Annotated in this window: 52 protein-coding genes (1 of these 52 running past the window's edge); 34 read left to right on the top strand and 18 right to left on the bottom strand. The window is 70.4% G+C overall.

Going from position 1 to position 57,398, the window contains the following annotated elements; genetic code table 11:
- Window positions 1–346 (bottom strand): transaldolase family protein (locus ABD289_RS20980; protein ID WP_344135628.1); only part of this gene is annotated, 346 nt, incomplete at its 3' end.
- A 14-nt stretch (window positions 347–360) separates the two neighbouring features.
- On the bottom strand, window positions 361–2,451 hold the full coding sequence (gene tkt, locus ABD289_RS20985) for a transketolase (RefSeq protein ID WP_344135633.1): 2,091 nt from the start codon (window positions 2,449–2,451) through the stop codon (window positions 361–363).
- Window positions 2,452–2,967: 516 nt separating this feature from the next.
- Here tkt and ABD289_RS20990 point away from each other — a divergent pair.
- Window positions 2,968–3,903 (top strand): heme o synthase, encoded by a 936-nt coding sequence (locus ABD289_RS20990; protein WP_344135636.1) that lies wholly within the window; start codon window positions 2,968–2,970, stop codon window positions 3,901–3,903.
- A gap of 37 nt (window positions 3,904–3,940) precedes the next feature.
- Here ABD289_RS20990 and ABD289_RS20995 read toward each other — a convergent pair whose 3' ends face one another.
- Window positions 3,941–4,909: a quinone oxidoreductase family protein gene (locus ABD289_RS20995; protein WP_344135639.1), complete on the bottom strand. Its 969-nt coding sequence runs from the start codon at window positions 4,907–4,909 to the stop codon at window positions 3,941–3,943.
- 152 nt (window positions 4,910–5,061) lie between these two features.
- On the opposite strand from ABD289_RS20995, the gene ABD289_RS21000 reads away from it, so the two are divergent.
- Together ABD289_RS21000 and ABD289_RS21005 are read left to right on the top strand one after the other, a co-directional pair.
- On the top strand, window positions 5,062–5,376 hold the full coding sequence (locus ABD289_RS21000; RefSeq protein ID WP_344135642.1) for a hypothetical protein: 315 nt from the start codon (window positions 5,062–5,064) through the stop codon (window positions 5,374–5,376).
- A 135-nt stretch (window positions 5,377–5,511) separates the two neighbouring features.
- Entirely contained in the window at window positions 5,512–6,009 is a 498-nt protein-coding gene (locus ABD289_RS21005; RefSeq protein WP_344135645.1) for a GbsR/MarR family transcriptional regulator, read from the top strand.
- A 90-nt stretch (window positions 6,010–6,099) separates the two neighbouring features.
- On the opposite strand, the gene ABD289_RS21010 is transcribed toward ABD289_RS21005, so the two are convergent.
- The 5 genes from ABD289_RS21010 to mptB all read right to left on the bottom strand — a co-directional run bounded on the left by ABD289_RS21010 (window position 6,100) and on the right by mptB (window position 11,400).
- Window positions 6,100–7,050, bottom strand: coding sequence for a COX15/CtaA family protein (locus tag ABD289_RS21010; RefSeq protein ID WP_344135648.1), 951 nt, complete (start codon window positions 7,048–7,050; stop codon window positions 6,100–6,102).
- Between the two features lie 69 nt (window positions 7,051–7,119).
- Entirely contained in the window at window positions 7,120–7,965 is an 846-nt protein-coding gene (locus ABD289_RS21015; protein WP_344135651.1) for an SCO6745 family protein, read from the bottom strand.
- A 113-nt stretch (window positions 7,966–8,078) separates the two neighbouring features.
- A complete protein-coding gene (locus ABD289_RS21020) occupies window positions 8,079–8,888 on the bottom strand; it encodes an ABC transporter permease (RefSeq protein WP_425564754.1) in 810 nt (269 codons plus the stop codon).
- A complete protein-coding gene (locus ABD289_RS21025; RefSeq protein ID WP_344135654.1) occupies window positions 8,885–9,817 on the bottom strand; it encodes an ABC transporter ATP-binding protein in 933 nt (310 codons plus the stop codon). The genes ABD289_RS21020 and ABD289_RS21025 overlap by 4 nt, the downstream gene beginning before the upstream one ends.
- A gap of 11 nt (window positions 9,818–9,828) precedes the next feature.
- Entirely contained in the window at window positions 9,829–11,400 is a 1,572-nt protein-coding gene (mptB, locus tag ABD289_RS21030; protein WP_344135657.1) for a polyprenol phosphomannose-dependent alpha 1,6 mannosyltransferase MptB, read from the bottom strand.
- A 343-nt stretch (window positions 11,401–11,743) separates the two neighbouring features.
- Between mptB and ABD289_RS21035 the strand changes: the two genes are divergently transcribed.
- The 7 genes from ABD289_RS21035 (at window position 11,744) to ABD289_RS21065 (ending at window position 18,142) form a co-directional block, all read left to right on the top strand.
- The gene (locus ABD289_RS21035; protein WP_425564755.1) at window positions 11,744–12,376 is read left to right on the top strand and encodes a helix-turn-helix transcriptional regulator; all 633 of its coding nucleotides are present in this window, start codon (window positions 11,744–11,746) and stop codon (window positions 12,374–12,376) included.
- Between the two features lie 67 nt (window positions 12,377–12,443).
- Entirely contained in the window at window positions 12,444–13,904 is a 1,461-nt protein-coding gene (gene sufB, locus ABD289_RS21040) for a Fe-S cluster assembly protein SufB (protein WP_344135660.1), read from the top strand.
- A 2-nt stretch (window positions 13,905–13,906) separates the two neighbouring features.
- Window positions 13,907–15,085, top strand: coding sequence for a Fe-S cluster assembly protein SufD (gene sufD, locus ABD289_RS21045; RefSeq protein ID WP_344135663.1), 1,179 nt, complete (start codon window positions 13,907–13,909; stop codon window positions 15,083–15,085).
- Between the two features lie 46 nt (window positions 15,086–15,131).
- On the top strand, window positions 15,132–15,905 hold the full coding sequence (sufC, locus tag ABD289_RS21050) for a Fe-S cluster assembly ATPase SufC (protein ID WP_344135666.1): 774 nt from the start codon (window positions 15,132–15,134) through the stop codon (window positions 15,903–15,905).
- A complete protein-coding gene (locus tag ABD289_RS21055) occupies window positions 15,902–17,200 on the top strand; it encodes a cysteine desulfurase (protein WP_344135669.1) in 1,299 nt (432 codons plus the stop codon). Before sufC ends, ABD289_RS21055 begins: the two co-directional genes overlap by 4 nt.
- A 24-nt stretch (window positions 17,201–17,224) precedes the next feature.
- Window positions 17,225–17,686: a Fe-S cluster assembly sulfur transfer protein SufU gene (sufU, locus tag ABD289_RS21060; RefSeq protein WP_344135672.1), complete on the top strand. Its 462-nt coding sequence runs from the start codon at window positions 17,225–17,227 to the stop codon at window positions 17,684–17,686.
- Window positions 17,687–17,737: 51 nt separating this feature from the next.
- The gene (locus tag ABD289_RS21065) at window positions 17,738–18,142 is read left to right on the top strand and encodes a metal-sulfur cluster assembly factor (RefSeq protein ID WP_344135675.1); all 405 of its coding nucleotides are present in this window, start codon (window positions 17,738–17,740) and stop codon (window positions 18,140–18,142) included.
- Window positions 18,143–18,208: 66 nt separating this feature from the next.
- Here the strand turns inward: ABD289_RS21065 and ABD289_RS21070 are convergent, their stop codons facing one another.
- Window positions 18,209–20,047, bottom strand: coding sequence for a GGDEF domain-containing protein (locus tag ABD289_RS21070; RefSeq protein WP_344135678.1), 1,839 nt, complete (start codon window positions 20,045–20,047; stop codon window positions 18,209–18,211).
- Between the two features lie 337 nt (window positions 20,048–20,384).
- Window positions 20,385–21,593 (bottom strand): lycopene cyclase family protein, encoded by a 1,209-nt coding sequence (locus tag ABD289_RS21075; RefSeq protein WP_344135681.1) that lies wholly within the window; start codon window positions 21,591–21,593, stop codon window positions 20,385–20,387.
- A 59-nt stretch (window positions 21,594–21,652) separates the two neighbouring features.
- Between ABD289_RS21075 and ABD289_RS21080 the strand changes: the two genes are divergently transcribed.
- From ABD289_RS21080 to ABD289_RS21110, 7 genes are all read left to right on the top strand, one after another.
- Window positions 21,653–23,149 carry a deoxyguanosinetriphosphate triphosphohydrolase family protein gene (locus tag ABD289_RS21080; protein ID WP_344136723.1) on the top strand — a complete coding sequence of 499 codons (1,497 nt, stop codon included), beginning with the start codon at window positions 21,653–21,655 and terminating at the stop codon, window positions 23,147–23,149.
- A 293-nt stretch (window positions 23,150–23,442) separates the two neighbouring features.
- Window positions 23,443–24,144 (top strand): acVLRF1 family peptidyl-tRNA hydrolase, encoded by a 702-nt coding sequence (locus tag ABD289_RS21085; protein WP_344135684.1) that lies wholly within the window; start codon window positions 23,443–23,445, stop codon window positions 24,142–24,144.
- A 149-nt stretch (window positions 24,145–24,293) separates the two neighbouring features.
- On the top strand, window positions 24,294–25,922 hold the full coding sequence (locus tag ABD289_RS21090; RefSeq protein WP_344135687.1) for an ABC-F family ATP-binding cassette domain-containing protein: 1,629 nt from the start codon (window positions 24,294–24,296) through the stop codon (window positions 25,920–25,922).
- Between the two features lie 398 nt (window positions 25,923–26,320).
- Entirely contained in the window at window positions 26,321–26,530 is a 210-nt protein-coding gene (locus ABD289_RS21095; protein ID WP_010310662.1) for a helix-turn-helix domain-containing protein, read from the top strand.
- 36 nt (window positions 26,531–26,566) lie between these two features.
- On the top strand, window positions 26,567–27,376 hold the full coding sequence (locus ABD289_RS21100) for an enoyl-CoA hydratase/isomerase family protein (RefSeq protein WP_344135701.1): 810 nt from the start codon (window positions 26,567–26,569) through the stop codon (window positions 27,374–27,376).
- 166 nt (window positions 27,377–27,542) lie between these two features.
- Window positions 27,543–28,169, top strand: a complete 627-nt coding sequence (locus ABD289_RS21105) for a TetR/AcrR family transcriptional regulator (protein ID WP_344135704.1) — start codon at window positions 27,543–27,545, stop codon at window positions 28,167–28,169.
- Between the two features lie 532 nt (window positions 28,170–28,701).
- On the top strand, window positions 28,702–29,424 hold the full coding sequence (locus ABD289_RS21110; RefSeq protein WP_344135707.1) for an Imm1 family immunity protein: 723 nt from the start codon (window positions 28,702–28,704) through the stop codon (window positions 29,422–29,424).
- A 223-nt stretch (window positions 29,425–29,647) separates the two neighbouring features.
- Here the strand turns inward: ABD289_RS21110 and ABD289_RS21115 are convergent, their stop codons facing one another.
- Window positions 29,648–30,319 (bottom strand): TetR/AcrR family transcriptional regulator, encoded by a 672-nt coding sequence (locus ABD289_RS21115; protein WP_344135710.1) that lies wholly within the window; start codon window positions 30,317–30,319, stop codon window positions 29,648–29,650.
- 123 nt (window positions 30,320–30,442) lie between these two features.
- On the opposite strand from ABD289_RS21115, the gene ABD289_RS21120 reads away from it, so the two are divergent.
- The 5 genes from ABD289_RS21120 (at window position 30,443) to nikE (ending at window position 37,135) form a co-directional block, all read left to right on the top strand.
- Window positions 30,443–31,576, top strand: coding sequence for an acyl-CoA dehydrogenase family protein (locus tag ABD289_RS21120; RefSeq protein WP_344135713.1), 1,134 nt, complete (start codon window positions 30,443–30,445; stop codon window positions 31,574–31,576).
- Between the two features lie 250 nt (window positions 31,577–31,826).
- Entirely contained in the window at window positions 31,827–33,626 is a 1,800-nt protein-coding gene (locus ABD289_RS21125; RefSeq protein ID WP_344135716.1) for an ABC transporter substrate-binding protein, read from the top strand.
- Between the two features lie 16 nt (window positions 33,627–33,642).
- Window positions 33,643–34,668 (top strand): ABC transporter permease, encoded by a 1,026-nt coding sequence (locus tag ABD289_RS21130; RefSeq protein ID WP_344136726.1) that lies wholly within the window; start codon window positions 33,643–33,645, stop codon window positions 34,666–34,668.
- A complete protein-coding gene (locus ABD289_RS21135; protein WP_344135719.1) occupies window positions 34,665–35,558 on the top strand; it encodes an ABC transporter permease in 894 nt (297 codons plus the stop codon). The genes ABD289_RS21130 and ABD289_RS21135 overlap by 4 nt, the downstream gene beginning before the upstream one ends.
- The gene (gene nikE / locus ABD289_RS21140) at window positions 35,555–37,135 is read left to right on the top strand and encodes a nickel ABC transporter ATP-binding protein NikE (RefSeq protein WP_344135722.1); all 1,581 of its coding nucleotides are present in this window, start codon (window positions 35,555–35,557) and stop codon (window positions 37,133–37,135) included. Before ABD289_RS21135 ends, nikE begins: the two co-directional genes overlap by 4 nt.
- A gap of 78 nt (window positions 37,136–37,213) precedes the next feature.
- Here the strand turns inward: nikE and ABD289_RS21145 are convergent, their stop codons facing one another.
- Window positions 37,214–37,843 (bottom strand): nucleoside/nucleotide kinase family protein, encoded by a 630-nt coding sequence (locus ABD289_RS21145; RefSeq protein WP_344135725.1) that lies wholly within the window; start codon window positions 37,841–37,843, stop codon window positions 37,214–37,216.
- 9 nt (window positions 37,844–37,852) lie between these two features.
- Window positions 37,853–38,785, bottom strand: coding sequence for a S66 peptidase family protein (locus ABD289_RS21150; RefSeq protein WP_344135728.1), 933 nt, complete (start codon window positions 38,783–38,785; stop codon window positions 37,853–37,855).
- Between the two features lie 248 nt (window positions 38,786–39,033).
- Here ABD289_RS21150 and ABD289_RS21155 point away from each other — a divergent pair, with 248 nt between their 5' ends.
- From ABD289_RS21155 to ABD289_RS21165, 3 genes are read left to right on the top strand one after another with little or no spacing between them, the layout of a single operon-like run.
- Window positions 39,034–39,600, top strand: a complete 567-nt coding sequence (locus ABD289_RS21155; RefSeq protein ID WP_344135731.1) for a DUF3090 domain-containing protein — start codon at window positions 39,034–39,036, stop codon at window positions 39,598–39,600.
- A gap of 5 nt (window positions 39,601–39,605) precedes the next feature.
- Entirely contained in the window at window positions 39,606–40,412 is an 807-nt protein-coding gene (locus ABD289_RS21160; RefSeq protein ID WP_344135734.1) for an SCO1664 family protein, read from the top strand.
- Window positions 40,413–40,461: 49 nt separating this feature from the next.
- A complete protein-coding gene (locus tag ABD289_RS21165; protein ID WP_344135737.1) occupies window positions 40,462–41,403 on the top strand; it encodes an MBL fold metallo-hydrolase in 942 nt (313 codons plus the stop codon).
- Window positions 41,404–41,584: 181 nt separating this feature from the next.
- On the opposite strand, the gene ABD289_RS21170 is transcribed toward ABD289_RS21165, so the two are convergent.
- Window positions 41,585–42,823: a serine hydrolase domain-containing protein gene (locus tag ABD289_RS21170; protein WP_344135740.1), complete on the bottom strand. Its 1,239-nt coding sequence runs from the start codon at window positions 42,821–42,823 to the stop codon at window positions 41,585–41,587.
- A 146-nt stretch (window positions 42,824–42,969) separates the two neighbouring features.
- Here ABD289_RS21170 and ABD289_RS21175 point away from each other — a divergent pair, with 146 nt between their 5' ends.
- Together ABD289_RS21175 and ABD289_RS21180 are read left to right on the top strand one after the other, a co-directional pair.
- On the top strand, window positions 42,970–44,370 hold the full coding sequence (locus tag ABD289_RS21175; RefSeq protein WP_425564756.1) for an ATP-binding protein: 1,401 nt from the start codon (window positions 42,970–42,972) through the stop codon (window positions 44,368–44,370).
- Window positions 44,370–46,322 carry a VWA domain-containing protein gene (locus tag ABD289_RS21180; RefSeq protein WP_344135743.1) on the top strand — a complete coding sequence of 651 codons (1,953 nt, stop codon included), beginning with the start codon at window positions 44,370–44,372 and terminating at the stop codon, window positions 46,320–46,322. Before ABD289_RS21175 ends, ABD289_RS21180 begins: the two co-directional genes overlap by 1 nt.
- On the opposite strand, the gene ABD289_RS21185 is transcribed toward ABD289_RS21180, so the two are convergent.
- Complete coding sequence (locus tag ABD289_RS21185; RefSeq protein ID WP_344135746.1) at window positions 46,323–47,204, bottom strand: glycine betaine ABC transporter substrate-binding protein; 882 nt, start codon at window positions 47,202–47,204, stop codon at window positions 46,323–46,325. It lies immediately after the preceding gene.
- A 353-nt stretch (window positions 47,205–47,557) separates the two neighbouring features.
- Here ABD289_RS21185 and mshC point away from each other — a divergent pair, with 353 nt between their 5' ends.
- Window positions 47,558–48,793 carry a cysteine--1-D-myo-inosityl 2-amino-2-deoxy-alpha-D-glucopyranoside ligase gene (gene mshC / locus ABD289_RS21190; RefSeq protein WP_344135749.1) on the top strand — a complete coding sequence of 412 codons (1,236 nt, stop codon included), beginning with the start codon at window positions 47,558–47,560 and terminating at the stop codon, window positions 48,791–48,793.
- A 275-nt stretch (window positions 48,794–49,068) separates the two neighbouring features.
- Window positions 49,069–50,304 (top strand): styrene monooxygenase/indole monooxygenase family protein, encoded by a 1,236-nt coding sequence (locus ABD289_RS21195; RefSeq protein WP_344135752.1) that lies wholly within the window; start codon window positions 49,069–49,071, stop codon window positions 50,302–50,304.
- Between the two features lie 61 nt (window positions 50,305–50,365).
- Here the strand turns inward: ABD289_RS21195 and ABD289_RS21200 are convergent, their stop codons facing one another.
- The 3 genes from ABD289_RS21200 to ABD289_RS21210 all read right to left on the bottom strand — a co-directional run bounded on the left by ABD289_RS21200 (window position 50,366) and on the right by ABD289_RS21210 (window position 52,226).
- Window positions 50,366–51,274 carry a PAC2 family protein gene (locus tag ABD289_RS21200; RefSeq protein WP_425564757.1) on the bottom strand — a complete coding sequence of 303 codons (909 nt, stop codon included), beginning with the start codon at window positions 51,272–51,274 and terminating at the stop codon, window positions 50,366–50,368.
- A gap of 525 nt (window positions 51,275–51,799) precedes the next feature.
- Window positions 51,800–52,018, bottom strand: coding sequence for a hypothetical protein (locus ABD289_RS21205; protein WP_344135755.1), 219 nt, complete (start codon window positions 52,016–52,018; stop codon window positions 51,800–51,802).
- The gene (locus ABD289_RS21210; RefSeq protein WP_344135758.1) at window positions 52,005–52,226 is read right to left on the bottom strand and encodes a hypothetical protein; all 222 of its coding nucleotides are present in this window, start codon (window positions 52,224–52,226) and stop codon (window positions 52,005–52,007) included. The genes ABD289_RS21205 and ABD289_RS21210 overlap by 14 nt, the downstream gene beginning before the upstream one ends.
- 133 nt (window positions 52,227–52,359) lie before the next feature.
- Here ABD289_RS21210 and ABD289_RS21215 point away from each other — a divergent pair, with 133 nt between their 5' ends.
- The 5 genes from ABD289_RS21215 to ABD289_RS21235 form a co-directional block, all read left to right on the top strand.
- Window positions 52,360–53,193: a helix-turn-helix domain-containing protein gene (locus tag ABD289_RS21215; RefSeq protein ID WP_344135763.1), complete on the top strand. Its 834-nt coding sequence runs from the start codon at window positions 52,360–52,362 to the stop codon at window positions 53,191–53,193.
- Between the two features lie 4 nt (window positions 53,194–53,197).
- Window positions 53,198–53,395 carry a DUF397 domain-containing protein gene (locus ABD289_RS21220; RefSeq protein ID WP_344135766.1) on the top strand — a complete coding sequence of 66 codons (198 nt, stop codon included), beginning with the start codon at window positions 53,198–53,200 and terminating at the stop codon, window positions 53,393–53,395.
- Window positions 53,396–53,592: 197 nt separating this feature from the next.
- Window positions 53,593–55,863, top strand: coding sequence for a lysylphosphatidylglycerol synthase domain-containing protein (locus ABD289_RS21225; protein ID WP_344135769.1), 2,271 nt, complete (start codon window positions 53,593–53,595; stop codon window positions 55,861–55,863).
- Between the two features lie 180 nt (window positions 55,864–56,043).
- Window positions 56,044–56,733: an HAD family hydrolase gene (locus ABD289_RS21230; protein ID WP_344135772.1), complete on the top strand. Its 690-nt coding sequence runs from the start codon at window positions 56,044–56,046 to the stop codon at window positions 56,731–56,733.
- Window positions 56,730–57,398 carry the 5' portion of a homoserine dehydrogenase gene (locus ABD289_RS21235; RefSeq protein ID WP_344135775.1) on the top strand. It continues 273 nt past the right edge of the window, so only the first 669 of its 942 coding nucleotides appear in the window; it begins with the start codon at window positions 56,730–56,732; the stop codon falls past the right edge of the window. Before ABD289_RS21230 ends, ABD289_RS21235 begins: the two co-directional genes overlap by 4 nt.

Here is a 57,398-nt window from a genome sequence, read left to right on the forward strand (position 1 = left end):
CCAGCCGCGGATCGACCTCCAGCGACACCCGGCCGTCCACACCACCCGTGCGGTCGTAGACGCCCCGGAACACATCCGCCGCATCCCGCACATCGGCAGTGGTCAGCTCGCGGATCGCGTCGTCGACGCTCGCGTCGCGGGCCGCCAGCTCGCTGATCTTCTCGCTGTAGTCGGCGGCGTTGGACAGCGCACCGGCGAAGATCGTCGGGTTGGAGGTCACACCGACGACCTCCTTCTCCTCGATCAGCTGGGCCAGGTTGCCGGACTTGATCCGGCCCCGGCTCAGGTCGTCCAGCCAGATCGAGACGCCGGCCTCGCTCAGCGCCTTGAGATTCTCGTTCGTCACAGGAATTCCTCCGCTCACGCCTTCTTCAGGCTGCGTCGAGCAGCTGCGACAACGGCTTCGCTGGTGATGCCGAACTGCTCGTAAAGGGTCTTGTAGTCCGCGGAAGCACCGAAGTGCTCCAGCGAAACGGCTTCACCGGCGTCGCCGATGAAGCGGTGCCACGGCATGGCGATGCCGGCCTCGACCGAGACGCGGGCCTTCACCGAGCGGGGCAGGACCGACTCGCGGTAGGCCTCGTCCTGCTGGTCGAACCAGTCGACGCACGGCATGGAGACCACGCGGGTGGCGATGCCCTCGTCCTCCAGGACCTTGCGGGCCTCGACGGCCAGCTGGACCTCGGAACCGGTGGCCATCAGCACCAGCTCCGGGGAGCCGTTGCCGGCCTCGGCCAGCACGTAGGCGCCCTTGGCCACGCCCTCGGCCTGCACGCCCTCCAGCGTCGGCACGCCCTGACGGGTCAGCGCCAGACCGGCCGGGCCGTTGTCCGGGGACTCCAGGATCGCCTTCCAGGAGTAGGCGGTCTCGTTGGCGTCGGCCGGGCGGACCAGGGAGAAGCCGGGGATCGCGCGCAGCGAGGCCACGTGCTCGATCGGCTGGTGGGTCGGACCGTCCTCGCCCAGGCCGATGGAGTCGTGCGTCCACACGAAGATGGACGGGATCTGCATCACCGCGGACAGGCGGACCGCAGGACGCATGTAGTCGCTGAACACCAGGAAGGTGCCGCCGTACGGGCGGGTGCCGCCGTGCAGCGTGATGCCGTTGACGATCGCGCCCATGGCGTGCTCGCGGACGCCGAAGTGCAGCGTGCGGCCGTACGGGGTGGCCTGCCAGGCGTCGGTGGAGATCTCCGGCGGGCCGAACGAGGGCTGGCCCTTCATGCTCGTGTTGTTGCTCTCGGCCAGGTCGGCCGAACCGCCCCACAGCTCCGGCAGCACGTCGGCCAGGGCGGACAGCACCTCACCGGAGGCCTTGCGGGTCGCGATGCCCTTGCCGTCGGCCTCCCAGGTCGGCAGCTTCTCGGCCCAGCCGGTCGGCAGCTCCCGCTTGGCCATCCGGTCCAGCAGCGCCTTGTTCTCCGGGTTGGCGGCGGCCCACGCGTCGAAGGCGGTCTGCCACTCGGCGCGCACGGCCTGGTTGCGGTCGATGACCGAACGGGCGTGCGTCAGGACCTCGCCCTCGACCTGGAAGCTCTGCTCCGGGTCGAAGCCCAGCTCGGACTTGACCGCGGCGACCTCGTCGGCGCCCAGCGCGGCGCCGTGCGCCTTGCCGGAGTTCATCTTGTTCGGCGCCGGGTAGCCGATGACCGTGCGCAGCACGATCAGGGTCGGCTTGGCGGGCTCGGCCTTGGCGGCCTCGATGGCCTCCAGGAAGCCCTGCACGTCCTCGCCGCCGTGGACGGTGAGCACCTGCCAGCCGTAGGCCTCGTAGCGCTTGGCGGTGTCCTCGGACAGCGCGATGTCGGTGTTGTCCTCGATGGAGATCTCGTTCGCGTCGTAGATCACCGTGAGGTTGCCCAGCTGCTGGGTGCCCGCCAGCGAGGACGCCTCGGAGGTCACGCCCTCCTCGATGTCGCCGTCGGAGGCGATCACGTAGACCTGGTGGTCGAACGGGCTCTGGCCCTGCGGCGCCTCCGGGTCGAACAGACCGCGCTCGCGGCGCGCGGCGATCGCCATGCCCACCGCGGTCGACAGGCCCTGGCCGAGCGGGCCGGTCGTGGTCTCGACGCCCTTGGTGTGGCCGTACTCCGGGTGGCCGGGAGTCTGCGAACCCCACGTGCGCAGCTGCTTGATGTCATCGAGCTGCAGGCCGTAGCCGGACAGGAACAGTTGGATGTACAGGGTGAGGCTCGAGTGCCCGGCCGACAGGACGAACCGGTCACGGCCGATCCACTCCGGGTCGGTGGGGTCGTGCCGCATGACGCGCTGGAACAGCGCGTAGGCGGCGGGCGCCAGGCTCATCGCGGTGCCCGGGTGGCCGCTGCCGCAGCGCTCCACCGCGTCGGCGGCCAGCACGCGGACGGTGTCCACCGCGCGCTGATCGAGCTCGGTCCAGTCTTCGGGCAGTCGCTTGGTGGTCAAGCGGGCAAGGTCGTCGGTGACGGACACGGACGCAGCTCCAGTTTTCCTTCGGCGGTATTTCCCTCAACGCGGCGAACGGTCGCTGGACCGATTCGGGCGCTGTTCTCCCTCGTCCGTCGGGAAGCCTAATCGTTTGGCGATCCGGCACCCGGCGGCCCGTCTGAATTGGTGTCTCCCCGCTCATCCGGGGGCTCGTCATCGCTGGTGAGCACGGGCCTCCGGTGCGCCTGGGGCGCACGAGTCGCGGGATTCGGCGAATCGATGACCACCTGTCTTCGTGCTGGTGAGCGGCCGGATTACCGGTTGATCGCCGAACGCTTCCAGGATAGCTCCAAACGCGCGGTTACCAGGGGTGCGTGGGCTGTCACGGTCGCCACCCCCGGTAGCGGGAATGCACGCGCGCGGGGCCGGGCAGCCGCGACCCGCGCGCCGCGATGTTCAGTAGCGCGGCTACTATTGCGGAGCGTTCCGGCGCCGTTCGGGTGGCCGTTGAAGCCGTGGTTCGCGCAGAGGGAGAGTCATGTCGGCGGTTGGTGCAGCATCATGACCACCACCCTCGACGCGCCGCGCCAGCAGTACGCGCGCAGGCCCGCTGAGCTGCTCAAAGCCTATCTCGGGCTGGTCAAGCCACGGGTCATCGAGCTGCTGCTGGTGACCACGATCCCGGCGATGCTGCTGGCCGCAAGGGGCATCCCCTCGCCACTGCTGGTGCTGTCCACGCTGGTCGGCGGCACGATGGCCGCGGGCAGCGCGAACGCGCTGAACTGCGTGGTCGACGCCGATATCGATCAGGTGATGAAACGCACGCGGGCGCGCCCGCTCGTGCGGCACACGGTCTCGAACCGGCACGCCCTGGTCTTCGGCATCGCACTGGGCGCGGGCTCGTTCCTGGTGCTGTGGCTGACGGCGAACCTGCTGGCCGCTGCCCTGGCGGTGGCCACGATCCTGTTCTACGTCTTCATCTACACCATGGTGCTCAAGCGCCGCACCGCCCAGAACATCGTCTGGGGCGGTGCTGCGGGCTGCATGCCGGTGGTCATCGGCTGGGCCGGGGTCACCGGCGGCCTCGACTGGCCCGCCCTGGTGATGTTCGGCGTGGTGTTCTTCTGGACGCCGCCGCACACCTGGTCGCTGGCGATGAAGTACAAGGACGACTACGAGCGGGCGGGCGTGCCGATGCTGCCCGTGGTCGCCGAACCGGTCGCGGTCTCCCGCCAGATCGTGGCCTTCACCTGGCTGATGGTGGTCTGGAGCCTGCTGCTGGTCCCCGCGACCGGCTGGCTCTACGCCGCCTTCGCGCTGGCCACCGGGGTATGGTTCCTGGTGCTCGCCCACCTGCTGCACGCCCGGGTCAAGCGCGGCGTCCCGGCCAAGCCGATGCACCTGTTCCACCTGTCCAACACCTACCTGATGCTGGTGTTCGTGGCCCTGGCGGTCGATTCCGCGCTCGGCCTCCCGGTGCTGGGCTGGCCCTGGTAGGAGCCCGTTGCCGGGCACGCCCGGCCCGGGCCGCGCGTCACGGGATGAGCAGCACCTTGCCCGTGGTGCGACGTCCCTCGAGGTCCTCGTGGGCGCTGCGGGCCTCGCCGAGCGAGTAGGTCGCGCCGATGCGGATCGTCAGCGCGCCGGAGCCGATCCAGCTGAACAGGTCCCCGGCGCGCCACTCCAGCTCCTTGCGGGTGAGCAGGTGGTGACCGAGGCTCGGGCGGGTCAGGAACACCGACCCCGCCGAGTTCAGCTTCTGCGGATCCAGCGGCGGAACCGGTCCGCTGGCCGCGCCGAAGAGCACGAGCATCCCGCGCGGGCGCAGGCTGGCGAGGCTGGCGTCGAAGGTGGACTTGCCGACGCCGTCGTAGACGACGTCCACACCGCGCCCGTCGGTGAGGTCGTCGACCTCGGCCGCGATGTCCGCCTCGGTGTAGCGGATGATCTCGTCGGCGCCGGCCTGCCGGGCCAGCTTCTCCTTCTCGCCGGTGGAGACGGTGCCGAGCACGTTGCCGCCCCGGGACTTGATCAGCTGGGTGAGCAGCAGGCCCATGCCGCCCGCCGCCGCGTGCACCAGGGCGGTCTCGCCGGTGCGGATCGGGTAGGTCGAGGTGACCAGGTAGTGCGCGGTGAGCCCTTGCAGCATCGCGGCGGCAGCGGTGCGCTGGTCCACGCCGTCGGGAACCGCGACCGCCTGACCGGCCGGGACCAGCACCTGCTCGGCGTAGCTGCCCGGGGCGCTGGCCCAGGCGACCCGATCGCCCACGGAGTGCCCGGTGACGTCCGGGCCCACGGCGATGACCTCGCCAGCTCCCTCCGAACCCGGGATGAACGGCAGCTGCATCGAGTAGATGCCGCTGCGCTGGTAGGTGTCGATGAAGTTGACCCCCGCGGCGGCGACCCGGACCAGCAGCTGCCCGGAACCCGGCTCGGGGGCCTTCGCCTCGGTCTCCTCGAGCACCTCGGGGCCGCCGTTGGCCGTCACCCGAATCGCGCGCATCGCGTCCTCCAACACTTCCGTTCGCCGAGATCCACCACTGATCTTCCTCGCGTCCGCAACCACGTGCCAGCGGGCGGATTTCCTCGATCAAGTTCGGTGGTGTTCGCAACGGTTCGTTCCTGGCCGGAGCCACCCGCTTTAGGATGCCCGGTATGAGCGCACCCGATAAGGACACCGAGCAGAGCGCCGCGCCCGCGCCGAAGGTCGTCGCGACCGCCAAGGCGTTCGTCGCCGACCACGGTGGTGCGGCCCGCGCCGTGGTGGAAGGCATCGGTCGCATGGGCGCCCGGGTGGTGCTCGTCGGCGAGGACGGCCAGCTCGGCGACGTGATGGTTCCCGATGTGGCCACCGGCGAGGCCCTCGTCGAGAAGGTCGACGGGCTGACCGGGTCCGACTGGGACGCCGACACCACCGCTGCCCTCAAGATCGGGGCGGCGCACCGCCGGAGGATGGCCAAGCCCCTCTGATCGCGAGCACGCGCGCACCGGCGCGCGGCGGTGCGGACCCCGCATCGCCGACACGCCGGTCGCGCGGGCTGGTCGAGACGTTCGCTGTGGTTTATCTTTTCAGCGGATACTGAACTCGATCACCGTGGAGGCGGCGTGTCCGAGGAGTACGTGCAGCGCACCGAGCGGCCCGCCATGCAGGAGTGGATCGAGCAGATGGCGGCCCACTTCGAGGCCAGCGAGGGCATGCCGCTGATCGCGGGCCGCATCCTGGCTTTCCTGCTGATCTGCGACCCACCGGAACGCACTGCGGCGGAGCTGTCCTACGCCCTGGCGGCCAGCACCGGTTCGATCAGCACCAACGTTCGCCTGCTGATGCGCCTGGGCGTGATCTCCAAGTCCACTCGCCAGGGTCGCGAGGCCGCCCTCTACAAGGTGGAGGAGGACCGCTGGCCGGTCCTGGTCCGCCAGCGGATGGAGCGCGTCACCGACCTCGAGGAGCTCACCGCCTCCGGTCTGCGCATGTTCAGCGGCCAAGGCGAGCGCGCGCGCAGGCTGCGCACCGTCCACGAGTTCTACAAGTGGCTCGCGGGCGAGATGCCGGAGCTCTGGCGCCGCTGGGAACGCGAGGGCAAACCCCAGCTCCGGTTCTGACCCCCGGGGCGACCGCGCGCCGGCCGTCGCGGGCGCCCACGAGCGCGGTATCCCGGTTAGCCGCGTGATCGCCGTGCCCGGCGTCGCGGATCAGGCGGGTGCGGACTCCGCGGCGCGGGTGCTCCCCGGAGCGGGCAGCGGGCCGCGGTAGCGCGACTCGCCCCAGAGGGCTGCGGTGGTGATGATGACGCCGGTCGCGGCGGCTACGTGCAGGATCACCAGGCCCTCGGGCACGCCCAGGTAGTACTGGACGGATCCGATGGCGCCCTGGACCAGGACCATCGCGCAGGCCGCGCCGTAGGCCTTCAGCAGGCCCTTGGTCGGGCGGGTGTTGCGCAGCCAGACGCCGAAGACCGCCAGGATCAGCACGTAGGCCATCACCAGCGTGCTGTGGGTCTGCACCAGCGTCGGGACCGGGAAGCCCAGTCGCGGGGTCGCGGGATCGCCCGCGTGCGGGCCTGCTGCGGTGACCAGCGTGCCCGCGACCAGCGTCGCGGCGGTGACCACCACGAGGGCGGTCAGCAGGTGGCGCATCGATCGCGGGATCACGCCGACCGGGGCGCGGTCGCCCTCGCTGGTGGCCTTGACCAGGATCGTGGCCAGGAAGATCAGCACGGCCGAGGCCATGAAGTGCACCGACACGCTCCACCAGGCCAGATCGACCAGGACCGTCATGCCGCCGATGATCGCTTGCACGACCACGCCCACCGGCATGATCAGCGCCAGCCCGACCAGCCGCCTGCGGTGCGGCGGGCAGCGCCACGCGGCCAGCAGGCAGGCCAGCGCGATGAAGCCGACGACACCGGTCAGCAGCCGGTTGCCGAACTCGATCGCCTGGTGCAGCGGAGCGATCTCCGCGTGCGAGATGGGCACCATGCTGCCCGGGAAGCACTGCGGCCAGGTGGGGCAGCCCAGCCCGGAGCCGGTGACCCGGACCGTCGCCCCGGTCACCGCGATCAACGACTGAGTCACCACGACCGCCACGGCCAGCGCGCGCACGATGCGCGGCGACGGGCGGGAGATCCAATTCGGAAGCGGCACGCCTCGAATGGTATTCCGCTCCGCGGATCACCCCGCCCGCAGGTGCGCAATATGTGGTGCGGCTATCTGTCAGGCGAACAGCTCGGTGGGCACCGCTCCGGCCTTGTACAGGGCCTTGCTGACCGAACCACCGCTGGAGACGAGCTCTTGGACCTTCTCCTGGCTCAACGTCCGCCAGGGCCCCATCGACATGGCGTCGGTGGCGACCTCGACCTCCTCGCGCAGCGCCTCGCCGGCCTCGGTGATCGTGTCGTCGGCGTCGACCAGGCCGCGCTCGCGCAGCTCGTCGGCGGCCCGGGCCCACTGCTGCTCGGACCACTCGCGCAGCTGGCGGGCCGCTTCGGCGGTGAACCCGCCGGGCACCGTGCTGTGCAGGACCAGGGACTGGATGCCGGAGATCTCGGCCTGCTGCAGCGCGGCGATGTGGGCGTCGCCGCGGAACTCGCGCAGCAGCGTGACCGCGTGCCACAGGCGCAGGTGCGGCTGCTCCGGCCAGTCCAGGTCGGCGTGGGCGGCGTAGAGCGGCTTGCCCTCCGGGGAGCAGCCCTCGGTCGCCTCGCGGGCCAGCTCGGCCGCGCGGGCGACCTCGGAGGAGGCCAGGAACTCGTCGCCGAGCATCCGGCGCATCGCCGCGTCGACGGCGTCCAGCCGGGCGTCCAGGATCTTGGCGGGGGAGGCGATCTCCCAGGCGGCCGGGATGTGCTTGGCCACGGACTCGGGGTTGAAGTTGTAGAACGTCGCCGCGACGACGCCCGGTCCGACGGGGCCCATCGCGGCCGAGCGGCTCGCGTAGTAGCCCATCCGGCCCTTCTTCAGGCCGAGTTCGGCGTAGCGCTCCTCGCCCTCCGGGGCGAAGTAGATCATCGCGTGCACGAGTTCGAGGGCGGCTTTGGCATGCCGCGCGATCTTGGTCATACCCGACACCCTATGGCCGCTCGCGGCGCGCCAGAAGAGGGTCTTGATCTTGAAGCGCCGCGCGCGAGAGCGCTGGAGCCCGATGGAGCTGATCGGGCCGCCTCCGAGCGGGTTCAGGTCAGTCGTGTGGTCTTCATCGCTACCGCGCCGCAGGCCGCGAACCACGCCAGCAGCACCAGCACCGGCGTCGCGCCGGGAAGGCCGCCGTGGGTCAGCGTCGCGTCCAGCACCTCGGCCAGCGCTCCGGAGGGCAGGAAGCCCGCGAGGGTGCCGACCGGGCCGGGCAGGTCCGAGGCCGGCAGCGCCAGGCCCCCGGCCAGCAGCAGGAGGAACCAGATCGCGTTGGCCACCGCCAGCACGATCTCGGCGCGCATCGAACCGCCGACCAGCACGCCCGCCGCGCCGAAGGCCAGCGAGCCCAGCACGAGCATCACCAGCGCGGGAGCGAGCCCGACCGGCGACGGTGTCCAGCCCAGCGCGAGGGCGGTCGCGCCGAGCACGACGGCCTGCAGGGCGACCACGAGCAGCGTGGCCAGCACCCGTCCGGAGATCAGCGTCCAGCGGGGGAGCGCGGTGGCCGAGAGGCGTTTGAGCACGCCGTAGCGGCGGTCGAAGCCCAGCGCGATGGCCTGCCCGGTGAACGCCGTGGACATCACCGCCAGGGCCATGATGCGCGGGAACACCGAGTCCACCCGCGGATCGGGCAGGTCGCCGATGTGCAGCGCGCTGAGGCCGATCAGCAGGGCCAGCGGAATGATCAGCGTCAGCAGGGCCTGCTCGCCGTGCCGAACGATCAGCAGCGCCTCGATGCGGGTCTGCGCGGCCAGCATCCGACCGGCGCGTCCGCGGCCCGGGGCGGGCCGGAAGGTGCCCTCCGGGAACCGGCTGCCGCGTTCGGCGGTGCGGTTGGTCTCCGAGCTCACGATCGCAGCTCCCGTCCGGTCAGGTCCAGGAAGACGTCCTCCAGGCTGCGGCGGGTCACGCGCAGCTCCTGGGCCAGCACGCCGTGCTGGGCGCACCAGGCGGTCACCGTGGAGATGACCTGCGGGTTGATCTCGCCGCGCACCGCGTAGTCGCCCGGCCGCAGCTCCTCGGACGAGTATCCCTCGGGCAGCGCGGCCAGCAGCAGGTCGAGGTCCAGGCCGATCTGGGAGCGGAACCGCAGCTCCTGCTTGCCGTCGGCCGGTGCGGTGAGTTCCTCGGCGGTGCCGTCGGCGACCGCGCGCCCGCGATCGACGATCACCACCCGATCGGCCAGCGCCTCGGCCTCGTCCATCAGGTGCGTGGTCAGCAGCACGCTCACCCCGTCACGGCGCAGGGCGGAGATCAGGTCCCAGACCAGCCTGCGCGCCTGCGGGTCCAGGCCCGCGGTCGGCTCGTCGAGGAACACCAGGCGCGGGCGGCCGATCAGCGCGCAGGCCAGCGACAGGCGCTGCTGCTGGCCGCCGGAGAGCCGCTTGTAGGAGGTGCGGCGCACGCCTTCGAGACCGAGGACCTCCAGCAGCCAGGCGGGGTCGAGGGGATCGGCCGCGCAGGTGGCGACCAGGTTCAGCATCTCCTCGGTGCGCACGCCCGGGTAGGCGCCGCCGCCCTGGGGCATCACGCCGATCAGCGGGCGCAGCTGCTCGCCCTGGGTGCGCGGATCCAGGCCGAGGACGCGCACCTCGCCCCCATCCGGGCGCTGGAAGCCCTCGCAGATCTCCACCGTGGTGGTCTTGCCCGCGCCGTTGGGGCCCAGCAGGGCCAGCACGCTGCCGTGCGGCAGGCACAGGTCGAGCCCGGCGACCGCGGTGGTGTCCCCGAAGCGCTTCTGCAGCCCGCGCAGCAGGACGGCCGGACTCTCGTAGCTCACGAACTCACACTTTATTGCGTGCTGGGACGCGCCAGCCCGAGGGATGGCATCCGGCCTCTGACCAGCACGAGCGTGATGGCGAACGCGATGATGGCGGCGATCACCGCGAGTGGGATCTGATACGCCCGCAGCACGAATCCGGCACCCGTGGGCGGGATGACCAGCGAGGTGGCCGCGCAGATGAGCATCGCGGTGACCCGGAACCGGCGGTTGTTGGTCGCGAGGGCCAGCGGCACCACCGACCAGAGCAGGTACCAGGGCCACAGCACCGGCACCGCCAGCGCCAGCGTCAAGAACGTCACGCCCATCGCCGCGAGCGGGTGGATCCGGCGGCGGAAGGAGATCCACAGCATCCACAGGCACACCGCGGCCACCAGCACGTAGCCGATGATCTTCGTGATGGACAGCATCGCGTCCATCGTGTTGCCCAGGCCGAGCAGGGTGGACAGGCCGCCGCCCGCCATGCCGAACGCGGTCAGCGGCGCCATGACGGTCTTGACCCTGTTGGGCACGTCGAAGGTGTCGATCCAGCCCAGGCCCCAGCCGCTACCGACGGTGATCACCGTCATGGTCGCGAGGAACACGGCCAGCAGCAGCGCTCCCACGCGCAGCAGGTCGCGCCATCGCCCTCCCCGGGCGAGCACCACGCAGATGCCGAAGAACCCGAGCGCGATCCAGCCCGGTGGTTTGATCGCCCCCGCGATGGTCAGCAGCGCCCCCGCGGCCAGCGTTCCGGTGGTGTTGCGGTAGCGCAGGCCCAGCTCGATGGCGGGCAGCATGATGCCCAGCATCAGCGCCTCGTTGTGCATCCCGCTGACCACGTGGAACAGCACGATCGGGTTGGCCACGCCCAGCCACAGCGCGGCGGTGGGGTGCACGCCGCAGCGGCGCGCGAGCTTCGGGATGGCCCAGATCGCCGCGGCCAGCGCGCACAGCATGATCGCCCGCCACACCAGCACGCCGAAGACCACGTTGTCGCCGATCAGGCGGGAGACGAGCTGGCCGAACATGAGGAACAGCGGCCCGTACGGCGAGGGGGTGTCGCGCCAGATGTTCGGCACGTTGCTGGTGAACGGGTGATCCACGCCCAGCGCGACGGCCGGTGAGACCAGGTACGGGTCGAACCCGCGCGCGGCCACCTCGCTCTGGGCGAGGTAGCTGTACATGTCCGTGGAGAACAGCGGCGGGCACAGTGCCAGCGGGATCGCCCACATGGCCAGGGTGCGAGCCAGCTCGCGCGGATCGAGCATCCGGGTCCGTCCGGGCAGGCACAGCCGGCCCATCCACAGCCAGGCGGCCACGATCATCAGCATGCCCAGCCAGCAGGCCGCCATCGCCACCGTGGGCATCCGGGTGAGCAGGCCGAGCAACCGGGTCCCGGACAGCGGGTTGATCACCGGATTGGCGCCCGCGCCGAACGCGCCCGCGGCCAGGATCAGCGATCCGGTGGTCCCGAACCGGCGCAGTGCGGTGAGCTGCCGCTGCTCGTGGGCCGCGAGCGGCTCGGGAGCGGTGTCCGGGCCGGGCCGGGTCTCGTCTCGCGGGGTCGCCGTCGTCGGGTCCGCTTCTTCAGCTGCCGCCACGATTACGAAGCGTAAGAGGCCGCGGTTGAGCCGCGTATGCCGGGCTGAGACGAGCGCGCGCACCGCTGCGCGCACGGGGGTGCCCTCCCGGGCGCGGCCACGGACGTTCGGGTCGCCGACCTGCGGAACTACTCACATCTGGCGCGAAAGGGACTTAATACGGTGAGTCAGATCACGTTGTCCGCCCCGCATGCTGGTGTGTGGCCGCGAAATAGGTAACATTCATGTTGTGAAAAAGGTCGGGGCGTCCAAGCCGACCGCAGCCGGAGCCGAGGGTGACCCTGCGGGTCAGCCCGGTGCGGCTGCGCAAGGCGACGGCCGGACCCGTCACACGGTTGCGCGGTTGCTGCTGGAACGGGGGCCGGTCACCGCTGCTGCGGTGGCCGAAGAGCTCGGGGTCAGCCCCACCGCGGTCCGCAGGCACCTCGACGTGCTTGTGGCCGAGGGGGAGGCGCACACCCGGGAGTCCTCGCCGCGGGGCCGTCGCGGACGTGGTCGACCAGCCAAGCTCTACCTCCTCACCGAGGTGGGCCGGGCGAGGTTCGGGCACGCCTACGACGACCTGGCGGTGGCGGCGCTGCGGTTCATCGCCGAACACGAAGGTGAACAGGCGGTTCGCGAGTTCGCCGAGCGGCGGATGGCACATCTGGTGTCCACCCACCGCCAGGCGCTCGCGGACGCCGGTAGTCCAGCCGAGCGCGCGGAGGTCCTGGCCGACGCGCTCACCCGGGAGGGCTACGCTGCTTCGGCGCGCAGCGTCGGCAGCGGCGAGCAGCTCTGCCAGCACCACTGCCCGGTGGCGCACGTGGCTGCGGACTTCCCGCAGCTGTGCGAGGCCGAGACGGAGGCGTTCGCCGAGGTTCTCGGCACCCACGTGCAGCGGCTGGCCACCATCGCGAACGGTGATGCGGCCTGCACCACGCACGTACCAACCGCGCGGTTGACGGATCCGGGCGCGAGTCCGGACCCCGAATAGACCTCTGCCGGTTCGGTCCCGAAGGACCGGCAGATACCGCCCCGATTCCTGATGGAGGGGAGTCCGTATGACTGCCGCTGCCGAGCAGCGCACACCCACCACGTCCGATGGTTCTGGCCAGCTCAGCCAGGAAGAGACCCTGGCGACGCTGGGCAACTACGAGTACGGCTGGGCCGACCCGGACGTCGCAGGTGCCAGCGCCAAGCGAGGTGTCGACGAGGACGTCGTCAACGAGATCTCGTCGAAGAAGGACGAGCCCGAGTGGATGCTCGAGGCCCGCCGCAAGGCGCTGACCCTGTTCGACCGCAAGCCCATGCCGAACTGGGGCGCGGATCTGTCGGGCATCGACTTCGACAACATCAAGTACTTCGTGCGGTCCACCGAAGAGCAGGCCCAGACCTGGGATGACCTGCCGGAGGACATCAAGAACACCTACGACAAGCTGGGCATCCCGGAAGCGGAGAAGCAGCGGCTGGTCGCGGGTGTCGCCGCGCAGTACGAGTCCGAGGTCGTCTACCACCAGATCCGCGAGGACCTCGAGGCCCAGGGCGTGCTGTTCCTGGACACCGACACCGCGCTGCGGGACTACCCGGAGCTCTTCAAGGAGTACTTCGGCTCGGTCATCCCGGCCGGCGACAACAAGTTCTCGGCGCTGAACACCGCCGTGTGGTCGGGTGGCTCCTTCATCTACGTGCCGAAGGGCGTGCACGTCGACATCCCGCTGCAGGCCTACTTCCGGATCAACACCGAGAACATGGGCCAGTTCGAGCGGACCCTGATCATCGTCGACGAGGGTGCCTACGTGCACTACGTCGAGGGCTGCACCGCCCCGATCTACTCCTCGGACTCGCTGCACTCGGCCGTGGTGGAGATCATCGTCAAGAAGGGCGGCCGCTGCCGCTACACGACCATCCAGAACTGGTCGAACAACGTCTACAACCTGGTCACCAAGCGCGCCAAGGCGGAAGAGGGCGCGACCATGGAGTGGGTCGACGGCAACCTCGGCTCCAAGGTGACCATGAAGTACCCGTCGGTGTTCCTGATGGGCGAGCACGCCAAGGGCGAGGTCCTGTCGGTGGCGTTCGCCGGTGAGGGCCAGCACCAGGACGCGGGCGCCAAGATGGAGCACATGGCGCCGCACACCTCCTCGACGATCGTCTCCAAGTCGATCGCCCGCGGTGGTGGCCGCACCTCCTACCGGGGTCTGGTCAAGGTCGCCAAGCGCGCCCACCACGCCTCGTCGAACGTGAAGTGCGACGCGCTGCTGGTCGACACCGTCAGCCGTTCGGACACATACCCCTACGTCGACATCCGCACCGACGACGTGACCATGGGTCACGAGGCCACCGTGTCCAAGGTCAGCGATGACCAGCTGTTCTACCTGATGCAGCGCGGTCTGACCGAGGACGAGGCGATGGCCATGATCGTGCGCGGCTTCGTCGAGCCCATCGCGCGCGAGCTGCCGATGGAATACGCACTGGAACTGAACCGACTGATCGAACTGCAGATGGAAGGGGCCGTCGGCTAAAGATGAGCACCACGAAGACCGACGCCCAGCACGGCCTCGGTGAGCACTCGCACGGCGCACCGGTCGTGCCGCAGGCCTCCCGTGGTGAGCGCTTCACCTCCTACGACGTCGAGGCCTTCGAGGTCCCCGGCGGTCGCGAGGAGGACTGGCGGTTCACCCCGACCAAGCGCCTCAAGGGCCTGCACGACGGCTCCGCGACCGCAACCGGCAACCTCAAGATCGACGTCACCGGTGACGCGGGCGTGGAGACCGTCGGGCGCGAGGACGCGCGGCTCGGCCAGGGCGGAATCCCGGCCGACCGCGTGGCCGCGCAGGCCTGGAGCTCCTTCACCGAGGCCACGGTCGTGACCGTGCCCAAGGAGACCAAGCCCGAGGGGCCGATCACCGTCACGGTGAACGGCCCGGGCGCAGGTGAGGTCACCTACGGCCACCTGCAGGTGCGCGCCGAGCAGTTCGCCGAAGCCGTCGTGGTCATCGACTACCGCGGCTCCGGCGTCATCGGCGACAACGTCGAGTTCGTCGTCGGCGACGGCGCGCAGCTCAAGGTCGTGTCCATCCACGACTGGGCCGACGACGCCACGCAGGTCAGCTCGGAGCACGCCAACCTCGGCCGCGACTCGGTGTTCCGCCACTTCGCCGTCACCCTCGGCGGCGACCTGGTGCGGGTGAACACCACGGTCAACTACGCGGACAAGGGCGGCGACGCCGAGCTCCTCGGCCTCTACTTCGCCGACGCGGGCCAGCACCTGGAGCACCGGATGCTGGTCGACCACAGCGTGTCCAACTGCCGCAGCAACGTGCTCTACAAGGGCGCCCTGCAGGGCGATTCGGCGCACACCGTGTGGATCGGCGACGTGCTGATCCAGGCGGCCGCCGAGGCCACCGACACCTACGAGCTCAACCGCAACCTGGTGCTGACCGAGGGTGCGCGGGCCGACTCGGTGCCCAACCTGGAGATCGAGACCGGCGAGATCGAGGGCGCGGGCCACGCCAGCGCCACCGGTCGCTTCGACGACGAGCAGCTGTTCTACCTGCAGTCCCGCGGGATCCCGGAGGACCAGGCCCGGCGCCTGGTCGTGCGCGGCTTCTTCGGCGAGCTGCTGCAGAAGATCGACGTGCCCGAGGTCCGCGAGCGGCTCGAGGCCGAGATCGAGGAAGAGCTCGCCGTCGTCGGCGTCTGACCACCCAGAAGCTTTCGGTACCACCACACCAGGAGAATTTGAAGAAATGGCCACCCTGGAGATCAAGGACCTGCACGGTTCGGTCCTCACCGAGGAAGGCGCCAAGCCGATCCTCAAGGGCGTCAACCTGACCATCGACTCCGGTCAGATCCACGCCATCATGGGCCCCAACGGCTCGGGCAAGTCGACCCTGGCCTACGCGCTGGCCGGTCACCCGAAGTACCAGATCGACTCGGGCTCGGTGCTGCTCGACGGCGAGGACGTCCTCGAGATGACCGTCGACGAGCGCGCCCGCGCCGGCCTGTTCCTCGCGATGCAGTACCCGGTCGAGGTTCCGGGCGTGTCGATGTCGAACTTCCTGCGCACCGCTGCGACCGCGGTCCGCGGCGAGGCCCCGCAGGTCCGGCACTGGGTCAAGGAGGTCAAGACGGCGATGTCCGATCTGGACATCGAGACGTCCTTCTCCGAGCGCAGCGTCAACGAGGGCTTCTCCGGCGGTGAGAAGAAGCGCCACGAGATCCTGCAGCTGGACCTGCTGAACCCGAAGTTCGCGGTGCTCGACGAGACCGACTCCGGCCTGGACGTCGACGCGCTGCGCGTCGTCTCCGACGGCGTCAACAAGTTCAAGGACAAGGGCGACAAGGGCGTTCTGCTGATCACCCACTACACCCGGATCCTCAAGCACATCACCCCGGATCGGGTGCACGTGTTCTCCGACGGCAAGGTCGTCGAGTCCGGCGGCGCCGAGCTGGCCGACGAGCTCGAGTCCACCGGTTACGTGCGCTTCACCGGCAAGAAGGAGGCGGCCGCCCAGTCATGACCGAACAGCCTCCTCGCACCACTGGTGCGAGCACCCCACTGGACGTGGCGACGATCCGCGCGGACTTCCCGATCCTGGGACGCACCATCCGCGACGGCAAAAGCCTGGTCTACCTCGATTCGGGGGCGACCTCGCAACGGCCGCGCCAGGTGCTCGACGCGGAGCGCTTCTTCCTGGAGACCTCCAACGCCGCCGTGCATCGCGGCGCGCACCAGATGGCCGAGGAGGCCACGGACGCCTACGAAGGTGCGCGGGAACGCATCGCGAACTTCGTCGGCGTCGGTTTTGACGAGGTGGTGTTCACCAAGAACGCCACGGAGGGCGTGAACCTCGTCGCCTACGCGATGAGCAACGCGGCCACGGCCGGGGCGGAGGCCGAGCGCTTCCGCCTCGGCCCCGGCGACGAGGTCGTGGTGACCGAGATGGAGCACCACGCCAACCTGGTCCCGTGGCAGCAGCTGTGCGAGCGCACCGGCGCCACGCTGCGCTGGCTCGGTGTCACCGACGAGGGCAGGCTCGACCTGTCCGAGATCGACTCGGTGATCTCCGACCGCGCGAAGCTCGTGGCCTTCACCCACCAGTCCAACGTGCTGGGCACGGTGAACCCGGGTGAGCAGATCGTGGCCCGCGCGAAGGCGGTGGGCGCGCTGACCGTGCTCGACGCCTGCCAGTCGGTGCCGCACGCGCCGGTGGACTTCGGCGCCATGGGCGTGGACTTCGCGGTGTTCTCCGGGCACAAGATGCTCGGCCCGTCCGGTGTCGGCGTGCTCTGCGGCCGCCGGGAGCTGCTGGAGGCGATGCCTCCGTTCATCACCGGCGGGTCGATGATCGAGATGGTCTACATGGAGCGCTCCACGTTCGCCCCGCCGCCGCAGCGGTTCGAGGCGGGCGTGCCGATGACCTCGCAGGTCGTCGGGCTAGGCGCGGCGGTGGACTACCTGAACGCGCTGGGCATGGAACGCGTCGCCGAGCACGAGCGGCAGCTGACCGAGACCGCGCTGCGGGAGCTCGGCGCCATCGAGGGGGTCCGGATCATCGGGCCCACCACCACCGAGCACCGCGGTGGTGCCGTGTCCTTCGTCATCGACGGCGTGCACCCGCACGATGCGGGGCAGGTGCTCGACGATCAGGGCGTGGAGGCCCGGGTGGGGCACCACTGCGCCTGGCCGCTGCACCGGCGGATGGGAATTCCCGCGACGATTCGCGCGTCGTTCTACTTGTACAACGAACTGGACGAGGTCAAGGCGTTGGCGGATGCGGTGCGCGAGTCGCAGCGCTTCTTCGGGGTGGCTTGATCTTCGACTGCCGAGGATTGCTAGATGCAGCTGGAACAGATGTACCAGGAGATCATCCTGGACCACTACCGCAACCCGCACCTGCACGGGTTGCGGGAGCCGTTCGATGCGGAGTCTTTCCAGGTCAACCCGACCTGCGGCGATGAGGTGACGCTGCGGGTCCACTTGACCGGCAGCGATGAGAACGCCATCGTCGAGGACGTCTCCTACGCGGGGCAGGGCTGCTCGATCAGCCAGGCCGCCGTTTCGGTGCTCACCGACCTGGTGGTGGGTCGGCCGCTGAAGGAGGCGATGCAGACCGAGGCCGCGTTCGCCGAGCTGATGCACGGCCGCGGCAAGGTGGAACCGGACGAGGACGTGCTGGCGGACGGCATCGCCTTCGCCGGCGTGGCGAAGTACCCGATGCGGGTGAAGTGCGCCCTGCTGGGCTGGATGGCCTTCAAGGACGCGGTTTCCCGCGTGGTGGCCGTGCCCAGTTCCAGCTGACGGTTCGGCCCGGACACCGACCACCACGAACGGAACTTCTTAGGAGGCGCCATGAGCGAAGAGACGCAGGTGGCCGAGGACGTGGAGCGCTCCGCGGAGGCTCTGCCCGAGCAGGCGGCCCCGAGCGCGGAGCTCGCCAAGGTCGAGGACCTCGAGGAGGGCATGCGCGACGTCGTCGACCCGGAACTGGGCATCAACGTCGTCGACCTCGGCTTGGTCTACGACATCCGCGTGGAGCCGGACAACTCCGCCACGGTCGACATGACCCTGACGTCGCCGGCCTGCCCGCTGACCGACGTCATCGAGGACCAGGCCCGCGCCGCCCTCACCGGTGGTCCGGGCGGCGGCCTCGTCAACGACTTCCGGATCAACTGGGTCTGGATGCCCCCGTGGGGTCCGGAGAAGATCACCGAGGAAGGCCGGGAGCAGCTGCGTGCCCTGGGCTTCACGGTCTGAGGACCCCTCCGGTCCGGCTTCGAGGAGCCCCCGCCGCACTCCGGTGCGGCGGGGGCTCCTCGCATGTCAGCGGTGGTTCATCCACTCCGGGTCCTGAGTGGGGAATTCGGGGCCGTCGGCGGGCCCGCCCGGCGCCGGTGGCGGAGGTGGGGCCTGCGGAGCGTGCGGATGCGTTTGCGGGCCGGGGCGCTGCGGGAGCGCGCCGTCCTGCTGCCTGCCGCGCAGGACCTCGATGCGTTCCGAGCCCGGGCGCAACATGACCCAGGCGGAGCCGCTCAGCGACTTGGCGGACTTCTTCAGCGGCGCGAGCTTGTGCGATGCCTCGTCGTAGTCGCTGACCGTGTTGGTCGTGCACACCAGGGTCGCCAGGGACAGGCTGATGTCCACCCCGCCCGCGCTGCGGTCCGGTGCGAGGATGGTCTCGGCGAGGGTGACGAGGTCGTCGAGATCGGCCACCAGCAGGAAGTCGTCGCCGCCCACGTGACCGACCTGCACCGAGCTCAGCGAGGCGGCCGCGTCGGTGAGGCTGCGGCCGACGGCGCGGATCAGGTCGTCGCCCGCCGAGAAGCCTGCCGTGTCGTTAACCGTCTTGAACCCGTCGATGTCGAGCCAGCTGATAGCGAAGATCTCGCCCGCGGCGATGCGGCGGGCGACGTCGCGGGAGATCGCGTCGCTGCCGGGCAGGCGGGTCAGCGGGTTCAGCGCCGCCGCCTCCTCGACCTTCATCTCGGCCATGCCGCGGATCAGGTCGCCCGCGCGGACCGCGCCGAGGCAGCGGCCCGCCTCGTCGACCACGATCGCGTCGTCGTACATCCGATACTGGTCCGAGCGGGTCACCATGGCCAGCGCCTCCATGGCGGTGGTGGCGGTGTTGACCACGCGGGGCTCGTCGGCCAGCCGCGAGGCGGGACGCTTGGCGTGCAGGGCGTGCCCGTAGGGGCCGGTGACCGCGAGCAGGAAGCGGTTTCGATCGATCGTGTACTGCGGGCAGTGGAACTCGTCGACCAGCACCACACCGCTGATCTCGGGGTGGTCGGCGAGCACGCCGCGAACCTCGTCGGCGGTGGCTTCGGTGCGCAGCACGGTGGCGGGGGAGAGGAACTCGGTCACGCGCGGGCCGCTGGCAACGGTGTTGATCGCGGGCGCCTGCGGATCGGTGACCTCGGCGGCCACCCCGGGCACCGTGCTGGCCTGCGGCGGGCGCCGGTTGGCCGGGGCGAGCAGGTTGCCCTGCACCAGCCGCACTCCGTTGCGGCGCAGCGCGGTGAGCTGGCGGTCGCTCTCCACGCCCTCGGCCACCAGCTGGCTCTCGGTGGACTCACACAGGTGGCGCAACGATTCGACCACCGCCATCCGGGACGGTTCGTCGGGCAGTCCCTGCACGATGGCGCGGTCGAGCTTGACCATCGCCGGTCCGCAGTCGGCGATCAGCGTCAGCGGCACGTCGCCCTGGCCGACGCCGTCGAGGGCGATCTGGAAGCCGTCGGAGCGCACCTTCTCGATGCCGTCGAGCAGCTGGTCGGTGTCCAGGCGGGCGAACGGCGTGCCGATCTCCAGGGTGACCTCGTGCTCGCGGCGACCGGACTCGCGCAGCTTCTCGCGCACCCGGTCCAGCCGTTCGCGGTCGTGCACGATCGTGCCGCCGAAGACGTTGAGGTGCAGGGGCAGCAGGGACTCGTGCCGGGTGGCGGCCTCCAGGGCCTTGACGGCGAGTTCGGCGTCGAGCTCGGTGAGCCTGCGGTGCTTGGCAGCTTCTCGGAACAGGTCCTGGACGTGCGCGCCCGCAGGCCGGGCCAACGCCTCGATGGCGACGATGGCACCGGTCTTGATGTTGATCAAGGGCTGGAACGCGAAGCGGACTTCATCCACCAGCGCACGCACGGAGTCGTTCCTCGCTTGACTCATGCGGCCCCAACGATGTCTTTCACGAGTCGTTCACCGACATTCCTGCTCCTCCTGCTCGGTGGAGCGCCGCTACTGCCCACTGACCAACCTAGCGTGTTTGACCAGTGACTAACATCGGCCGTCCGTCCAGCTTGTGGTCGTTGACGTGCCGAAGGGAGTCTGCCTCATTACGCTGCGTGCCTGCTGGGCAGAGCCTATCGGGTTAACGTCTGTACGCTGTGTGAACCTTCAGGGAATTCGGCGCGGCAAATCGGTGATGTGATTTATACCGTGATCGACACGGCAAAAACAGTCGCCCATGATTCGTTCCATTAGGCGAATCGGTAACCAAGATCGGTTATTCGATTTCCCCGCCGAACCCGTGCCTGGCGGGCGGATGCCCGAAGGTCATCCCGCCGAGCACCAGACGGCGTCGGATCCGCCAGCTCACCTTGCCGAAAAGGGTCGTCATGGCGCGAGCCGTGCCCGCCGACGAGCCCTCCCCGGTCAGGAACTCCGCGCGCTGCTGCTCGGGGATGCGGAAGAACGCCTCGAAGAACTCCGGCACCGCTTCGGGCGGCAGCTCCAGCAGGGCCCGCAACGCTCGTTGCCGCAGCACGTGCGCGGTCACCGCGTCCGAGGGCCACAGCACCGCCCAGGCCGCCCGCGCGGCCATCGCGGGGCCGGTGGCCAGCCCGCCGGCCAGAGCCGCGGCCAGCCACGGTGCGCGCCGCAGCGAACGGCCCACGCTGAACCCGCTGGCCGGGTGCACGAACCCGGCCGTGGCGCCGAAGGGCACCACCCGTCCGGGTCGGGGGAGCGGATCGTCGACCGGGAACCGCACGCGTTCCTCGTCCAGACGCTGCTCGACGTCGATGCCCGCAGCGGCCAGCCGTCCGGCCAGCCGGCGCCGCAGCATGGCCATCGGGAGCGCGGGTCGGCGGGCCAGCGAGGTCTCCTCCAGCAGCACCCGGTCGGATCCGAGGTGGACGCCGTAGAGGAAGGTCGGCCAGCCGCCGGTGGTGCGGGGCGCCGGGCGCCAATCCATGAACACGCCCTCGTCGGGCCCGCACAGCGCCTCGGCGGTGCGGCTGTCGAAGACCCAGCCGACCGCGGTCTGCTGCGCGGACGGGTGCGCGGGCCTGCCGCCGGAGAGGGCGCGGGCGGCCCCGGTGGCGTCCACAACCGCCCCCGCTGCCAGTCGCCTGCCGTCCTTGAGGACCACGGTGGAGCCGGTCGGGCCGTGCTCGGCGCCGACCGCGCGGCCGGCGACCTCGGTGATCCCGGGCCGCCACAGGTGCTTCCACAGCGCGGTGTTGTCCAGCACCGCGTACGGCCGCGGCCAGGTGTGCTCCGAGGTGCCGCGCGTGCGCACCCGGTCCATCACCGCGGCCGCGCACGTCCCGGCGATCGCCGGTGGGAGTTCGTCGACCCAGGAACCGAAGGTGCTGGCCCAGCCGCGGCGCGGAGCCGGATCGACCAGGGTCACCCCCATCCCGGCATCGTTGCAGGCCGCGGCAGCGGCCCGTCCCGCCGGGCCGCTGCCGATCACCACGACATCCGCCACGTGGTTATCAGATCACGTCCGGTCCCGGGACCGGAGTCAGGGAGGCTAACGTGGCGGGCATGCAGGAACGCGTCTCCCGCCGCAGCGATCGAACCGGACGTTCCATGCCCGGTGATCTCGCCACCGGTCCGTTCCGCGCGGATCGCGATCGCATCGCGGCGTCGGCGTTCTTCGCCCGGCTGGGCGGGGTCACCCAGGTCGTCAGCCCGTCGGGTTCCGGATTGCTGCTGCACAACCGGCTCACGCACAGCCTCAAGGTCGCGCACGTCGCGCGCGCCATCGCCGAACGGCTGCTCGCCGACCCGGAGCAGCGCGCCAGGCTGGAGCGGCTCGGGGGCTGCGACCTGGACGTGGTGGAGGCCGCCAGCCTCGGCCACGACCTCGGGCATCCGCCGTTCGGGCACCTGGGCGAGAGCGTGCTGGACCGGATCGCCCGCGAGCGCTTCGGGCTCCCCGACGGCTTCGAGGGCAACGCGCAGACCTACCGCGTGGTCACCCGGATCGACGTCCGCGGGCTGGATGCCGAGGGTCTGGACCTGACGGCGGCGGTGCGCGCGGCGCTGCTGAAGTACCCGTGGACCCGGCACTCGCCGGTGCCGCAGCGCGCCACCGAGCTGCCGCGCGGCGCGTCCGAGCCGGAGGGGGCTCCGGGCACCGGCGCCGCGAAGTTCTCCTGCTACAGCACCGAGCTGGAGGACATGCGGGACGCGCGCGTCCCGTTCGACGAGCGGTTGCCCGCCTGGCAGCAGACGGTCGAGGCCTCGATCATGGACACCGCCGACGACATCGCCTACGCGATCCACGACCTGGAGGACTTCCACCGGGTCGGGATCCTGCAGTACACGACGGTCTCCCACGAGCTCACCGAGTGGCTCGGCCACGCGTTGGAGTTCGCAGCGCTCGACGAGGTGCCCGACCGGCCGGGAGCGTCGCTGGAGCGGCTGCGCCGCCGGCTGCACGACAAGGACGGCTGGATCGCCTCCGACGAGGCGTTCCTGGACGCGGTCAAGAAGGTCCGCACCGACCTGGTGGCCAACCTCCTCGAGGTGCCCTTCGACCGCTCCAAGCGCGCCGAGCAGGCCGTCGCCCGGTTCTCGGGCGACTGGACGCGGCGGCTGGTCGAGGGCATCCAGGTCACCGAGAAGGTGGAACCGCGTTCCGGGCAGGTCGCGCTCGGTCAGGAGCAGTGGCACGAGGTGCAGGTGCTCAAGTTCGTGCACCGCCGCTTCGTGCTGCAGCGGCCGGACATGGCGCTGCAGCAGCGGGGGCAGGACCGGTTGATCAGCAACCTGGTCGCGGCCCTCGACGAGTGGCTGGTGGACTCCAGCGAACTCGCCCCGCACCGGTTGCGCGACCTCTACGAGCTGACCACCGCGGAGTTCGAGGAGCTGCGCAACGACCACTTCGATCTGCTCCCGGGAGCGGGCATGGAGAAGATGGCCCGCGGCCGAGCGGTGATCGACTTCGTCGCCTCGCTCACCGACGACCAGGCGGTCTCCCTGCTCGACTCCCTCTCCGGCAGAACCACCCAGCCCTACAACGCCCTGGTCCTGTGACAGCTTCGTCTAAGGGGATATTTCGGTTCGGGGGTTTGCGTGGCGGGGCGGGTAGCGGAACCTCAGACGCCGCCGGGCTGCGGGATCCGCTCCTTGAGTGGCGGCTTGCGCGGCGTCGCGGCTGTCCTCGCCCGGCGACGTCTGAGAACCCGCCGCGGAGCCGGCCGGGTCCCGCACCGCATGCGGCTGGCGCCGCATCCTGACAGTTTTGCCTAAAACTGTCCGCTTGTTTCGGGCGCTGGGTGGTGACAGTTTTAGGCAAAACTGTCACGTGCCCTGGAGGGGAGGTCTTCGTGGCGAAGGCGCGGGAGTTGCCCGGCGGAGGTCGTGCCGTCGAGGTCGAGCCGCGGCGGGTGCCGGGCTGGTTCGAGCGCTTCGCCAGCTCGCACGGCGGGGTCGAGGAAACCGAGCTGAATCCGCGGAACGTGCGGGTGGTGGCCGCCGACGGGGCGGTCGTCGAGGTCGACGTGCCCTTCGGTGAGCTCCCGCCGCCGCACGGGCGCCAGCAGGGGCTGGCCGTGACCTCGCTGGTCGAGCACCTGCAGACCCCGCGCCGCATCGGCCTGGTGCTGGTGCGGCTGGGCGCGCACAGCGTCGGCATCGCCCGGGGCGGCGAGGTCGAGCGCTCCAACACCGACCGCCACCTCGTGCACGGCCGCAACAAGGCGGGTGGTTGGTCGCAGCAGCGCTTCGCGCGACGCCGCGAAGGGCAGTCGCAGCGGTCGCTGGCCTCGGCCGCCGACGCCGTGGCCAAGACGCTGCTGCCGGAGGCCGCCGAGCTCGACGCCGTGGTCCTGGGCGGCGACAAGAAGGCGCTGCGAGCTCTGCACGAGGACGCCCGCCTGACCGACTTCCTGGCCCGTGCCGAACCGCGCGTCCTCGACGTGCCCGAGCCGCGCCGCACCGTCCTCGACGACGCCGCGCAGCGCGCGATCGCGGTGGAGATCGCGATCTACGACCCCGGGACCGCGAAAGCGCTCGACAACGGCCGGTAGACTCGGAGCGTGGTCAGCAAGCGATCGATGCCGCGGCTCCCGCGCGCCACCCCGCGCGCTCACTAGCGCGCCATTCCTGCGCCCACTCGGTCCGCGACCGGTGGGTGCGTTCTTGCCCTGCCTGACCACCCGACCACCGGAGCATTCCTTTGATCTCTGCCACCGGCCTCGAGCTGCGCGCCGGCTCCCGAATCCTGCTCGAAGACGCCAACTTGCGCGTCCAGCCCGGCGATCGCGTCGGCCTGGTCGGCCGCAACGGCGCGGGCAAGACCACCACGCTGCGAGTGCTCGCCGGCGAGGGCGAACCGCACGGCGGTGAGCTGGCTCGCAGCGGTGAGATCGGTTACCTCCCGCAGGACCCCCGCGAGGGCGACCTGACGATCGCGGCCAAGGACCGGGTGCTCTCGGCCCGCGGTCTAGACCAGATGCTGCGCGACATGGAGAAGGCGCAGACCGAGATGGCCGAGCTCGTCGACGAGAAGGCGCGGGACAAGGCCATCGCCCGCTACGGCCGCCTCGAGGAGCGCTTCGCCGCCCGCGGCGGGTACGCGGCCGAGAGCGAAGCCGGGCGCATCTGCGGCAACCTCGGCCTGCCGGAGCGGATCCTCAACCAGCCGCTGCGCACGCTGTCCGGCGGTCAGCGCCGCCGCGTCGAGCTGGCTCGCATCCTGTTCGCCGCGTCCGAAGCGGGTCCCGGTGGCCGTTCGGCGAGCACGCTGCTGCTCGACGAGCCCACCAACCACCTCGACGCCGACTCGATCGCGTGGCTGCGCGAGTTCCTGAAGAACCACGACGGCGGCCTGGTGGTCATCAGCCACGACATCGACCTGCTCGCCGCGGTGGTCAACAAGGTGTGGTTCCTGGACGCCGTTCGCGGCGAGGCCGATGTCTACAACATGGACTGGACGCGCTACCAGGACGCGCGCGCCGCCGACGAGAAGCGCCGCCGCCGCGAACGCGCCAACGCCGAGAAGAAGGCCTCCACCCTGATGGCGCAGGCCGACAAGATGCGCGCCAAGGCGACCAAGGCCGTTGCGGCGCAGAACATGGCCAAGCGCGCCGAGAAGCTCCTCGCGGAGTCCGAGGGCGAGCAGGCCCAGGACAAGGTCGCCAAGATCCGCTTCCCGGAGCCCGCGGCCTGCGGGAAGACCCCGCTGACCGCGGACGGGCTGAGCAAGTCCTACGGCTCGCTGGAGATCTTCACCGGGGTCGACCTGGCCATCGACCGCGGTTCCAAGGTCGTCGTGCTGGGGCTCAACGGTGCGGGCAAGACCACGCTGCTGCGGCTGCTCGGCGGTCAGGAGACCCCCGACGCGGGTGAGGTCGTACCCGGGTACGGGCTGCGCGTCGGCTACTTCGCGCAGGAGCACGAGACCCTCGACCACGATGCCACGGTCTGGGAGAACGTGCGCGCCGCCGCTCCGGACACACCGGAGCAGGATCTGCGCACGCTGCTGGGCACCTTCGTGTTCCAGGGCGAGCAGCTCCAGCAACCCGCCGGAACGCTTTCCGGTGGCGAGAAGACCCGGCTGGCGCTGGCCGGTCTGGTCTCCAGCCAGGCCAACGTGCTGCTCCTGGACGAGCCGACGAACAACCTCGACCCGGCCAGCCGCGAGCAGGTGCTCGACGCGCTGCGCACCTTCGCGGGCGCCGTCGTGCTGGTCACCCACGACCCGGGCGCCGTCGAAGCGCTCGAGCCGGAGCGCGTCATCTTGCTGCCGGACGGCACCGAGGACCACTGGTCCGAGGACTACCTGGAGCTCGTCCAGCTGGCCTGAGCCGCTGTTCCCGGTTCATTTCCCGCGCAGCGGTCGCGATTCGCGGACCCGGCCCGACTCGCCGTCGGCCGGGGACCGCTCCGCTGCGCGGTTTTCCCGTCCGTTCCATCGGACGGCGCGTTTCGAGCCAGTGAATTCGCCGCTCGCGCAACCGCGCCCCGCTTGTATTTCACCGCTGGAATTTAACTCGCCCTGCTCCGATCGGACCAACACGGCGACCGACGGGCGTGTTGGTTACTGCGGATGGCTCAGCGTCTTCCGGTGATCGCCGGGTGCCTACCTCGACCTTCGGCCGATCTTTTTTCGATGATCGTCTGGCGTTCGGGCCTTTCCTGTTCGATCATTGCGCTGACAGGGGTCGCGAGGCCCGACCTGCTCGGAGGGAAGGCGGGGACACCGTGGCTGAGCTGAAGAAAGGCGCGCGCATCACAGGAAGTGCGCGCGACAAGCTTGCCAGCGATTTGCGAAAGAAATATGAGAAGGGGGCCAGCATCCGCGCGCTCGCGGAAGCGACTGGTCGGTCCTATGGCTTCGTGCACCGGGTTCTGAGCGAGTCCGGCGTGCAATTGCGGGGCCGCGGGGGAGCGACCCGGTCGAAGAAGAAGTAACCCGGTGGCCATCGGCCGCTTAACATGGAGGTCCGCTTGGCGGAGTCGATAGTGGACGCCGACCTGCTGGATCGTGGCGGCGTGGGGCTCACGATCCACGGGCGGCGTGCCACGGTCACGTTGAACCGCCCGGGCCAACTCAACGCGCAGACACCGCACACCTGGCAGGCGTTGCGGGAAATCGGCCGGTCCCTGGGAGCGGAGATCCGGGTCGTCGTGCTGCGCGGAGCCGGTCGAGCGTTCTCGGCCGGATTGGACCGGCGGTTGTTCGGGTTAGCCGAGGTGGATGGGGCGCCGGGCCTGGCAGATCTGGCCCGGCGTCCCACCGAACAGGCCGATGCCGACATCGCCGGGTTCCAGCAGGGCTTCAGCTGGCTGCGCGAGCCCGACCGGGTCACCATCGCGGCCGTGCACGGGCACGCGATCGGGGCCGGTTTCCAGCTCGCGCTGGCGTGCGATCTGCGCGTGGCCGCGACCGACGCGCGGCTGCGGATGGCCGAGACCGGGCTCGGACTCGTGCCTGATCTCGGCGGCACGCTCCCGCTGGTGCGCACCGTGGGATATTCGCGCGCGGTGGACATCTGCCTGACCGGCCGGGAGATCTGGGCCGACGAAGCGCTGCAGATGGGCCTGCTCAACCGGGTCGTTCCGCCGGAGTTGCTGGAGAGCACGGTGGACGAGCTGGCCGAGGCCGTGTGCGCACCGCCGGAGGGCGCCGTGCGCGAGACGCTGTCGCTGCTGTCCACGGCCGATGAAGTGGTCGAGCCCGAACAGCAGCTCGCCGCCGAGCGGGCCGCGCAGCTGCGCAGGCTCGCCGAGCTCGCCGGTGAATCCGGCGAAAGCTGAGCGGCAATATCACTGGGGATTGATTCCCCGTATCGCACTCGTCCGCCGCGCCTCGGGACGCGGCGCGAGGTGAGTTGTGCCATCGATTCCCTCGCGGGTCGATCGCACCACCGGTGTGGTGGTGGCGATAGTCTGTCGATCACGCGGACCGAGATCGAGGGAATGCATGACGCAGCGAGGGAACCGCAGGGAGCTGCTCGCCGACGCCGCCATCGATGTGCTGGCGCGCGAGGGCGGACGTGGGCTGACCCACCGCGCGATCGATCGCGCGGCGGGCGTGCCGGAGGGCACCACGAAGAACTACTACCCCAATCGCGGCGCGCTGTTCGAGGCGATCGCGCACTACCTCGCCGAGCGGCACACCGCCGCGCTCGAAGCGCTGTGCGAGCAGATCCCCGACGACCTGGAGCCCGACGACGTCACCGCGCTGTACGCCGCCATGCTGCGGCGGATGTCCGGCAGCGCCCGGACCCAGTTCCTCGCGCTGTTCGAACTGCACCTGGAAGGCGTGCGCAACCCCGAGGTGCGCAAGATGCTGGGCGAGATCAGCCGCGGCAACGTGGATACCGCCGTGCGGCTGCACGCCGCGGTCGGCCGCAGGCTCAGCATGCGCGGTGCGGGGCTGCTCGACGCGGGAATGCTCGGCGTGGCCATGGCGACCCTGAGCCTGCCCGAGGAACTGGTCGGCGAACTGGGTTTCGACGACGACGAAGCGGTGTCTCGCGCGTTGTTGACGCTGGCGCGGAGCAGGGGCGACGCAGGCCTGGAAGTGCTACGAGACTCAGCGGGTTGAACCTTCGACGTCCGTTGCGCCGGGTTGCGTGGCGGTGCGGGTAGGAGAACCTGACACGCCGCCCGGCTGCGGGATCCGCTCCTTGAGTAGCGGCACGTCGCGGCTGTCCTCGTCGGACGACGTGTCAGAACCTCCGGCGGTGCCGGTTGCCGGGGTGGGGTTTCGGCTCGCGGCTTCGCCGCTTGCGCCGGATCGGGGGACCCGGGGCTTGCTCCGGCTGAGTTCGGCTTGGGTCGGTTTGGTTTCCCCGGGGTATTAGGTCGACTGTGGGTGTTCGGGGTTCGGAGCTCCGGTTGGGGTGTGGTGCTACCGGGTGGTTTTGCGCGGGTCGTCCGTGATCCTTTCTGCTCGGGGTGGGGGTTTTCGGTCCTGGTGGTGCTGGGCGATCGGGCGCTGCGCTGTGCGGACGGGCCTCCGACCAATGTCGGATGCGCTGCGGGGCGGGCGTATGACGCGCGGTAGCCTTCCTGCGGAACTAGATCTGGGTGGGGCGTCCTGGGGCGCCCACGATCGAAGTGGATGCAGGGAAGGCATGTCGAATCCAGCGCAGGACGAGCCCGACCCGCACGCGTCGCTGGAGCCACCGGCGGTGATCTTCGCGCGACTGGCAGAAGTCGGCGTCGACAACATCGACAAGCTGATCGAGGACACCCGCGCGATATACGACGATCTGAACAAGGTGCTCGGTCATCCGTACTGGGGCGACCTGGTCTTCCAGCAGGGCGCGGCGATGAAGGCCCTCAACGAGGCGCGGCTGTGCCTGGAAGGGCTGCAGGCCGAGGCGACGGGTGCCCGCAACACCGAACTGGGGGTCACCGTCACCACCGCGGTCGTCGGTGGGGAGCGGTTGTACGCGACCAGCGAGGAGGACAAGGCCGAACTGGTCGAGAAGGTGCTGCGGCCCGGCAAGCCGGGTGCCTGCCACCTCTACGTCTGGGATCGCCCGCACGCCGATCCGGACGTGCCCGGGCCCTACGAGCAGGTCCGGATCGTCACCGACGCGGAGAACGAGGTCGGCGTCCTCAACTTCACCGAGGAGCACGACGACGGCGAGATGACGTCCTGGCACACGCACAACCCGGAACCGGCCCCGGACGCTCCCGCGCTCCCGTTCGACGCGGGGAGCACGCTGAAGTTCCCGCGCAACGCGGTGCTGCCGTTCCGGGAACTGCGCGCCGCGCTGGACGAGTTCGCCAAGTTCGGGGAGCGCCCCGGCTCGGTCACCTGGCAGCCCGCTCGCTGGGGCGACATCTGACTCCCGGCCCGCGAACCCGCCCGCGGGTTCGGACGTCGCGGTCCCAACGAGGCGCGTCGGTGTGCGGCGGCAGCCGCATGGGGCGTGGGGCTCCGCTCGCACCGCCGCGGGTTCGCGGACGTCGCCCGGCGAGGGCCGAGGCGCCGCGCGTGCGCGCGGCGCGGATCCCGACGACGGGTTCCGCCACCCGCACCGCCGAGCAAGCGGCCAACCGAAACATCTCCTAGTGGCGGAAGACTTGGCCGTCCGGGATGTCGACGCCCAGTTGCGCGAGCACCTCGATGAGCACCACTGCGACCTGGCGGGCGACCCGATCGGCCAGCTCGTCCTCCGTCTCGTCGCGGTGGTCGAGCCACCAGACGATGCTGGCATCGACCATGCCCATCAAACCCGCGAGCACGCCGTCCGGCGGGGCGGCGGGCAGCTCGGCGGCGTCCAGGTAGGCGCGCATCGCCTCGACGATCTCGTTGAGGAACCGCGTCCTGCCCATCCGCGCGCGGTGCAGCGCCTTGGTCTGCTGCTGCGCGGCGATGAACCGGTAGAGGTTCGGGTGCTCGGAAGCCCAGGCGATGCTGGCGGCCACGATCCCGCGGACGACCTCGAACGGGGTCCCGGCGCGGGAGAGGTGCGGCCGCACGCGCCGGATCAGCTCGGTCGCGGCGAGGCTGGTGACCTCGGCGTCGAGCTGCTCCTTGCCCGCGAAGTGCCGGTAGACGTTGGGGCGCGGAATCCCCGCCCGGTCGGCGATCTGCGCCATCCCCACCTGCGGCCCGACCGCGTCGATCGCCTCGATCGCGGCCACCACGATCTGGGTCCGCCGCGAATCGTTGTCCTGCGATTCCTTCGCCGATCGACGTCGAACGGTGGAATCGACCCACCTCGCCACGTTCACCACGGAGGGGACCGTACACGGTGATACACCTTGTACCCAGATCCGCGTGCGTGCTACAACCTGTATCCAGTACTCCGCCGTTCCGTAATGGAAGGACCAGCCGTGCCCTCTCGCCGTTCTCCCTGGATGAACGAGGAACTCGACGACCTCCGAGGTCTCGCGCGCACCTTCGCCGAGAAGGAGATCAAGCCGAACATCGAGCGGTTCATCGCCAACAAGGAGGTCGACCGCGAGCTGTGGACCAAGGCGGGCGAGGTCGGTCTGCTGTGCCTGTCGATTCCCGAGGAGTACGGGGGCGGTGGCGGCACCTTCGCGCACGAGGCGGTGCTGATCGAGGAGCAGGCCCGGATCGGTGACAGCTCCTGGGGAGCCTCGCTGCACAGCGGGATCGTGGCCCACTACATCCTCGCCTACGGCACCGAGGAGCAGAAGCGGGAGTGGCTGCCGAAGCTGGCCAGCGGCGAGTCCGTCGGCGCCATCGCGATGACCGAACCCGGTACCGGTTCGGACCTGCAGAGCATCGCCACCAAGGCGATCCGCGAGGGCGACGAGTACGTCGTCAACGGAGCCAAGACCTTCATCACCAACGGTGCGCAGGCCGATGTCGTGCTGGTGGCCGCCAAGACCGACCCGGAGGAGAGCGCCTCCGGCATCTCGCTGGTGATCGTGCCCACCGACACCCCGGGCTTCAAGCGCGGCCGGGTGCTGGACAAGATCGGGATGAAGGGCCAGGACACCTGCGAGCTCTTCTTCGACGACGCCCGGATTCCCGCGGGCAACCTGCTCGGCGAGAAGGAGGGCGACGGCTTCCTGCAGCTGATGATGCAGCTTCCGCAGGAGCGGCTGATCGTCGCGCTCGCCTGCGTCGCGGCGATGGAGTTCGCCATGGACGAGACGCTGCAGTACGTCCACTCCCGAAACGCCTTCGGCAGGCCCATCTTCAAGTTCCAGAACACCAAGTTCGAACTCGCCGAGGTAGCCACCGAGGCGCGGGTGAACCGATCGTTCATCGATGAGTGCATCGAGCTGCACATCAACGGCGAGCTCGACGTGCAGACCGCCGCCATGGCCAAGTACTGGTGCTCCGAGCGCGCGATGAAGGTCGTCGACCAGTGCCTGCAACTGCACGGCGGCTACGGCTACATGGAGGAGTACCCGGTCGCCCGGGCCTTCACCGATATGCGCGTGCAGCAGATCTACGCGGGCACCACGGAGATCATGAAGGAGATCATCAGCCGTTCGCTGCCGACGCCGACGTGACGGCGATCCGGTGAGTCGATGGTCGGGGCGAGCGCTGCTGAGCGGTGCTCGCCCCGCTTCGTCGCGCCGTCGCCGCTCGAGTCGCGGTCCCGGAGCCCGGTTGCGTCCGAGGTGCTGATCCCGGCGCCGCCACGCGAACTCCGAACCGAAATCTAGTAAGTCTGGGCGACAACGCGTAGTTAAGCATTGACGAACAGTGTCTGAAAGTGGTTCCTTCTTCTCGCTCACTTGACTGAGAGGGGCCTCGAAGGTGCGTGGACGTCTTGTCGTGCTCCTGGTCGCGCTGCTCGTCGGATCGGCCGCCCCGCTGCCCGCCATCGCGCAATCGGATTCCGATCCCGGTGGGCAGCAGGGCGCCACGCTGCGGGTCGGGTTGCAGCAGCAGATCGACTCGCTGAATCCGTTTCTGGGCTACTCGCTGGCCGCCACGGACATCTTCCGCGCGGTCTACCCGACGCTGACCACCTACAGCCCGGAGGACTTCTCGGTCACCCCCGAGCTGGCCGAGAGCTGGGAGTCCTCCCCGGACAAGCGCACCTGGACCTTCCACATCCGGCCGGACGTGCAGTGGTCGGACGGGCAGCCGGTGACCGCGCACGACGCCGCCTACACGTTCAACCGGATGATGCGGGACCCGGCCGCTGCCACCGCCAACGGCAACTTCGTGGAGAACTTCGAGACCGTCACCGCGCCGGACGACTCCACGCTGGTCATCCGCACCAGGACGCCGCAGGCGACGATGCTGGCCATCGACGCGCCGATCGTTCCGGAGCACGTGTGGTCCGAAGTGGACGACGTGGCGAACTTCGCCAACGACCGGATGCCGGTGGTCGGTGGCGGGCCCTTCACCATCACCGGCCACCGGCCCGAGCAGGACGTCACGCTCACCGCCAACCAGGACTACTGGCGGGGCGCGCCGGAGATCGACCGGTTGCAGTTCATCCAGTTCAAGAACAGCGACGCCGCGGTGCAGGCGCTGCGCAAGGGCGATATCGACGTCGTGCAGAAGCTCACCCCCGCCCAGTTCGACGCGCTCGCGGGCGAGGAGAACATCGAGCAGGTCAAGGGGCAGGGGCGCCGCTTCTTCGAGCTCATCCTCAACCCGGGGGCGGCCAACAGCGAGAACCAGCCGATCGGCACCGGGCACCCCGCGCTGCAAGACGTGCAGGTGCGCCGCGCGATCGACCACGCCATCGACCGCGAGGCCCTGGTGGACCGGGTTCTCGGCGGCTACGGGCAACTGGGCGGCGGTTACCTGCCGCCGATCTTCGACGACTACCACTGGACCCCGCCGGACCCGCGCCGGTTCGACCCGGCGCAGGCCAACCGGATGCTCGACGAGGCGGGTTACCAGCGCGGGCAGGACGGCATCCGGCGCACCCCGCAGGGCGAGCCGCTGAACTTCGACTTCGTGCTGCACGGCGACGAGTCGATGGACAACCAGGTCGGGCAGTTCGTCAAGCGCTGGCTCGCCGACATCGGCATTCGGGTGAACCTGCAACCGGTCTCGGACAACCAGGTCAACGACCGCACCGAGACCGGTGACTTCGACATGGTCATCAGCGGCTGGTCGGCCAACCCGGACCCGGACTACGTCCTGCGGTTGCAGACCTGCTCCTCGCGGCCCGGCCCGGACGGCGGCGGAACCCCGGACTCGTTCCTGTGCGACCGGCGCTACGACGAGCTCTACGCCTCGCAGCTGGCCGAGTTCGACCCGGCCAAGCGCATCGACCTGGTCAAGCAGGCGCAGTCCCGGTTCTACGAGCAGGCCACCGGCCTGATCCTGTACTACCAGAACTCCCTGGAGGCCTACCGCTCCGACCGCTACAGCGGTTTCACCACCCAGCCCGCGAACAACGGTGTGATCACCGGGCAGCAGGGATTCTGGGGTTACTACGGCGCCGAGCCCACCCAGAAGGCCATCAACGGCGACCGCGGGCCCGACTACGCCGCCATCGCGTGGGTGGCAGGCGGGCTGATCGTGCTCCTCGGCGTCGTGATCGTGCTGGTGCTGGTGCGGCGCCGGGCCACCGCCGACGATCGGGAGTGATCCGGTGGCCGACCTCATGACCGCGGTGGACGAACCGGAGCCGGCGAGCCGGGAGCGCGGGCGGCTGCTGCGCTACGTCGGCGGCAAGATCGGTGGCGGGCTGGTGAGCCTGTTCCTGGTCACCGTGCTGGGCTTCTTCCTGTTCCGGGTGATGCCCGGCGATCCGGTGCGCACCATGACCCGCGGCGCTCCGATGACCGACGACCAGATCGCCGCGCTGCGCGAGCGGTTCGGGCTCGATCAGCCGCTGTGGAAGCAGTTCCTGGACTACCTCGCCGCGCTGGGGCACGGCGACCTCGGCACGTCCTACACCTACAGCCGCCCGGTCTCCGAGCTGATCCTCGAGCGCATCGGCCCCACGCTGCTGCTGGCCGGTACCGCCACGGTGCTGGCCATCGGACTCGGGCTGTGGATGGGTTCGCGGGCCGCCTGGAAGCACGGCGGAGCCTTCGACAAGACCGCGACCTCGGCGGCTCTGACGCTGTGGTCGGTGCCCACGTTCTGGCTCGGGCTGATCCTGCTGATGGCGCTCGGCGTGGGATTCGGCCCGATTCCCGGGTTGTTCCCGGTCGGCGGCATTTCCTCCCCGGACGTGGCGCCGGGCGTGCTGCCGCACGTGCTCGACGTGGCCCACCACATGGTGCTGCCCACGCTGACCATGGTCGCGGTGATCTACGCCGAGTACCTGATGGTGATGCGCTCCTCGCTGCTCGAGGAGATGGGCGAGGACTACCTGACCACCGCCCGCGCCAAGGGATTGCGCGAGGACCTGGTGCGCGGCAGGCACGCCGTGCCCAACGCGCTGCTGCCCGCCGTGACGCTGATCTTCCTGCGGCTCGGCCTGGTCGTGGCCGGCGCGATCACGGTGGAGACGGTGTACTCCTGGCCCGGTATCGGGCTGCTGACCTTCGAAGCCCTGCGGGTGCCGGATCTGCCGCTGCTGCAGGGCGTTTTCCTCGTGCTCGCGGGAAGCGTGGTGGTGATGAACGTGCTGGCCGACCTGCTCTACCGGGTCCTCGATCCGCGAGTGCGGGAGTCATGAGCGGCGCGGCGAAGATCGTCCGCGCGCGTCGCCGCGCTCGGTTCGGCGAGGCGTGGGCGGTCTTCCGCGCCGATCGCGCCGGGCTCGCCGGGTTGCTGATCCTGGTGGCCGCGGTGCTGCTCGCGCTGCTGGCGCCGGTGCTCACCGACGCGAGCGGGCTCGACGTCACCCGGGTAGCCGGTGAGCCGCTGCAACCTCCCGGTCTGTCCTACCCGCTGGGAACCGACGAGTCGGGCCGCTCGGTGCTGCTGCTGACCTGGTGGGGCGCGCGGGTCTCGCTGGTGGTGGGCTTGTCGGCGGCCGTGTTGTCGGTGCTCATCGGCACGCTGGTCGGGGTGTGCGCCGCGCACTTCGGCGGCTGGACCTCGCGAATCCTGCTGCGCATCACCGACTTCTTCCTGGTGCTGCCCGCGCTGGTGCTTGCCATCGCGCTGTCGACGGTGCTCACGCGCGGGTTGTGGACCATCGTGCTGGCCATCGGCGTCACCGCCTGGCCGCACACCGCCCGGGTCGTGCGCGCGCAGACGCTCACCATCGAGGCGCGCGCCTACATCGAGCGGGCCCGCGCGCTCGGTGCCGGGCACGGACACGTGATCGGCAAGCACGTGCTGCCCGCCGTGCTGCCGCTGGTGCTGGCGAACACGACGCTGGCGGTGGCCAGTTCGATCATCGCCGAGTCCACGCTGTCGTTCCTCGGGCTGGGCGACCCCTCGCGGGTCTCCTGGGGCGCGATGCTCAAGTCGGCGATGGACACCGGAGCGGTCACCAGCGGTGCCTGGTGGTACCTGCTGCCGCCCGGTATCGGGATCGTGCTGGTGGTGCTCGGGTTCACGCTGTGCGGGCGGGCGCTGGAGACCGTGTTCAACCCGAGGTTGCGGGGGCGAAGGTGAGTCCGGTTCTGCAACTGCGCGACGTGTCGGTGACCTACCGAGGCGCCGACGAACCCGCGGCCGCCGGTGTGAACCTGAGCCTCGACGAGGGCGAAACCCTCGGCCTGGCGGGGGAATCCGGCTGCGGGAAGACGACGCTGGCGATGTCGGTGCTGCGGTTGCTGCCGCGCTCGGCGCACATCGACGGCGAGGTGCTGCTCGACGGCGAGGACGTGCGCGGGATGCGGTTCGGGCGGTTGCGCGCGGTGCGCTGGGCCTCCGCATCGGTGGTCTTCCAGGGCGCGATGCACGCGCTGAACCCGGTGCGCACCATCGGGCAGCAGATCGCCGAGCCGATGAAGCTGCACGGCACCTCCGAGGACGTCGACCGGCGGGTCGGCGAACTCCTCGAGCAGGTCGAGCTGCCCGCCGACCGCGCGGGCGCCTACCCGCACGAGCTCTCCGGCGGGCAGAAGCAGCGCGTCATGATCGCCATGGCGCTGGCCTGCGACCCCCGCCTGATCATCGCCGACGAGCCCACCACCGCGCTGGACGTCGTGGTGCAGGCGCAGGTCCTCGAGCTGCTCAAGCGCCTGGTCGCCGAGCACGGCATCGCGCTGATGATGATCAGCCACGACCTGTCGGCGCTGTCGGCCAGCTGTTCCCGGCTGGCCGTGATGTACCGGGGCGAGCTCGTGGAGCACGGCCCGACCGAGCAGGTCATGGCGGACCCGCGGCACGAGCACAGCCGGGCGCTGGCCGCGGCGTTCCCGACCGTGGGCGATCCGCGCTTCCGGCTCACCGACGGCGTTTCGGGCGGTGATCCGCTGCTGGCCGCGTCCGGGGTGTCGGTGGAGTTCCGCAGCAGGGCGGGTGGCGCCGTGCGCGCGGTCCGGGGCGTGGACCTGGCGGTGCGCGACGACGAGATCGTCGCGCTGGTCGGTCAGTCCGGGTCCGGCAAGACCACGCTCGCGCGCGCCCTGCTCGGACTGCAGCGGCCGACGGGCGGTTCGGTGCTGTTCGGCGGAACGCCGCTGCCGTCCGGCGCTTCCGGGCTGCGGGACTACCGGCGGAAGGTGCAGCTGGTGCTGCAGGACCCGACCGGGGCGCTCAACCCGCGGCACACGGTCTACGAGGCCGTCGCCGAAGGGCTGCGCGTTCACGGCATCACCGACGACGAACCCGGCCGCGTCGCGGCGGCCCTGGAAGCGGCCGAACTCCGTCCCGCCGAGGACTACTTCGGGCGTCTTCCGCAGGAGCTCTCCGGCGGCCAGCGCCAACGGGTGGTCATCGCGGGTGCGCTGGTGCTGGAACCGGAGGTCCTGATCGCCGACGAACCCGTCGCCTCGCTCGACGCCACGGTCCGTGGTGAGATCCTCGCCCTGCTGCTGCGCCTGCGCGTGGAACGCGGCCTGGCCACCCTGGTGATCACCCACGACCTGGGGCTGGCCTGGAACATCGCCGACCGGGTAGCGGTGATGTACCAGGGCGAGATCGTCGAGGAGGGCACGGTCGACCAGGTCCTGCAAGACCCGGCCCACACCTACACCAAGACCCTCCTCGCCGCCGTCCCGGCCACCACCCGCACGCCGGACTGACAGTTTTGCCTAAAACTGTCAGCTCCGGTGCCCGATTTGTCCGGACAGTTTTAGGCAAAACTGTCACAAGCCCCCGGATCAGGTGAGGCTTTCGATGATGGCTGGGCGGTCCTGGTGGTCCGTGCGGACGACCAGGTCGGCCAGGGCGAGGGGGTTGACCTCTTCCTCGTAGCGCTTGAAGGCGGGGAGGGCCCAGTGCTGCTCGTCCGGCGTCTTGCGGTGCAGGGCCGCGTCCGGGAGCCACAGGTGCACGACGAGGTCGAAGTCGAGCCCCGCGCCCTGCAGCAGCGGTCCGTCCACGATGGCCACGCCGCGCTCCGGCAGCTCGACGCGGTGCAGGCGAGGGGAGCGGTCGGCCTCCGGGTCCCACAGGGCGGGCAGGACCCGGCCGGTCCCGCTCTCCGCGAGCGGCCCGAGGACCTCCCGGGACAGGCCCTGCGTGTCGAACCAGGACAGGTAGTAGGAGTCCGGATCGCGGTGGCCGTACTCCAGCCGCACCGAGGCCGCGCGCAGGTAGTCCGACATGCTCACCCGCACGGCCTCGCGGCCGCGCTCGCGCAGCGGGTCCACCAGCCGATCCGCGAGGTCGCCGGTGCCCGCGGCCGGCGCACCGTCGATGCCCACCCTGGCCCAGCGTCCCTGCAGCGCGTCGATGCGTTCGACCACCTCGGACACGAGCGCTTCCGGGGAGACGGGCCGCACGCGCATGTCTCGACGCTAGCGCAGCGCGGGCTGCAGGATCGACAGCCGGTGGGCGTCGGCGTCGAGCTCGGCCGCCACGCCGAGCGGCACGCTGCGCTGGGCTTCGCAATGGCCGAACCCCAGTTCCCACAGGATCGGCACGCCCAACCCGCCGAGCAGGTCCGACATCACGGTGCGCACCTGTTCGAGCGGTCCGCAGTCGGTCCAGGACCCCAGGGCGATGCCCGCGGCTCCGTCGAAGAATCCCGCGCGCAGCAGCTGCGTCACGAAGCGGTCCAGCAGGTAGGGCTTCTCGGTGATGTCCTCGAGCAGCACGATGCTTCGCTCGGGCGGCGCGGCGGCCGAGGCGGAACCCAGCGAACCGGCCAGCAGGCTCAGGTTGCCGCCGCAGGTGATGCCGCGGCCGCGTCCGCCCACCAGCGGCTCGGTGCCGGAACGGGTCAGGATCGTCACCGACTCCGGTTCGAACAGCGTCTTGCGGAGGTGCTCGGCCGCCCGGTCGTCGTGCGCGAACGCCTTGGTGGCCACCATCGGCCCGAAGATCGTGGCCAGGCCCAGCCGGGACCCGAAGGCCTCGTGCAGGGCGGTGACGTCACTGGAGCCGATGAGCACCTTGTCGCCGGCGGCCGCGAGCGCGGGCCAGTCCACGCGATCCAGCATCCGCATGCAGCCGTACCCGCCGCGCGCGCAGAAGACCGCGGCGACCTCCGGGTCGCACCAGGCGTCGCGCAGGTCGGCGGCCCGGTCGGCGTCGGTGCCAGCCAGGTACTCCAGCCACGGGTGCTTGTCCTGCACGTGCTTGCCCAGGCGCACCTGCAGACCCCATTCCCGCAGCCGCGCCACCCCGGCTTCGAGGAGCTCGGCGGGCACGGGCCCTGCCGGAGCCACCACGGCGACCGTGTCGCCTGCGCGCAGCCTGGGCGGGCGGCGCAGTTCGCGCATGCTCATGGCCGTCTCCTCTTCGGTGGATCAGTGCGGAGCGTCCCTGATCTTGCCGCGAGCGTAGCGGGCGCTTCCAGATCGCGCCGGAGTTCGCCGACGGCGAACTCCGGCGCGATCACCACAAGGTCAGGATGGTCGGCGCCGGTCACGGCGTTGTACCGGAGGTGCCCAGCACAGCGCGGGTGCATGGTGACGAACAAAACGGGGGCCAGCCGCGCGTGGCGTGTGCACGGTGCCCTAATGTCGGAGGGGTCATGGCTCGTGTCATCCACGTCTTCCGTCAACCTGACCGCTTCGTAGCCGGAACGGTCGGGGAGCCCGGCGAGCGCACCTTCTACCTGCAGGCGTCCGAGGACGTCCGCACGGTCAGCGTGGCACTCGAAAAGCAGCAGGTCTCGGTACTGTCCGAGCGCATCGGTGCACTTCTGGAGGAGGTGCAACGCCGCTTCGACACCGATCTGCCCAACCAGACCCCCGACGACCTCGTCGACACCGAACCGCTGGCGGTTCCGGTCGACGAGGAGTTCCGCGTCGGCACCATGGGTCTGGGCTGGGACGCCGAGACCGAAGCGGTCGTCGTCGAACTCCTGGCCGTCACCGAGGAGGAGGTCGACGAGTCGGTGGTGCTCGACGACACCGAGGACGGCCCGGACGCGCTCCGGGTGTTCCTCAGCCCGCTGCACGCCCGCGCCTTCGCCGAGCGCGCCGACCGCGTGATAAGCGCTGGTCGCAAGCCCTGCCCGCTGTGCAACGAACCGCTCGATCCCGAAGGGCACATCTGCCCTCGCCAGAACGGCTACCGACGCGCGGAAGAGGTCTAGCCGCTGTGGCCGGGGAGCTCGACAACGGGCACGTCGGCGAGTTGCTGCGCAACGGCGCCCTGGAGGTCCAGGGTCGGCTGGTCGAGGCGTCCAACGCAACGCTGCTGTGCTCGGTCGAGCTCGACGGTGTCAGCGGCGAGTGCGTCTACAAGCCGGTGCGCGGGGAACGCCCGCTGTGGGACTTCCCGGACGGCACCCTGGCCGGCCGCGAGATCGCCGCGTACCTGATCTCCGAGGCGACCGGCTGGGGGCTGATCCCGCCGACGCTGCTGCGCGAGGGTCCGTTCGGGCCGGGCATGGTGCAGCTCTGGGTGGACATCAACGAGGGCGAGGACGCTCAGCTGGTCGATATCAGCCACCCGGACGAGATCCCCGAAGGCTGGCGGACGGTGCTGCGCGCCCAGGACGAGGACGGCGAACCGGTCGTGCTCGCGCACGCCGATCACGAGCAGCTCAAGCGGCTCGCGGTGCTCGACATCGTGATCAACAACGCCGACCGCAAGGGCGGGCACGTGCTGCCCGCCCCGGACGGCCGGGTGCTCGGCATCGACCACGGCGTGAGCCTGAACGCCGACGACAAGCTGCGCACGGTGCTGTGGGGCTGGATCGGCGAGCCGGTGCCCGCCGACGTGCTGGACAAGCTCGGTGAGGTGCGCGCCCTGATGGAGGGCGAGCTGGGCGCCGCGCTGGACGAGCACCTCACCATCAAGGAAGTCCAGGCGATCAGCACCCGCATCGACCGGCTGCTCGATGGCGGGGTCTTCCCGGAGCCTTCGGGGGAGTGGCCCGCGATTCCCTGGCCCGCGTTCTGAGCGTCTCGATCGCGTGCGCGGCGCGGCCCGTGCGCGGCAGGCTGGTGGCGTGCGAACCGAGTACCGATCGCCGGTGAACCGGCCCTCCTTCAAAGACCGCCTGCACTCGCCGCTGCCCGGGTTCCGGGACGTGATGCGGCTGATGTGGACCGGTGGTTTCCGCGCTCGAGTCTCCGATGCCGACCGGATCCCGGTGCTGCGGACCGGTCTCGAACCGATCCCCGCCACCGCGACCGCGCTGACCTGGGTCGGGCACGCCACCTACCTGCTGCGCGCGGAGGGGGCGACCGTGCTCACCGACCCGGTGTGGTCGACCGGCATCCCGGGCGTGCCGCGGCGGATGACGCCGCCGGGTGTGGCCTTCGACGATCTGCCCCCGATCGACGCCGTGGTGATCAGCCACGACCACTACGACCACCTCGACGCGCCCACCGTGAAGCGGCTGCCGCGCGGCACCCCCGTGCTGGTGCCCGCCGGGCTGGGCGGCTGGTTCCGGCGGCGCGGGTTCACCGACGTCCGCGAGCTGGACTGGTGGGAGTCGGTCGCGGTCGGCGATCTGACCTTCGACTTCACCCCGGCCCGGCACTGGAGCCGCCGCGGCCCGCACGACACCTGCCGCAGCCTGTGGGGCAGCTGGGTGATCACCGGAGCCCGGCACCGCGCCTACTTCGCCGGGGACACCGGTTACGGCCCGCACTTCGCCGAGATCGGGCGGCGCTACCCGGGCATCGACGTGGCGATGATGCCGATCGGCGCCTACGACCCGCGCTGGTTCATGAAGCCGATGCACATGAACCCGGAGGAGGCCGTGCGGGCGGTGGGCGATCTCGGTGCCGAGCGCGCCGCCACCATGCACTGGGGCACCTTCGCGCTCACCCGGGAACCGGTCGTCGAACCGCTGAACCGGGTGCGCAAGGCCTGGCGCGAAGCGGGCAGCGACCCGGCCGCGCTCTGGGACCTCGCGGTGGGCGAGACGCGCGTGCTCACCTGAGCGCCCGCCGCCGAACCGCCCCGGCGCGCGCCGGGGCGGTTCGAGCGGAACCGGTGATTCAGCGGGTATTCCGGTGTGCGGCGGTAACCGCTGTCGCAGGTGCGGGATTGCGCCGGCACCGCGCGACGTCTGAGGTCTTGCTGCCCGCACCGCTGCGCGAACGGCAAGCCGCGACCTCTCCTCAGTCCACCAGCGCCTGGTAGACGAGCTGGTGCAGTTGCGGCCGGATCGGGTGGGTGCTGGAGGGCATCAGCTGGGTCATGAACTGGACCGTGATCTCCTCGGCCGGGTCGACCCAGAAGGCCGTGCTGGCCAGGCCGCCCCAGGCGTACTCGCCCCGCGAACTGATCACCTTGGCCGCGGTCGGGTCGTCGACGACCGAGAAGCCCAGGCCGAAGCCCTTGCCCGCGTTGGCCGCCTCGGAGAACGAGCCCATCGCCAGGGTTTCCAGGTCGGCGCCGCCGGGGAGGTGGTTGCGGGTCATGTAGTCGATCGTGCGGCTGCCCAGCAGCCGGACCCCGTCCAGCTCGCCGCGGTTGAGCAGGAACCGGGTGAACCGGTGGTAGTCGTGCGCGGTGGACAGCAGACCACCACCGCCGGAGGGCGCCTTCGGCGGTTCGAACGCGGCTTCGTGCGCCTGCTCGTGGTGCGGGTGCGGCCGCGCCCTGCCCTGCCGGTCGGCCGCGTAGAGCTTGGCCAGCCGGTGCTCGTCGGAGCGGTCCAGGGAGAACCCGGTGTCGGTCATGCCGAGCGGGTCGAAGATCCGGGTCTGGAAGAACCGGTCGAGGGTCTGGCCCGAGGCGATCTCGACGATCCTGCCCAGCACATCGGTGGCCACCGAGTAGTTCCACCGCGATCCCGGGTCGAACAGCAGCGGCATCGAGGCCCACTCGTCGCAGCAGCCCGCCAGGTCCAGGCCGGGCGCCATGCCGTTCTCGAAACCGGCCTTGCGGTAGAGCTCATCGACCGGGTGCAGGTGGTTGAACGCGTAGGTCAGGCCCGAGGTGTGCGTGAGCAGGTGCCAGATGCGCATCGGTTCGGTCGCCGGCCGGGTCTGCGGACTGCGGGCCGGGCCGCCGGTGTAGACCCGCAGGTCGGCGAACGACGGGATGAGGTCGCTGACCGGGTCGGTGAGCTCGAACGCGCCTTCCTCGGCCAGCATCATCACCGCGACCGAGGTGATCGGCTTGGTCATCGAGTAGATCCGGAACAGCGTGTCCCGCTCGACCGGCTCGCCGTTCTCGACGTCGCGCATGCCGTGCGTGGACAGGTGCGCGATCTTGCCCCGCCGGGAGACCAGCACCAGCCAGCCGGGCAGCTTGCCGCTCGAGACGTACTGCTCGAAGTGCCGGTCGATGCGCTGCAGTCGAGTGGCGTCGAACCCGACCTCCGAGGGGTCCACCTCGATTTCCAAAGCCACGAGCTCTCCTCCAGTGCGCGCCGCTCGGGACGCCCACGGTTCCGCAACAAGTTTTTCCGTGCAACTTTCTACTCTGCCGCGCCCACCATGCGAAATGCCTTCGGCAGTGGCGGCGTTCACGTTTCAGCGCGCGTAGCGTCGAGGTCGTGACGATCCCGAATCCCCCCGAAGGTCTGCCCCGCACGGCCGGGGAACTGCGCGCGGCCGGCCACCGGCCGCGCGGCGTGAAGGACGAAATGCGCGCGAACCTGCTGGACTCGCTGCGCTCCGGACGGACTCGCTGGCCCGGCATCGTCGGATTCGACCGGACCGTGCTGCCGCAGCTGGAACGCGCGCTGCTCGCCGGGCACGACGTGGTGCTGCTGGGCGAACGAGGTCAGGGCAAGACCCGTCTGCTGCGCGCCCTGGGCGAGCTGCTGGACGAGTGGACCCCGGTCATCGCCGGTTCCGAGCTGGGCGAACACCCGCTGGAGCCGATCACTCCCGTCTCGCGCCGCCGCGCCGCCGAACTCGGCGACGAGCTGCCGGTCGAATGGCGCCACCGCAGCGAGCGCTACGTGGAGAAGCTGGCCACACCGGACACCTCGGTCGGCGATCTGGTCGGCGACGTCGATCCGGTCAAGGTCGCGGAAGGCCGCTCGCTGGGCGACCCGGAGACCATCCACTACGGACTCGTTCCCCGCGCGCACCGCGGCATCGTGACCATCAACGAGCTGCCCGACCTCGCCGAGCGCATCCAGGTCGCGCTGCTCAACGTGATGGAGGAGCGCGATATCCAGATCCGCGGCTACAGCCTGCGGCTGCCGCTGGACGTGCTGCTGGTGGCCACCGCGAACCCGGAGGACTACACCAACCGCGGCCGGATCATCACCCCGCTCAAGGACCGCTTCGGCGCCGAGGTCCGCACCCACTACCCGCACGAGATCGCCGACGAGGTCGCGTTGGTGCGGCAGGAGGCCGAGCTGCCCGCCGACGTCGGCGATCACCTGCTCGAGGTGCTCGCCCGGTTCGTGCGGCACCTGCGCGAGTCCGGCGCCGTCGACCAGCGCTCCGGCGTGTCGGCGCGGTTCGCCGTGGCCGCCGCCGAGACCGTCGCCGCCGCGGCGCTGCACCGCGCGGCGATCACCGGTGAGGACCCGGCGGTGGCCCGGCCGGTGGATCTGGAGGCGGTGCCGGCCGTGCTGCGCGGCAAGATCGAGTTCGAGGCCGGTGAGGAGGGCCGCGAGGAGGAACTGCTGGACTACCTGCTGCGCCGCTCGGTCGCCGACACCGCCCGGGTCCTGTTCGCCGGGCTGGATCTCGCGGAGCTGGGCGAGGCCGTGGTCGACGGGCACCCGGTGGCCACCGGGGAGCAGGTAAGCGGCCGGGACGTGCTCACCGCCCTGCCCGAGCTGCCGGTGCTGCACCGGGTCGCCGAGCGCACCGGGGTGCACCCGGAGGACTCGCCGGGTCGCATCGCCAGCGCCGTGGAGCTCGCGCTGGAGTCGTTGTACCTGGCCAAGCGGCTGAGCAAGGACGCGGAGGACGACCGGTCGGTGTACAGCTGATGAGTTCCCGCTACCGGTACGACAGGTGGCGCGGCGGGCCCGACCCGCTGCAGCCGCCGATCGACCTGCGCGAGGCCCTGGACCAGATCGGCCGCGACGTCATGGAGGGCGCTTCGCCGCGTTCGGCTCTGGAGGAGCTGCTGCGCACCGGCACCCGCGACGCGGCGGGCCTGGACGAACTGACCCGCAGGCTCTGGCAGCGGCGCAGCGAGCTCCAGCGCCGTCACCGGCTCGACGGCACCCTCTCCGAGGCGCGCAGGCTGCTGGACCGCGCGCTGGAGCAGGAACGCCTCGCCCTGTCGGCGGACACGGGCGAGGACGCGCGCTTCCGCGAGCTCCAGCTCGAAGCGCTGCCCCCGGACGTGGCCGGTCAGGTCAACGAGCTGGCGAGCTACGACTGGCGGTCTCCCGAGGCGAGGGAGGCCTTCGAGGAACTCCAGCAGATGCTGGGCGAGGAGGTCCTCGAACAGCGCTTCCAGGGCATGAAGCAGGCCATGCAGGAGGTCACCGGCGAGGACGTCGAGCGCGTCCGCAAGATGCTCGACGACCTGTCCAACCTGCTGGCCGCGCACGCCCGCGGCGACGCCGACGTCCCGGAGCGGTTCCACGAGTTCATGGCCGAGCACGGCGAGTTCTTCCCGGAGAACCCGCGCGACGTCGACGAGCTCATCGACGCGCTGGCCGCTCGCTCGGCCGCGGCGCAGCGGATGCTGAACTCGATGAGCGAGCAGCAGCGCGACGAGCTGATGTCGTTGTCCGAGCAGGCCTTCGGCGATCCGCGCATCGCGCGGGCGTTGCAGGGCATCGACCGGCAGCTGCAGGGACTGCGCCCGGGTGAGGACTGGTCCGGACAGGCGCGCTTCCGCGGTGATCAGCCGATGGGGATGGCCGAGGCGACGGCCGCGATGGCCGAACTCGGCGAGATGGACCGGCTGGCCGAGCAGCTGGGCCAGTCCTACCCCGGTGCGGGCCTGGATGACATCGACCTGGAGGCCCTGGAGCGTCAGCTCGGCGAGCAGGCCGTGGTCGACGCCCGGCGGCTGGCCGAGATCGAACGCGAGCTCCGCCAGCAGGGCCTGCTGCGGCGTGCCCCCGACGGCGGCTTGCAGCTGAGCCCGCGCGCCATGCGCAGGTTGGGCGAAACCGCGCTGCGTTCGGTGGTCTCGCAGCTCAAGTCCCGGCGCGGCGAGCGGGACACCGATCGCGCGGGCGCGGCGGGCGAGCTCACCGGCACCAGCCGGCCTTGGGCCTACGGTGACGCCGAGCCGTGGGACGCGGTCCGAACGGTGCGCAACTCGGTGCTGCGCCGCGCGGCGGAGGGCGAGAACTCCCGGATGCTCGACGTCGCCGACCTGGAGGTGGCCGAGACCGAGCAGCGCTCCCGCGCGGCGGTCGTGCTCTGCGTGGACACCTCCTGGTCGATGGTCCAGGACGGTCGCTGGGTTCCGATGAAGCGCACCGCGCTGGCCCTGCACCACCTGGTGTCGACCCGGTTCCGCTCGGACGCGCTGCAACTGGTGACCTTCGGCCGCCAGGCGAGCACCGTGGAGGTCGGCGAACTCGCGGCGATGGAAGGGGCGTGGGAACAGGGGACCAACCTGCATCACGCGCTGCTGCTGGCCGGTCGCCACCTGCGCAGGCACCCGGACGCCCAGCCGGTGGTGCTGGTGATCACCGACGGCGAGCCGACCGCGCACCTGGAACCCGATGGCGAAGCGGTTTTCGAGTACCCGCCGAGTGAGCACGCGCTGTCGGTCACGTTGTCCGAAGTGGACGCGCTGCGCCGGCTGGGCACGACGCTGAGCGTGTTCATGCTCGGCGACGATCCGAGCCTGGCCGCCTTCGTGGACATCGTGGCCAGGCGCGGTGGCGGCCGGGTGCTGGCGCCCGGCGAGGATGGCCTCGGTGCGGCGGTGGTCGGCGACTACCTGCGCAGCAAGCGCAGCAGGTGATCACTCGCCGCCGAAGGTTTCGGCGACCTCCGGGTGGGCCTCGGCCCACTTCTGCGCGGCCTGCTGCTCGCGGTCGCGGCGCGCGTTGTTGATCTCGTTCTCCAGCGAGGTGATCTGCCGGTCGGTGAGCTGGAAGTCCTCCAGCATCCTGGCGACCTCCGGGTGGTCCTGCCCGAAGCCCGCGCGGCCCACGGCGTGCAGCTGCTCGGCTCCGCCCATCGCGCCGCGGGGATCTCGCAGGTCCTTGATCGGGTAGCGCGCGTAGGCCCAATGCGGGTGCCAGAGCGTCACCGCGATCGGTCGCCGCGCATCGGTGGCCTTCTGCAGCTCGGCGAGCATGGTGGTGGTCGACGAGTTCTTCAGCCGGTACTCGTCCCGCAGCCCGTAGGCGGTGATGGCCTCCTCGGTGGCGCGGCTCAAGCCGGCGCCTTCGTCGATGCCGGTGATCTCGCCGCCGAACATGCCCGCCTTGCCCTTGAGGTCGGCGATCGAGTCGATGCCGGTGAGGTAGTTGGGCACCGCGATGTGCAGCGTCCCCTGCTCGTACCAGGTGCCGAGGTCCTCCAGCTGCGAGCCGTAGCGGTTCCAGTATTCGGCGTGCGTGGAAGGCAGCCACGCGTCGAGGAACAGGTCCGGGTTCCCCTTGGCCAGACCGGCGTAGACCTGTTCGATCTTGAGCTCGGTGAGGTCCACCCGGTATCCGCGCTCCTCCAGCAGGTGCTTGACCAGGTAGGTCACGGCGACGTCCTCGTCCCAGGCGATGTAGCCGATCTTGATGTGCCGGTCCGGCGCGTTCTGCCCGCCGCAACCGGCCGCCAGCAGCACCAGCGCGGCCAGCGCCGCGAGGAGCGCGGTCGGTCTCCTGGATCCGCTGCGCACCATGATGCGAACCCGCCTTCCGCCTCGTGGCCCGCTCCGCCAGCGCTGTGGCCTGCCGATTCGTCCTCGCTGGAGGAGCGCGTCGCGTCATGGTCGCGCGATCGCCGGGGTCGGTGCACGAGTTGTCCACCGAACGGGGCCGTCGAGCAGGTCCTCGGTCGCCCGTCGGCCTCACCTCGCCGTGCGGGAGGTGACAGTTTTGCCCAAAACTGTCCGGACATTTCGGGCGCCGGGGGCCTGCAGTTTTAGGCAAAACTGTCACCGGGCTGCTCGGGCTGCGCGCGATCCCAGCATGTGATACGCACGATGCTGCGGGTGGAGGCGTGCCCTCGGGGTGGACGTCTAAGGTCGAAAGCATGCAACCCTGGTCATCGGTATCCGTCCCCAAGGTGCCCGGAACGGCGCGTCCGCTGAGTCTCTTCGACACCGCCGCAGGCGAGATCAAACCCACTGATCCCGGCGAGGTCGCGCGAATGTACGTCTGCGGGATCACGCCGTACGACGCCACCCACCTCGGCCACGCCGCGACCTACCTGGCTTTCGACCTCGTCAACCGGGTGTGGCAGGACAACGGTCACCAGGTCCACTACGTGCAGAACGTCACCGACATCGACGACCCCCTGCTGGAGCGCGCCGAGCGGGACAACGAGGACTGGGTCGTGCTCGCGATGCGCGAGACCGCCCTGTTCCGCGAGGACATGGAGGCCCTGCGGGTCGTCCCGCCGACCGACTTCATCGGTGCGGTCGAGTCGATCCCGGAGATCATCGAGGCCGTGGGCAAGCTGCTGGCCTCCGGCGCCGCTTACCGGGTCGACGACGAGTACCCGGACATCTACTTCCGGCACAACGCGACCGGCCGCTTCGGTTCCGAGTCCAACTACGACGAAGCGACCATGAACCAGTTCTTCGCCGAGCGCGGCGGCGACCCGGACCGCCCCGGCAAGGAGCACCCGCTGGACGCGCTGCTGTGGCGGGCGGCCCGGCCCGGCGAGCCGTACTGGGAGTCCGAGCTCGGCAGCGGGCGCCCCGGCTGGCACCTGGAGTGCTCGGTCATCGCGCACAACAAGCTCGGGCTCGGCTTCGACCTGCAGGGCGGCGGCTCCGACCTGATCTTCCCGCACCACGAGTTCAGCGCCGCGCACGCCGAGGCGATGACCGGCGAGCAGCCCTTCGCCAAGCACTACGTGCACACCGGCATGATCGGGCTGGACGGCGAGAAGATGTCCAAGTCCAAGGGCAATCTGGTGTTCGTCTCCCGGCTGCGCGGCGACCGCGTCGATCCGATGGCGATCCGCCTGGCGCTGCTGGACGGCCACTACCGCGAGGAGCGGTCCTGGACCGCCGACTCGCTCACCGGTGGCGCCGCTCGGCTGGCCCGCTGGCGCGAGGCCGTCGCGCTGGAAGCCGGCCCGGACGCGGCGGATGCGGTGGCCGCGCTGCGCGAGCGCCTCTCCGATGACCTCGACACCGCCAGCGCGCTGCGCGCGATCGACGCGTGGGCGGACGAGGCGCTCACCGCGGGCGGCTCCGACGGCGAGGCGCCGGGCACGGTCCGCGCCGCGGTCGACGCGCTGCTCGGCGTGGAGTTGTAGCGTGCGCACCAAGATCAACAATGGGTGACCGGGCGGCCGTTCGCGGCTGCCCGGTCACACTTTTCGCGCGGGTGGTGGTTCCGGCTGGGGCGAGGAGATATCGGCAAGTCAGACGCCCGATGTCAACCGGATCGCGGGTGGAGAACCCTGCAGACGATCACATGGACTTCGCCGTCGTCGTCTGGTTTGATCCACTCCGGCGGCTACGCGGAGCTACCTGACGGTGCCGGTGCAGCCGCAGCCGGGATTCGTGCGAAGCGTGGTCGGGGGAGAGCATGCGCAAGGTACTGATCGTCGGAGCGGGCCAGTCCGGACTGCAGTTGGCGTTGACGCTGCAGGCCGAGCAGTACGAGGTCACGCTGGTCTCGGCGCGCACACCGGAGGAGATCCGGGGCGGGCGCGTGATGTCCACCCAATCCATGTACTACCGCGCCCTGGACATCGAGCGGCGGCACGGGCTTTCGCTGTGGGACGAGCAGGCGCCGCGGATCACCGGGCTGCGCGTGTCGGTCGCGGACCCGGAGGGCAACCGCCCGATCGACTGGCAGGCGCCGCTGAAGGACTACGCGCTGGCGATCGACCAGCGGGTGAAAATGGCCGCCTGGCTGGAGCTGTTCGTCGAGCGCGGCGGCAAGGTCGAGTACCGCGAGCTCACGGTGTCCGAACTGGACGACCTGGCCTTCGACCACGACCTGGTCGTCGTCGCCGCGGGCAAGGGAGAGCTCGGCCGCCTCTTCGAGCGCGATGATGACCGCTCGCCCTACGCGCAGCCGCAGCGCGCGCTTTCGGTCGCCTACGTGCACGGCGCCCGCACCGGCGGCCCGGACGCCGATGCGGCGCGGTTCAACGCGCTCGCCGGCCGCGGCGAGATCATCAGCTACCCCGGCTACACCCGCAGCGGCGGCTGCGAGATCCTGCTGCTGGAAGGCGTTCCCGGCGGCCCGCTGGACGCCTTCGGCGACCGGCCGGACCCGCGGACGCAGTGGGAGCGGATGCTCGGCGTGCTGCGCGAGCACGCGCCGTGGGAGCACGACCGCTTCGCCGACGCCGAGCTCACCGACGAGGGCGGCACCCTGGCCGGCGAGCTCACCCCCGCGGTCAGCCGCCCGGTCGGACAGCTTCCGTCCGGCCGCTTGGTGCTGGGCATGGGCGATGCCGTGGTGGTCAACGACCCGGTGACCGGTCAGGGCGCGAACGCCGCCTGCCACGCCGCGCAGACCTGCCTGGAAAGCATCCTGGCGCACGGCGGCGGGGTGTTCGACTGGGACTGGATGCAGCGGACCTTCGACCGCTACTGGGAATTCGCCCGGCACGTGAGCATGTGGACCAACGCGGCGCTGCAGCCGCCGCCCCCGCACGTGCTGGAGATCTTCGGCGCGGGGATGCGGTTCCCCGCCGTGGGCGAGCGCTTCGCCGACGGGTTCGCCAACCCCGAGGACCTGACCACCTGGTTCCTCGACGAGCAGGCCGCGCAGGCCTACATCGCGGAGTGCGCCGAAGCGGCGGAGTAGCCGATCGAAGAAGCGGGACGCCGGTCGATCACCGGCGTCCCGCTTCTCGGTTAGATGGCCGTCAGCCCGGGCCGGGGCCCAGCGGGCCCTTGCCACCGGGGCCTCGCCTGCGCAGGTAGCGCTCGAACTCCGCTGCGATGGCGTCGCCGCTGGCCTCGGTCAGGCGCACCTCGGCGTCGCCGCGCTCCTCGAGGGCGCGGACGTAGTTGCGCACGTCCTCGTCCTCCTCGGCCATCTCGCTGACCGTCTGCTCCCACTCCTCGGCCTGGTCCGGGAGGTTGCCCAGCGGCACCTCGACGTCCAGGGCCTCCTCGACGCGGTGCAGCAGCGCCAGCGTCGCCTTCGGCGAGGGCGGCTGGGACACGTAGTGCGGAACGGCCGCCCAGAACGAGATCGCCGGGATCCCGGCTTGCACGCAGGCGTCCTGGAAGACGCCGACGATGCCGGTCGGCCCCTCGTAGCGGGTGCGTTCCAGGCCGTAGCGCTCGGCGGCCGCGGCGTCGTAGGCCGTGCCGCTGACCGGCACCGGGCGGGTGTGCGGTGAGTCCGCCAGCAGGGCGCCCAGGGTGACCACCGTGGTCGCCCCGATCTTGTCCAGCTGCTCGACCAGCTCGCTGCTGAACGACCGCCAGCGCATGTTCGGCTCGATGCCGTGCACCAGAACGACGTCGTGCTCGACACCCGGCGGACGGCACACGGAAAGCCGCGTGGTGGGCCAGGTGACCTGACGCGTGATGCCGTCGACGAGCTTGACCGTCGGACGTGTGACCTGGAAGTCGTAGTACGGGTCCGGGTCGATCTCGCTGAGCGGCTCCGCGTCCCAGATGAGCTGCAGGTGCTCGATCGCGGAGCTGGCGGCGTCCCCGGCGTCGTTCCATCCCTCGAACGCGCTGACCACGATCGGGTCGGTCAACCGAGACAGGTCGGCGCGCGGTTGTTCGGTGGTGTGTTCGTCGTCGCGATCGGTCACTGCGTCAGCCTACGACCTATAGCTGACGTCAACACCAGACGTCCCATCTTGAAGATCGTCGGACCGCGCACACGGCTCGGCAAGGGTGGGGCCGGGCGTGTCGCAGCCCGCCGGGCAGTGCCGCCGGGAAGCCCGTCGGGCTGTCCGTTCGGCGGCAGGATGATCGTCGGCGGTGAGGCGGCCGACGTGCTCCCTCCCGGCTGATGATCCGGGAGGGAGCACGTCTCTGGCCGCAGCGCTGGTGCCGGTGCGACCGGGCTGGGCCTGGCGCTGTGGCATCGTCCGCTCGCCTCGGTCAGGAGGGGTGATCTCCTGGCTGGTGCGTCGTCCCACCGCGCGGTCGGCCGCAGGCCTCCTCCGCGAGGCGCCTGCTGAAGTTCTGGACCGAGGTCCGGACGCAGCGATCACACGACTCGGTGGGGCGAGCAGCGGAGGCCAGAGCGGCATCTTTGCTGCACAAGGTTTTGCCGGTGCCTGCGTCGCGGATGTGGACCACTCCTCCGGGGTCCGTCCACGGCGCATCCATCAGCACTCGTCCTTCAAGATGCGGTAACAGACCGGGCAGGTCGGTGCGACGATCCAGTCGTACTCGGTCGCGGCGCCGAGCGCGACGTCCCGGCCGCAGACCGACGTGGCGCGTTCTTCGTGCTCCCAGCGGCGGCCGCGAAACGCGTGGCGGATGGTGTCCCCGGCCGGTCGCCAGAAGTGGCGGTGCACGGCCGTGCGCTCGTCAGATGCCGACACGGGACCCCTCCAGCAGCTCCGAGCTCCCCAGCATCCCGGCGACGGCGAGGACGCAGTCCCAGCAGTCGGCCCGCCGAACCTCGCCGGGCTGCGCCGCGACCCCGATGCGGCACATCGTCACCAGCGGGTCTCGCGGGTCGCTGTTCGCTTCGGTATCGACGATGTGCTTGATCCCGCGTGCGTCCGTCCAGGTCAGGTCTCCGTACATGGCGCCCCCGAATAGGTCCGTTTGGTGTGACTCAGGTGACCATGAACTGGTGCAAGACTGCAACATTGCAGATCGGAAAGCTTGTAGAGATCACACGATCAGCCGAACATGGGGGATGCCGTACGCTGTCGACGTGTCGAAGCCGGCGAGGCCAGGTATCCGGAAGCTCTGGCTTGGAAGCAAGCTGCGCACACTGCGCGAGAGCAGCGGTGTTGACCTGGAAACCGTCCTTGAAGAAACCGACTGGTCCAGATACAAGCTTTCGCGCGTCGAAACAGCCCAGATGGGCGTATCCGTGCCGGACGTGCGGATGCTCTGTGGCCTCTACAAGGCCGATGACGTCACCACGGAGAAGCTGGTTCAGCTCGCCCGAAACTCGCGCAAGCGCGGGTGGTGGCGTAGCTACGAGGATGCTCTGTCGGATTTCTTCGCTGACTACGTGGAGCTGGAGACCGAAGCGTCTTCGATTACCAATTACGAGATCGACCTGATCCCCGGTCTGTTGCAGACCGGGGAGTATGCGAAAGCGGTCATCGAAGCGTGGGAGCCCGGCCTGGAGCAGGAAACCGTGGCTCGGCGAAAGGAGCTTCGGCTTGAGAGGCAATCCCGTCTGGAAGAGTCAGGGCTGACGCTCTGGGCGATCATTGACGAAGCCGCGTTGCGTCGTCGTGTCGGCAGTTCAGAGGTGATGGAGCGTCAGCTCGATCACATCGCCGCAATGGCTCGGCGGCCGAACATTACGGTTCAGGTGCTTCCCTTCGGGGCAGGCGCGCACGTTGCGCAGGGGACGTCGTTCACGATGCTGGAGTTCGACGCTCTTGACCCGGTGGTGTACGTAGAGACCCTGACATCAGCGCTGTACTTGGAAGACGCGCCTGAGGTCAGCCGCTACCGCCTAGCGGTCGAACACCTTCGCGCGACGGGGCTCGACCCCCGAGCGTCGATTGAAATCCTGAACAAGGAGTAACACCGTGAGCACGCAACCCGAGTGGCGCAAGAGCAGCCGTAGCAACGGAGGCGGTCAGTGCGTGGAGGTCGCCACCAACGTCCCTGATGCGGCCCTGATCCGGGACTCCAAGCTCGGTGACGAATCCCCGATCCTCAGTGCCAAGCCCGAGGTGTTCGCCAGCTTCATCCAGGCGATCAAGGACGGCAAGCTCGGGCAGTGACCCCGTCTGCTCCAGGCCCTCGCTTCGGCGAGGGCTTTTTTGTGCGGTGACCGACCGCGGCTCGACCGGGCGCTCCGGTTGACGGGTCCGTGCGTTGGCCAGAGGCTTGTGCCGACGAGCTGCCGCGGAGTTGGATGCCTGTGGATCACACCCGGTCTGTGCCGAATGCGGGATCCGGTATCTCCCCGCGTTCGCGATTGCGGCTGTCGATCGGCAGGCATCCTCGCGACCTGGGGAAGCTCGCGTTGGTCGGCGGGTTGCTGGTGCTGGGCGCGCTGCTGGTGCTGGTGCCCGCGAACCCCGTCGAGCTGGCCGTCTCGCAGCAGCTCGCGGCGATCCCGCGGGTCACCGATCCGCTCTGGGTGGCGCTGACCTGGCTCGGCTCCTGGGCCGGGATCGTCGGGGTCGTCGTGGTGGCGTCCTACTTCGGGTGGATCCGGGTGGCGCTGCTGTGCGGTGGCTCCGGTGCGGTGACCTGGGTGCTCGCCCAGCTGATGCACCAGCTGATCGGCACGGCGGGGTTTCCCGCCGAGGAGGTGGCACTGGTCACGGTGCTGGCCGTGGTGGCCGCGCCCTACCTGGGCTCGGCCGGGCGCTACTTCGGGTGGGCGCTCACGCTGCTGGTCGGGGTGGCCGTGGTGCACCTGGGCATGGACCTGCCGCTGGGTGCGGTCGGCGGGGCGTTGCTGGGCTGGGGCGTGGGGCTGCTCTCGCACCTGGTGTGGGGCGCGCCGGGACGACGGGTCTCGGACGTGCTGATCTTCGACGAGCTGGAGCAGGCCGGGCTCGCGCCGGTGTCGATCACCGCGCTCCGGCATCGGCTGTTGCAGCCGCGCGAGTTCGCCGTGGACACCGTCGACGGCCCGCGGCTGCGCGCGAAGGTGGTGCGCAGGCTCAGCCGCCGCGCCGGACCCTGGTACAAGCTCAAGCGGCTGCTGATGGTGCTGGACGTGCGCGACGAGCCGCGGCTGTCCAGCCCGCACCACGAGGTCGAGCACGAGGCCTACGCCGCCCTGCTGGCCGCGCGAGCCGGGGTGCGCACCCCTCCGGTGGTGCTGGCCTGCGACGTGCAGTACGCACCCGCGCTGCTGGTGGTGCAGGAGGTCAGCGGACGACGGCTCAACGAGCTCGCGCCCGGGGAGGTCGACGACGAGCTGCTGGCCGGGATCTGGCAGCAGGTCGGCAGGCTGGCCGCCGCGCGGATCGCGCATCACGACCTGCGCGCCAAGAACATCCTGGTCGACGAGGGCAACCAGCCCTGGTTGCTGTCGTTCACCTTCAGCCATCCTGGTGCCGACGAGGCGCGCTGCGCGCAGGACCTCGCCGAGGCGTTGGTGTCGGTGGCCGCCGTCGTCGGGGTCCAGCGGGCGGTGACCAGCGCGATCCGCTCGTTGCCGGTGGAGGCGCTGGCAGGGGCGTTGAGCAACGTGGTGCCGCTGGCGTTGCCGCGCCGGGTCCGCAAGCAGGCCGAGCTGGACCGCTACTTCCTCGCCGATCTGCGCGAGACCCTCGCCGACCGGCTCAGCCTGCCGATTCCCGGTTTCCGGTCGCCGGTGCGGGTGAGCACGGTGATCGGGCTGGTGCTCATCGGCGCGGCCGTCTACCTGCTGCTTCCCGAGCTCTCCGACACCCGCGAGGTCGCGGGCGCGCTGCGGCACGCGCACTTGGGCTGGCTCGCGGTCGCGGTGGTCACCGGCTTCGTGGCCGTACTGCTGTCGTCGATCTCGGTGCAGGGTTCCAGCCGGACCCCGATCCCGTTCTGGCGGACGCTGCAGGTGCAGGTCGCGGCGGCGTTCACCGGCCGGACCACGCCCGGCGGTGCGGGTTTCTTCGGGCTCAACGTCGTGTACCTGGAACGGCTCGGGCTGCGTCGTCCGCTGGCCGTGGGCGTGACGCTGCTCAACCAGGCCGGCACGGGTGCGGTGGCGTTCGTGGTGGCGGTGATCGGGGTGTTCGCCGTCGGTCTCACCGGGACGTTCGACCAGCTCTCGGTGCCGGGACGACCGCTGCTCATCGGTGGGGCCGTGGTGGTGCTGGTGGTGGCCGGGGTGCTGGTCTCGCCGTTCGGCCGCAGGCGGTTGCTCCCGCAGATGATCGAGGTCAGCGGTGAGCTCCTGGAAACGCTGCGGCACCCGGTGCGCGCCCTGCAGCTGTTCGGCGGCGCGCTGGGGTACCTGGTCATCTCCGGGCTCGGTCTGGCCGCCTCGCTGGCGGCGATCCACCCGAACTTCTCCTGGGTCGGGGTGACCATCGTGTTCGTCGTCGGCAACACCCTCGGGCACCTGGTGCCGTCCCCGGGCGGGCTCGGCGCGGTCGAAGCGGTCCTGCTCGCCGGTCTGGGCGCGATGGGCATCCCGGCGACGGCGGCGATCACCGCGGTCCTGCTGTCCCGCTTCCTCACCTACTGGCTGCCGGTCCTGCCGGGCATCGCCATGTTCCGCTACCTCCAACACCAAGAAGTCATCTAATCGAGTGAACTCCCCGAAAACCCTCCAAAACGCACCCCCGATTTCCAGGGAATTCCGCACCCCGAATTCCAGGGAAATCGGGGTTGGTGGGCGAGGTGTTGAACACTTTGGGTGGGGTTGGGGTGTGCGGTCGTGTGTACTGGACCGGTACGTGCCCTGAGTTGGAACGGAGAGTTCTGCGTGGTCCGCGATGCTGGTCAGAAGGTTCCCGCTGCGGTGTTGTTCGACATGGATGGCACGCTCGTGGACTCCGAGAAGCTCTGGACCATCGCGCTGGACGACTACGCGGCGCATCGAGGCGGGGCGCTGTCCGAGCCGACCCGGGAGCTGATGGTCGGTTCCAACATGAGCCGCAGCATGCGGCTGCTGCTGACCGATCTCGGCCTGCCCGACGGGGACGCCGACGTCGCCGCCGCCGCGCAGTGGGTCGCGGGCCGGATGACCGAGCTGTTCGCCGAGGGGCTGCCGTGGCGGCCGGGCGCGGCCGAGGCGTTGCGCGAGGCGAAGGCGCTCGGACTGCGAACGGCGCTGGTGACCTCCACGATCCGATCGCTGACCGAGCGGGCGCTGGAGACCATCGGCCGGGACAACTTCGAGGTCACCGTCTGCGGGGACGAGGTCGACGGCCGCAACAAGCCCGACCCGGAGCCCTACCTCAAGGCCGCCCGCCTGCTCGGCGTCGACCCCGCCGAATGCGTGGCGTTCGAGGACTCGCCGACCGGCGTCGCGGCCGCGGAGGCCGCCGGTTGCGCGGTGATCGCCATCCCGTGCGAGGTCGCCTTGGACGCCGGCCCGCACCGCACGCTCTACGGAGCGCTGACCGAGGTGGACCTCGCCGCGCTGGGCGATCTGTTCACCGAGGCCGCGTGAGAACCGTTCCGATCGTGCTGGCCGGCCGCGGCCCGGTCGGCAGGCAGTTCACCGAGCTGATCGCCGAACGCGGCGAGCAGTGGCGCGCGGACCACGGCCTGGACCTGCGGGTCGTGGCGGCGCGCGGCCGCGAGCGAGAGCGCATCGGCCGGGAGGAAGGTCCGCTCACCGACCTCGCCGGGCTGTTGGAACGCACCGGCGCCGAGGTCTTCGCCCAGGCCGTGCCCTCCGACGGCGACCCGAGGGCCGCCGACGAGGCGCTCACCGCTCTGCGGCACGGCGCGCACCTGGTCACCGCCACCAAGTCGCACCTGCTCGCGCACTGGACCGAGCTCGCCGCGGCCGCCACCGGTTCCTCGGTGCGCATCTCCGCGGCCACCGGCGCCGCGATGCCCGCGGGGGATCTGGCCCGCTCGGTGCTGCGCGGTTTCGACGTCCGGTCGGTCTCCGGCTGCCTCAACGGCACCTCCACCTTCGTGCTCGACCGGCTCGCCGAGGGCGCGGACCTGCCGAGCGCGATCGCGCAGGCGCAGCGCAGCGGCATCGCCGAGGCCGACCCGACCGCCGACCTCTCCGGGACCGACGCGGCGACCAAGTTCCGGCTGCTGGCCGCTCTGCTGTGGGGATGGGACCCGGCTACGACCAGGTTCGAGGGCGAGCCCATC

Origin of the sequence: Saccharopolyspora halophila (genome assembly GCF_039531955.1) — a bacterium.
Lineage (GTDB): Bacteria > Actinomycetota > Actinomycetes > Mycobacteriales > Pseudonocardiaceae > Saccharopolyspora > Saccharopolyspora halophila.

What these genes read in the sequence shown, in the direction of transcription:
- ABD289_RS21210 (WP_344135758.1), bottom strand. Translation starts at nt 52,226, where the DNA reads ATGTACGGAGACCTGACCTGGACGGACGCACGCGGGATCAAGCACATC.
- ABD289_RS20990 (WP_344135636.1), top strand. Translation starts at nt 2,968, where the DNA reads ATGACCACCACCCTCGACGCGCCGCGCCAGCAGTACGCGCGCAGGCCC.
- ABD289_RS21195 (WP_344135752.1), top strand. Translation starts at nt 49,069, where the DNA reads ATGCGCAAGGTACTGATCGTCGGAGCGGGCCAGTCCGGACTGCAGTTG.
- ABD289_RS21065 (WP_344135675.1), top strand. Translation starts at nt 17,738, where the DNA reads ATGAGCGAAGAGACGCAGGTGGCCGAGGACGTGGAGCGCTCCGCGGAG.
- sufD (WP_344135663.1), top strand. Translation starts at nt 13,907, where the DNA reads ATGAGCACCACGAAGACCGACGCCCAGCACGGCCTCGGTGAGCACTCG.
- ABD289_RS21105 (WP_344135704.1), top strand. Translation starts at nt 27,543, where the DNA reads ATGACGCAGCGAGGGAACCGCAGGGAGCTGCTCGCCGACGCCGCCATC.
- ABD289_RS21150 (WP_344135728.1), bottom strand. Translation starts at nt 38,785, where the DNA reads ATGAGCATGCGCGAACTGCGCCGCCCGCCCAGGCTGCGCGCAGGCGAC.
- ABD289_RS21110 (WP_344135707.1), top strand. Translation starts at nt 28,702, where the DNA reads ATGTCGAATCCAGCGCAGGACGAGCCCGACCCGCACGCGTCGCTGGAG.
- ABD289_RS21180 (WP_344135743.1), top strand. Translation starts at nt 44,370, where the DNA reads ATGAGTTCCCGCTACCGGTACGACAGGTGGCGCGGCGGGCCCGACCCG.
- ABD289_RS21130 (WP_344136726.1), top strand. Translation starts at nt 33,643, where the DNA reads ATGACCGCGGTGGACGAACCGGAGCCGGCGAGCCGGGAGCGCGGGCGG.
- ABD289_RS21070 (WP_344135678.1), bottom strand. Translation starts at nt 20,047, where the DNA reads ATGAGTCAAGCGAGGAACGACTCCGTGCGTGCGCTGGTGGATGAAGTC.
- sufU (WP_344135672.1), top strand. Translation starts at nt 17,225, where the DNA reads ATGCAGCTGGAACAGATGTACCAGGAGATCATCCTGGACCACTACCGC.
- ABD289_RS21055 (WP_344135669.1), top strand. Translation starts at nt 15,902, where the DNA reads ATGACCGAACAGCCTCCTCGCACCACTGGTGCGAGCACCCCACTGGAC.
- ABD289_RS21120 (WP_344135713.1), top strand. Translation starts at nt 30,443, where the DNA reads ATGAACGAGGAACTCGACGACCTCCGAGGTCTCGCGCGCACCTTCGCC.
- mshC (WP_344135749.1), top strand. Translation starts at nt 47,558, where the DNA reads ATGCAACCCTGGTCATCGGTATCCGTCCCCAAGGTGCCCGGAACGGCG.
- ABD289_RS21155 (WP_344135731.1), top strand. Translation starts at nt 39,034, where the DNA reads ATGGCTCGTGTCATCCACGTCTTCCGTCAACCTGACCGCTTCGTAGCC.
- ABD289_RS21185 (WP_344135746.1), bottom strand. Translation starts at nt 47,204, where the DNA reads ATGGTGCGCAGCGGATCCAGGAGACCGACCGCGCTCCTCGCGGCGCTG.
- ABD289_RS21145 (WP_344135725.1), bottom strand. Translation starts at nt 37,843, where the DNA reads ATGCGCGTGCGGCCCGTCTCCCCGGAAGCGCTCGTGTCCGAGGTGGTC.
- sufC (WP_344135666.1), top strand. Translation starts at nt 15,132, where the DNA reads ATGGCCACCCTGGAGATCAAGGACCTGCACGGTTCGGTCCTCACCGAG.
- ABD289_RS20995 (WP_344135639.1), bottom strand. Translation starts at nt 4,909, where the DNA reads ATGCGCGCGATTCGGGTGACGGCCAACGGCGGCCCCGAGGTGCTCGAG.
- ABD289_RS21135 (WP_344135719.1), top strand. Translation starts at nt 34,665, where the DNA reads ATGAGCGGCGCGGCGAAGATCGTCCGCGCGCGTCGCCGCGCTCGGTTC.
- ABD289_RS21000 (WP_344135642.1), top strand. Translation starts at nt 5,062, where the DNA reads ATGAGCGCACCCGATAAGGACACCGAGCAGAGCGCCGCGCCCGCGCCG.
- sufB (WP_344135660.1), top strand. Translation starts at nt 12,444, where the DNA reads ATGACTGCCGCTGCCGAGCAGCGCACACCCACCACGTCCGATGGTTCT.
- ABD289_RS21080 (WP_344136723.1), top strand. Translation starts at nt 21,653, where the DNA reads ATGCAGGAACGCGTCTCCCGCCGCAGCGATCGAACCGGACGTTCCATG.
- ABD289_RS21015 (WP_344135651.1), bottom strand. Translation starts at nt 7,965, where the DNA reads ATGACCAAGATCGCGCGGCATGCCAAAGCCGCCCTCGAACTCGTGCAC.